This window comes from Lysinibacillus sp. NPDC093712 (assembly GCF_050280025.1).
In the GTDB taxonomy this organism is placed as follows: Bacteria; Bacillota; Bacilli; order Bacillales_A; family Planococcaceae; genus Lysinibacillus.
On the sequence record NZ_JBNNUU010000002.1, the window covers coordinates 975,061 to 1,032,731 of the forward strand.

Annotated in this window: 48 protein-coding genes and 1 other annotated feature (2 of these 49 only partly in view); of the genes, 19 read left to right on the forward strand and 29 right to left on the reverse strand. The window is 37.0% G+C overall.

Features of this window, described 5'->3' with window-relative positions:
* From ACQKNX_RS12315 to ACQKNX_RS12330, 4 genes are all read right to left on the reverse strand, one after another.
* A protein-coding gene (locus tag ACQKNX_RS12315; RefSeq protein WP_427429107.1) for a DUF1444 domain-containing protein crosses the window boundary here: on the reverse strand, positions 1–589 show its 5' portion. It extends 236 nt beyond the left edge of the window; the window shows 589 of its 825 coding nt (coding positions 1–589); the start codon lies at positions 587–589; its stop codon lies off the left edge, out of view.
* Between the two features lie 73 nt (positions 590–662).
* Entirely contained in the window at positions 663–1,181 is a 519-nt protein-coding gene (locus tag ACQKNX_RS12320; RefSeq protein ID WP_427429108.1) for a hypothetical protein, read from the reverse strand.
* Between the two features lie 94 nt (positions 1,182–1,275).
* Positions 1,276–1,797 (reverse strand): DUF84 family protein, encoded by a 522-nt coding sequence (locus tag ACQKNX_RS12325; protein WP_427429109.1) that lies wholly within the window; start codon positions 1,795–1,797, stop codon positions 1,276–1,278.
* 58 nt (positions 1,798–1,855) lie between these two features.
* Positions 1,856–2,932, reverse strand: a complete 1,077-nt coding sequence (locus tag ACQKNX_RS12330; RefSeq protein ID WP_427429110.1) for a M42 family metallopeptidase — start codon at positions 2,930–2,932, stop codon at positions 1,856–1,858.
* 166 nt (positions 2,933–3,098) lie between these two features.
* Here ACQKNX_RS12330 and ACQKNX_RS12335 point away from each other — a divergent pair, with 166 nt between their 5' ends.
* Positions 3,099–3,413: a hypothetical protein gene (locus ACQKNX_RS12335; protein ID WP_173477578.1), complete on the forward strand. Its 315-nt coding sequence runs from the start codon at positions 3,099–3,101 to the stop codon at positions 3,411–3,413.
* Between the two features lie 658 nt (positions 3,414–4,071).
* On the opposite strand, the gene ACQKNX_RS12340 is transcribed toward ACQKNX_RS12335, so the two are convergent.
* The 8 genes from ACQKNX_RS12340 to pepV all read right to left on the reverse strand — a co-directional run bounded on the left by ACQKNX_RS12340 (position 4,072) and on the right by pepV (position 13,115).
* Positions 4,072–5,298: an ATP-grasp domain-containing protein gene (locus ACQKNX_RS12340; protein ID WP_427429111.1), complete on the reverse strand. Its 1,227-nt coding sequence runs from the start codon at positions 5,296–5,298 to the stop codon at positions 4,072–4,074.
* A 100-nt stretch (positions 5,299–5,398) separates the two neighbouring features.
* Positions 5,399–6,427: a PTS transporter subunit IIC gene (locus ACQKNX_RS12345; RefSeq protein WP_427429112.1), complete on the reverse strand. Its 1,029-nt coding sequence runs from the start codon at positions 6,425–6,427 to the stop codon at positions 5,399–5,401.
* Between the two features lie 476 nt (positions 6,428–6,903).
* Positions 6,904–7,767, reverse strand: coding sequence for a YtnP family quorum-quenching lactonase (locus ACQKNX_RS12350; protein ID WP_427429113.1), 864 nt, complete (start codon positions 7,765–7,767; stop codon positions 6,904–6,906).
* Positions 7,768–7,788: 21 nt separating this feature from the next.
* A complete protein-coding gene (trmB, locus tag ACQKNX_RS12355) occupies positions 7,789–8,436 on the reverse strand; it encodes a tRNA (guanosine(46)-N7)-methyltransferase TrmB (protein WP_427429114.1) in 648 nt (215 codons plus the stop codon).
* 77 nt (positions 8,437–8,513) lie between these two features.
* On the reverse strand, positions 8,514–9,467 hold the full coding sequence (locus ACQKNX_RS12360) for a diacylglycerol/lipid kinase family protein (RefSeq protein ID WP_427429115.1): 954 nt from the start codon (positions 9,465–9,467) through the stop codon (positions 8,514–8,516).
* 3 nt (positions 9,468–9,470) lie between these two features.
* On the reverse strand, positions 9,471–10,478 hold the full coding sequence (locus ACQKNX_RS12365; protein WP_427429116.1) for a nuclease-related domain-containing protein: 1,008 nt from the start codon (positions 10,476–10,478) through the stop codon (positions 9,471–9,473).
* A 200-nt stretch (positions 10,479–10,678) separates the two neighbouring features.
* Complete coding sequence (gene dat / locus ACQKNX_RS12370; RefSeq protein WP_401020778.1) at positions 10,679–11,533, reverse strand: D-amino-acid transaminase; 855 nt, start codon at positions 11,531–11,533, stop codon at positions 10,679–10,681.
* Positions 11,534–11,711: 178 nt separating this feature from the next.
* Positions 11,712–13,115: a dipeptidase PepV gene (gene pepV / locus ACQKNX_RS12375; protein WP_427429117.1), complete on the reverse strand. Its 1,404-nt coding sequence runs from the start codon at positions 13,113–13,115 to the stop codon at positions 11,712–11,714.
* Positions 13,116–13,473: 358 nt separating this feature from the next.
* Here pepV and ACQKNX_RS12380 point away from each other — a divergent pair, with 358 nt between their 5' ends.
* Positions 13,474–13,695, forward strand: coding sequence for a DeoR family transcriptional regulator (locus ACQKNX_RS12380; protein WP_010860244.1), 222 nt, complete (start codon positions 13,474–13,476; stop codon positions 13,693–13,695).
* Between the two features lie 137 nt (positions 13,696–13,832).
* On the forward strand, positions 13,833–15,005 hold the full coding sequence (locus ACQKNX_RS12385) for an MDR family MFS transporter (protein ID WP_427429118.1): 1,173 nt from the start codon (positions 13,833–13,835) through the stop codon (positions 15,003–15,005).
* Positions 15,006–15,079: 74 nt separating this feature from the next.
* Here ACQKNX_RS12385 and ACQKNX_RS12390 read toward each other — a convergent pair whose 3' ends face one another.
* The 4 genes from ACQKNX_RS12390 to asnB form a co-directional block, all read right to left on the reverse strand.
* A complete protein-coding gene (locus tag ACQKNX_RS12390) occupies positions 15,080–16,585 on the reverse strand; it encodes a GGDEF domain-containing protein (protein ID WP_427429119.1) in 1,506 nt (501 codons plus the stop codon).
* 162 nt (positions 16,586–16,747) lie between these two features.
* Positions 16,748–17,461: a pseudouridine synthase gene (locus tag ACQKNX_RS12395; protein ID WP_427429120.1), complete on the reverse strand. Its 714-nt coding sequence runs from the start codon at positions 17,459–17,461 to the stop codon at positions 16,748–16,750.
* 8 nt (positions 17,462–17,469) lie between these two features.
* Positions 17,470–19,083, reverse strand: coding sequence for a putative polysaccharide biosynthesis protein (locus ACQKNX_RS12400; RefSeq protein WP_427429121.1), 1,614 nt, complete (start codon positions 19,081–19,083; stop codon positions 17,470–17,472).
* A gap of 253 nt (positions 19,084–19,336) precedes the next feature.
* Entirely contained in the window at positions 19,337–21,184 is a 1,848-nt protein-coding gene (gene asnB, locus ACQKNX_RS12405; RefSeq protein WP_427429122.1) for an asparagine synthase (glutamine-hydrolyzing), read from the reverse strand.
* A 205-nt stretch (positions 21,185–21,389) separates the two neighbouring features.
* Here asnB and ACQKNX_RS12410 point away from each other — a divergent pair, with 205 nt between their 5' ends.
* Positions 21,390–22,640: an NAD(P)/FAD-dependent oxidoreductase gene (locus ACQKNX_RS12410; RefSeq protein WP_427429123.1), complete on the forward strand. Its 1,251-nt coding sequence runs from the start codon at positions 21,390–21,392 to the stop codon at positions 22,638–22,640.
* A 305-nt stretch (positions 22,641–22,945) separates the two neighbouring features.
* On the opposite strand, the gene ACQKNX_RS12415 is transcribed toward ACQKNX_RS12410, so the two are convergent.
* Together ACQKNX_RS12415 and ACQKNX_RS12420 are read right to left on the reverse strand one after the other, a co-directional pair.
* Entirely contained in the window at positions 22,946–23,638 is a 693-nt protein-coding gene (locus ACQKNX_RS12415) for an AIM24 family protein (protein WP_427429124.1), read from the reverse strand.
* Positions 23,639–23,992: 354 nt separating this feature from the next.
* Positions 23,993–25,264 (reverse strand): L-lactate MFS transporter, encoded by a 1,272-nt coding sequence (locus ACQKNX_RS12420; RefSeq protein WP_427429125.1) that lies wholly within the window; start codon positions 25,262–25,264, stop codon positions 23,993–23,995.
* 965 nt (positions 25,265–26,229) lie between these two features.
* Here ACQKNX_RS12420 and ACQKNX_RS12425 point away from each other — a divergent pair.
* From ACQKNX_RS12425 to ACQKNX_RS12455, 7 genes are all read left to right on the forward strand, one after another.
* A complete protein-coding gene (locus ACQKNX_RS12425) occupies positions 26,230–27,717 on the forward strand; it encodes an ATP-binding protein (protein ID WP_427429126.1) in 1,488 nt (495 codons plus the stop codon).
* Positions 27,714–28,382, forward strand: a complete 669-nt coding sequence (locus ACQKNX_RS12430) for a response regulator (protein ID WP_427429127.1) — start codon at positions 27,714–27,716, stop codon at positions 28,380–28,382. The genes ACQKNX_RS12425 and ACQKNX_RS12430 overlap by 4 nt, the downstream gene beginning before the upstream one ends.
* A gap of 356 nt (positions 28,383–28,738) precedes the next feature.
* Positions 28,739–29,782, forward strand: a complete 1,044-nt coding sequence (locus ACQKNX_RS12435; RefSeq protein WP_427429128.1) for a DctP family TRAP transporter solute-binding subunit — start codon at positions 28,739–28,741, stop codon at positions 29,780–29,782.
* Positions 29,783–29,838: 56 nt separating this feature from the next.
* Positions 29,839–30,885 (forward strand): DctP family TRAP transporter solute-binding subunit, encoded by a 1,047-nt coding sequence (locus tag ACQKNX_RS12440; protein WP_427429129.1) that lies wholly within the window; start codon positions 29,839–29,841, stop codon positions 30,883–30,885.
* Positions 30,886–31,011: 126 nt separating this feature from the next.
* Entirely contained in the window at positions 31,012–31,509 is a 498-nt protein-coding gene (locus ACQKNX_RS12445; RefSeq protein ID WP_427429130.1) for a TRAP transporter small permease, read from the forward strand.
* Entirely contained in the window at positions 31,490–32,758 is a 1,269-nt protein-coding gene (locus tag ACQKNX_RS12450) for a TRAP transporter large permease (protein ID WP_427429131.1), read from the forward strand. The genes ACQKNX_RS12445 and ACQKNX_RS12450 overlap by 20 nt, the downstream gene beginning before the upstream one ends.
* A 10-nt stretch (positions 32,759–32,768) precedes the next feature.
* Positions 32,769–33,968, forward strand: a complete 1,200-nt coding sequence (locus ACQKNX_RS12455) for an MFS transporter (protein ID WP_427429132.1) — start codon at positions 32,769–32,771, stop codon at positions 33,966–33,968.
* A 906-nt stretch (positions 33,969–34,874) separates the two neighbouring features.
* Here the strand turns inward: ACQKNX_RS12455 and ACQKNX_RS12460 are convergent.
* The 4 genes from ACQKNX_RS12460 to ACQKNX_RS12475 form a co-directional block, all read right to left on the reverse strand.
* The gene (locus ACQKNX_RS12460) at positions 34,875–35,765 is read right to left on the reverse strand and encodes a DMT family transporter (RefSeq protein ID WP_427429133.1); all 891 of its coding nucleotides are present in this window, start codon (positions 35,763–35,765) and stop codon (positions 34,875–34,877) included.
* A 275-nt stretch (positions 35,766–36,040) separates the two neighbouring features.
* Positions 36,041–37,252, reverse strand: a complete 1,212-nt coding sequence (locus ACQKNX_RS12465) for an amidohydrolase (protein ID WP_427429134.1) — start codon at positions 37,250–37,252, stop codon at positions 36,041–36,043.
* The gene (locus ACQKNX_RS12470) at positions 37,249–38,499 is read right to left on the reverse strand and encodes an amidohydrolase family protein (RefSeq protein WP_427429135.1); all 1,251 of its coding nucleotides are present in this window, start codon (positions 38,497–38,499) and stop codon (positions 37,249–37,251) included. The genes ACQKNX_RS12465 and ACQKNX_RS12470 overlap by 4 nt, the downstream gene beginning before the upstream one ends.
* 60 nt (positions 38,500–38,559) lie before the next feature.
* On the reverse strand, positions 38,560–40,119 hold the full coding sequence (locus ACQKNX_RS12475; RefSeq protein ID WP_427429136.1) for a glutathione ABC transporter substrate-binding protein: 1,560 nt from the start codon (positions 40,117–40,119) through the stop codon (positions 38,560–38,562).
* Between the two features lie 180 nt (positions 40,120–40,299).
* Between ACQKNX_RS12475 and nikC the strand changes: the two genes are divergently transcribed.
* From nikC to ACQKNX_RS12510, 7 genes are read left to right on the forward strand one after another with little or no spacing between them, the layout of a single operon-like run.
* Positions 40,300–41,202, forward strand: a complete 903-nt coding sequence (nikC, locus tag ACQKNX_RS12480; protein WP_427429137.1) for a nickel transporter permease — start codon at positions 40,300–40,302, stop codon at positions 41,200–41,202.
* Positions 41,203–41,216: 14 nt separating this feature from the next.
* Positions 41,217–42,137, forward strand: a complete 921-nt coding sequence (gene nikB / locus ACQKNX_RS12485) for a nickel ABC transporter permease (RefSeq protein WP_401009118.1) — start codon at positions 41,217–41,219, stop codon at positions 42,135–42,137.
* A gap of 13 nt (positions 42,138–42,150) precedes the next feature.
* A complete protein-coding gene (locus ACQKNX_RS12490; RefSeq protein WP_427429138.1) occupies positions 42,151–43,164 on the forward strand; it encodes an ABC transporter ATP-binding protein in 1,014 nt (337 codons plus the stop codon).
* Positions 43,161–44,153, forward strand: coding sequence for an ABC transporter ATP-binding protein (locus ACQKNX_RS12495; protein WP_427429139.1), 993 nt, complete (start codon positions 43,161–43,163; stop codon positions 44,151–44,153). Before ACQKNX_RS12490 ends, ACQKNX_RS12495 begins: the two co-directional genes overlap by 4 nt.
* A gap of 42 nt (positions 44,154–44,195) precedes the next feature.
* Positions 44,196–44,939, forward strand: coding sequence for a sensor histidine kinase (locus ACQKNX_RS12500; protein ID WP_340822939.1), 744 nt, complete (start codon positions 44,196–44,198; stop codon positions 44,937–44,939).
* A gap of 38 nt (positions 44,940–44,977) precedes the next feature.
* Positions 44,978–45,676: a response regulator transcription factor gene (locus tag ACQKNX_RS12505; protein WP_340822937.1), complete on the forward strand. Its 699-nt coding sequence runs from the start codon at positions 44,978–44,980 to the stop codon at positions 45,674–45,676.
* A gap of 5 nt (positions 45,677–45,681) precedes the next feature.
* On the forward strand, positions 45,682–46,947 hold the full coding sequence (locus tag ACQKNX_RS12510; RefSeq protein ID WP_427429140.1) for a permease: 1,266 nt from the start codon (positions 45,682–45,684) through the stop codon (positions 46,945–46,947).
* A 960-nt stretch (positions 46,948–47,907) separates the two neighbouring features.
* Here ACQKNX_RS12510 and ACQKNX_RS12515 read toward each other — a convergent pair.
* The 4 genes from ACQKNX_RS12515 to leuS all read right to left on the reverse strand — a co-directional run bounded on the left by ACQKNX_RS12515 (position 47,908) and on the right by leuS (position 53,901).
* Positions 47,908–48,855, reverse strand: coding sequence for a hypothetical protein (locus tag ACQKNX_RS12515; RefSeq protein ID WP_427429141.1), 948 nt, complete (start codon positions 48,853–48,855; stop codon positions 47,908–47,910).
* The gene (locus tag ACQKNX_RS12520; protein ID WP_427429142.1) at positions 48,842–49,363 is read right to left on the reverse strand and encodes a sigma-70 family RNA polymerase sigma factor; all 522 of its coding nucleotides are present in this window, start codon (positions 49,361–49,363) and stop codon (positions 48,842–48,844) included. Before ACQKNX_RS12520 ends, ACQKNX_RS12515 begins: the two co-directional genes overlap by 14 nt.
* A gap of 140 nt (positions 49,364–49,503) precedes the next feature.
* Positions 49,504–51,255: a methyl-accepting chemotaxis protein gene (locus tag ACQKNX_RS12525; protein WP_427429143.1), complete on the reverse strand. Its 1,752-nt coding sequence runs from the start codon at positions 51,253–51,255 to the stop codon at positions 49,504–49,506.
* A gap of 228 nt (positions 51,256–51,483) precedes the next feature.
* Complete coding sequence (gene leuS, locus ACQKNX_RS12530) at positions 51,484–53,901, reverse strand: leucine--tRNA ligase (protein WP_427429144.1); 2,418 nt, start codon at positions 53,899–53,901, stop codon at positions 51,484–51,486.
* 91 nt (positions 53,902–53,992) lie between these two features.
* Positions 53,993–54,205, reverse strand: a binding site (T-box leader).
* A 253-nt stretch (positions 54,206–54,458) separates the two neighbouring features.
* Between leuS and ACQKNX_RS12535 the strand changes: the two genes are divergently transcribed.
* Positions 54,459–55,022 (forward strand): transposase, encoded by a 564-nt coding sequence (locus tag ACQKNX_RS12535; protein WP_427429145.1) that lies wholly within the window; start codon positions 54,459–54,461, stop codon positions 55,020–55,022.
* A 46-nt stretch (positions 55,023–55,068) separates the two neighbouring features.
* Here the strand turns inward: ACQKNX_RS12535 and ACQKNX_RS12540 are convergent, their stop codons facing one another.
* From ACQKNX_RS12540 to ACQKNX_RS12550, 3 genes are all read right to left on the reverse strand, one after another.
* Complete coding sequence (locus ACQKNX_RS12540) at positions 55,069–56,850, reverse strand: SulP family inorganic anion transporter (RefSeq protein WP_427429146.1); 1,782 nt, start codon at positions 56,848–56,850, stop codon at positions 55,069–55,071.
* 98 nt (positions 56,851–56,948) lie between these two features.
* A complete protein-coding gene (locus tag ACQKNX_RS12545) occupies positions 56,949–57,296 on the reverse strand; it encodes an ArsR/SmtB family transcription factor (RefSeq protein WP_340822926.1) in 348 nt (115 codons plus the stop codon).
* Positions 57,297–57,432: 136 nt separating this feature from the next.
* Positions 57,433–57,671, reverse strand: partial view of an MDR family MFS transporter gene (locus tag ACQKNX_RS12550; RefSeq protein WP_427429147.1) — the 3' portion only. The gene runs 952 nt beyond the window's last position; 239 of the gene's 1,191 nt are visible here — the last part of the coding sequence; the start codon falls outside the window, past its right edge; the stop codon is at positions 57,433–57,435.

Below are 57,671 nucleotides of genomic sequence, written 5' to 3' on the forward strand. Positions count from 1 at the left end.
TTTCTTTTAAAAAGTTTTCGTTTAAAATACGACTAGCATCATAGCCGTCATTTGCATTAACAAAATAAAAGACATTTCCTGCTACTTCATCTTTTTTATAGACGGTTGGTAGCTGCTTGACAGAAAATCGTGCCATCTCTCGTATTTGTTCCACTGTTAATTTTAGTGCTTCTAACATCGATTCATCAATAAAGCGATACGTTTTCCCCAAATCAAGCGCATAGAAAATACGCGTTTCTGCAGTATGCTCTGTCGTGATAAATGCATGTCCTTCTTTTGAAACTTTCGGATACGATGTTGCACGTATAACCGGATAAATTTGCCCTGATTCTTTGAAGCCTCGCTCCTGCTCCTGCTCCATCGCCAAAAAAGTTTGCTCAATCGTATAGACAACTTCTTTAACAGCTGCCTCTTGCTTTTCATTATATTTTGCTAAAATACCTGGTAAAGAGAGCTCCATCCCTTTGCCTATTTTTTTATGATTCAAGCGTAGTTTATCTTGCTTTTTGTCAAATTGAAAATCAAATTTTTGCTCACTTAACTGCTTTTTTAATAGGGACACAAGTTGCTCTGATTTTATTTGTTTCAATTAGCTCACGTCCTTTCTTCATAATAAAACGGCTCACATAATTTTGTGAACCGTTCTGGTCAAAACTATGCAATTATTTAATCTTAACCGAATGAACGATTTTCGTCATCTCATGAAGATTATTTTCAATATTTTTCGCTTGTGAAATGGTTGTCATCTTTACGCCACCACAGCTTACAATTAACTCAAATTCATCTTTGTTATCCGTTTTAGAAACAGCAGCAAAACCGAAAATACCATTCTTTTCGTAGGTAGTTTCATTGATGACTTTTTTTGAGCTATCTTCTTTTAGTAAATTATAATAGAGTTTACTATTAGCTTTTTCACGATCATTGATGAAAAGAATATAAGAATCCATTTCTTTTGATATTAAAATATTATAAGCATCTGAACTATCATCAATTTTAAATTTTGACGGTAAAAACAATTGTATATGACCAATTTTGTCGGTATATGCTTCTGGCTCTTCTGCAAATACTGTTTCCGTTATTTGAAGTCCACTAGCAATTTGTTCATCCACCGATTGATTACAGCCAGAAAGCCCCAATAGTAAAAGCATTATCCCTAGTGCTTGTAGCCATACACGAGACATTTCTATCTTCCTTTCATTGCTAACTTTTTTCTATTTTAAAAAAATTCTACATAAGTTGCAACACTACTGCTCCATTCTCACTAGTTCAAAGACACTATTTTCGCGCTAATGTGAACAAATATTGACCAACAAGCAGCGCGACAATATGCTCAAACATCGTCTGACGAGTCACAATTCCTTGCGTAAAAATACCTACTGCCCCTGCTCCTTGACGAATATCTAATCGCTGAGTGTATCGTTCCATTAAAGGACCTAGCTCCTTGCCTGCTCTTATTTCCTGGGCAATTTCTTCTGGTAAAATAATTTGTGCACCCGCAGCCGTAAATGTAGTCCCGTCGGCTAATGTAAGAGCGCCCCAGTTGCATACGTACATATCACCATCTATTTCCGTAACGCCACCTTCTAGTCCAAAAGAAAGCATAGCACCCGTAGCAATGGATGTATTTTTTGCACGATTGATCGCACCAAGTCTTGTTTCTTCGGTAGTTATTGGTTGATTTGAAACTTGTGAAGGTGCCTTAAAATATGTAAAAGTTACTTTTTCAAAATATTGATTAACAATTGCTTGAACTGACTGGATTTTCGCTTTATTCGTGGTTCCAATCGCTATTTCCATTATATTCCCTCTTTCTTTGCATAGAAAAAGATGCCCTAATAGGCACCTTTTCTTTTACTTATACATTAGCGCGAATCGTTTCTAATGTCGAACGATCAGCTTTTTTCACTAATTCTACGATTAGTTCTTTAGCTGCAGCATAATCATCAATATGAATGATAGATGCTGATGTATGGATATAACGTGAGCAAACACCAATTACAGCACTTGGTATACCGTCATTAGATGTATGTACACGGCCAGCATCTGTGCCACCTTGTGATACAAAATACTGATAAGGAATATGATTAGATTCTGCCGTATCTAACACGAACTCACGCATACCACGATGTGTTACCATTGTACGGTCAAGAATTCGTAATAATGTCCCTTTACCTAGTTGACCAAATTGATTTTTATCTCCAGACATATCATTGGCTGGAGATGCATCTAAAGCGAAAAATAAATCTGGCTTTATCATATTAGCTGATACTTGAGCGCCACGAAGTCCAACCTCTTCCATTACATTTGCACCTGAATATAAATGAGAAGCTAGTTTTTCATCTTTTACTTCTTTCATTAATTCAATTGCAAGTCCACAGCCATAACGGTTATCCCATGCTTTTGCCATAATTTTTTTCGGATTTGCCATCGGTGTGAATGAACATACTGGGATGATTGACTGTCCTAGACGAACGCCAAGTGCAATAGCATCCTCTTTGTTATCTGCACCAACATCAATTAGCATATTTTTAATTTCCATTGGCTTTGCACGTTCAGCATCTGTTAGTAAATGCGGTGGAATAGACGAGATAACACCTGGAATTGCCCCATTTTTCGTGTACACTTCTACACGTTGTGCTAGCATAACTTGGTTCCACCAGCCACCTAGTGTTTGAAAACGAATTAATCCATTATCAGTAATCGATGTAACCATGAAAGCCACTTCGTCCATGTGGCCCGCTACTAGAATTTTAGGGGCATCTGCTACTGCACTATGCTTTACACCAAAAATGCCACCTAAATGATCTTGAATTACCTCATCTGAGTACTTCTGTAGCTCAGTTCGCATAAATGCACGCACCGCATGCTCATTGCCCGGAGCACCAGGTAATTCAGTTAATGTTTTAAATAATTGTAATGTTTCCTCATTCATGATGACTCTCTCCCCACGAAGTAGAATTTTCTTCCTTGCTTATTGTATCATAATTATTTCAGAAGTCGAAATATTGATACATTTCTTAAAAGTCCTTTACAATGAACGTGCTTTCCTTCTTTGTGCTATGCTAAAATAGAGCTATAGGAAAAGGAGGAAATTACCCATGAAATTACGTGATTTTTTAATTGGTGTTGCAACAGGCCTCGCCGCGGCAGTCATTATTAAAGAAGCCAGTGAAAAAGTTTCTCCGTATGTACCCGCAGGACAAGTACTTGAAAACATAAAAAAAGAATTTAAAAAAGATTCGCCAATAGACGGTTCTTGGATTTTTATGAAAACTGACAATTTCACAAACGGATTTATGACTATTCCTGTTTATCGTGGCGGTATTTCACGCATGCACGAAGGTGAAATGCAAACATTCGAGTTCGCTGCAGATGCACGCTCTGGCGTTGTCGTAGAATTGACTGAAGTTTAAACAAAACAAGTTAGAATAGCATGTGGACATTATGATGTCTCCACATGCTATTTTTTATTACTACATAAATTTAGTGAAAGGCTCGCTACTCGCATGGATTTAAAGTTGCTTCGCGGAATTCTCTCCTCGCTCCGCGGAATTCTCTCCTTGCTCTTCGGAATTACTCCCTCGCTTCGCGGAATTCTCTCCTTGCTTCGCGGAATTCACTCCTCGCTTCGCGGAATTCTCTACTCGCTTCGCGGAATTCTCTCCTCGCTTCGCGGAATTCTCTCCTTGCTCTGTGCGTAAACCACGAGGGAGGGTGCCAGGCACTCAAACAATTTACTTTGCTAATCATGAATTTTTTGACTATCCAAGTAAAAATCCACGTAGACTACTACGGGAACAGCACAGCAAGTAAGACGCAACAAACCGCGCGACAGCGAGGGTTGCGGCTTACACTGTGCCCGTGGAAGCGAAGTGGATTTTACGATTTTGGTGCCGCTATTATGCTAGATATCTCTACGCTAAGTGCCAGGCACTCAAACAATTAACGAGGCTTAAGGTGTGTCCTCAAAAAAGCATCTGCCCGTAGCGAAAATCAATAGCAATAGTCGTTCTTCAAACTTTTCTACAATTTAAAAGGAGGTATATGTGTTATACCTCCTTTTAATCAATCTTATTCTTCTAGACCCTTATTATTAAAATACTTTTTATATTTTCGATAATAATTTAAATTGTTTAGTGTAAGCTTTACCCAACGCTTCGCATTCATGTCCTTATTGAAGTAAAGTGAATTTGTATACTTCCCTTCACGAATCAATTTTTGCGCTTCAAGCTTTAGCTTTTCGTTAGAAGCGTATTTAAATAACACGCCCTTCGGAATAATCATCCATAAATGCTTATCCTCTACATACGTTAACTGTTGCTCGATATTTAACATATGGTCGTCCGCAACATATTTCATTAAATTATGTCCACTTGCCGTTACATAATAGCTTGAGCGTCCGTTACGTAAATTTATTTCGAATAATTTATATTGTTTGTCGCGAATGTCGTATTTCATATCGAAATTAGCAAAGCCAGTATAACCGATATCCTCTAAAAAGTGGCGTACTTGATCCATAAGCTCTTTATCGTATGTCGTAACGATGGCTGCATAGCTTCCGATTCCTTCTGGTGAATGCTCTTCTAAAATCGGGTTACCTAGGCACATTAGCTTTACTTTGCCGTCTTTTCCTACATACGCATTTAACACGCGCATATATGAATCATCACCAGGGATAAATTCTTGAATTATCATTGTATCTTGATAAGTCGAGCTATAAATAGCTTTTAAAATTGCACTTTTTTCCGCTTCATCATGTGCAACGAACACCTTTTTCTTCCCTGGGAATTTACATGCCCAATATTCTACTGAATTCGATGCTTTTATAATTATTGGGTAGTTAAACGGTGGCGTAAAGTTTTCATAGTTTTTCGTAGTTACCGTTGTTGTACCTGGATATTTAAAGTCGTACTTCTCACACATTTTATAGAAATTCTCTTTTAATAAAATTTCATCCATTAATGATTCATCAATATATGGTACTGTAAAATGCTCCTGTAGTGCTGGTTTGTTTTTAATGATGAGCTTTGCATAATCATCGCCACAAGCAAGTAGCAGTAATTTTTTATCAGCATATTGTTTTGCGATTTGAGCAAGCGCTGGTGCAAATACGTCCTGTTCATTTAAACGATCAATTTCTTTAAAATCCAAAATATGGCTATCTTGTGTTGCTGTTAAATGTGAACGTCCTAATACAAGTGGCTTAATGCCATATGCCTCATAAAATGCTCGTGCCATGCCGTATGCATTCATATCTGATCCTAATAATACTGGTAAAAATGGTTGCTCCGTTGCCATAATTTATTTCAACTCTCTTTTGTGTTTTAGTATAGCTTTTAGTGTATCATATTTTCCAAAATGTTCACGAAAAAAAAGCCCCCAAACGGAGACTTTTCAATTATTCATAATGCACCTTGTAGTCTTCAGATGTAATCCATTTCAGTTTCATCGAGAAGATTCGTAGTAAGACAACATTTAATACAATCGGCAGAGCGATAAATAATGTAATTGCTATTGTTAGCGTATAAGGAGTCCAACCAACTAAACTTAAATACTTCAACGGGCCAACAAAGCCTCCTAGACCGAAACCAGCGCTGTATGGTGTACCTACAATTTCAAAGAGCCCTGCTAATGCGCCTAATATTCCCGCAGTAATAATCATCGGAAATGCTATTTTTGGCTTCATGAAAAAATTACGCATTTGAATTTTTGCAGATGCAACATGTGCAATGGCAGTACCAATATTATTAGCCTTATAACTGGCAATACACATACCTACACCAGATGCACAAACACCAAGATTTGCTGCACCCGCACCGATGCCTGATAACATAATTACTGTCGCTACACCTATTGTAGAAATTGGTGAAATAATTAATATTGAGAAAATCATAGCAATTAGTGAGCCCATCACCACAGGCTGTAACGTCGTTAAATGCTCAATAATAAGACCAACATATCCTGAGCCTGTTCGCACATATGGTAAAAGGGCGTTCCCGATTAACCCGGGTCCAAACATAGCAAGTGCAGGCATTAATAAAAGTGTAAAGTCTTTAAGCTTATTACCTAAAAATTGCACAAATAACACAGCTAAAGCTGTCGTAATCCCAATATTAATAACAACACCAATACCGGCAATTGTAATGCCTGCATCTGAATCAATTGTATATACACCGCTACCGACAAAAGCGGCTAGTCCAACGCTACATGTTTGGACAGGTGTTAATTTAAAGCAAATTCCTGTCATGACTCCAATAATAACTGGCAGTAGACTCATTGCTAATACGGATGTATTCAAAATGATTTCTAACTGCGGTACATAGGGAATTATTAGTTTTAATATCTCACCTACTAATGCATTGGGAATTAAACAAACAACTATCCCCATGCTCATACCAGTCAGTACATTATTGATAAAATTTTTCATTGTATTTCATTTCCCTTCTGTCAATCTAACGCTCTTTGATGTTATCTCAGTATATTAATATTAGATTAATCAGTCAATATGTAATATTCAGAATATTACATGTTAAAATTGGTAAACAGCATATTATATCACCACTAAGAAAGTAGTCGTTTTCAAATAGCTGAATAACGCAAAAAAATATTTTGAAATACCAACCAAAAATCAGACTTTAGGAAAACTCAAAGAAATCTGTAATTAGTAACTACCTTCCGTTGATTTCAGCTACGTGCGAACGCTTTTTCGCGGGAATATCGTAAGCAACCTTCGCTACTTCGCCGTTTATTGCGTTTTTCATTTTGTGCTGTTTTGAGCAAGAGCCATGCATAGTTTTAAAATAAAAAAGACTATAGACGAGCCTCCAAATTGTTGGGGCTTGTCTATAGTCTGGCATGTGGGCTTTAAAAGTGCTTACGCATTAAGTCAACATATCTTATTGTTTAAAATGTAATAACAGCTTGTCTGCTGCGTTCTAACTTATCAACAATTTCCTTACCAGTCTCATCCCATTTAATCATACGATAATACGCATCATGGTAGAAAATAAAACTGTAGCCGTTTGCTAAGGCTTCTTTCATAAGACGCTCCTTGGCAAATACACTCGTCATCGGATAATCATCATATGCTAAAACCCATAATGGATTTTGATGCGCATGTGTTGGCATAATATCTGCCATGTGCAACATTACTTCACCATTTTGTGTTAGCTTAATAATTGCATGTCCATCACTATGTCCACCTGTGTGAATCATTTCAATGCCAGAAGCAACCTCTAACGTACCTTCATATGTTTCTACTAAATGCTGAACAGGCTCCCAATTTTCTTTCCAATACGTATTCTTAGAGCGAATATTCGGCTCACGCATTTCATCCCATTCAATTTTTGTTACATAAATTTTTGCATTAGGGAATGTAGGGACTAATACTTCATTGTCCCATTGCGTAAGACCACCTGCATGATCGAAATGTAAATGCGTCATTAATATTGCATCGATATCAGCTGTTGTTAAGCCAAGCTCTTGCAAACTATTAGCTAGAGTCGATTCCTCTGTTACGCCAAAGTTGCGCAATTGCTTCTCATTTAATTTGTTAAAACCAACACCCGTATCAATAATATAGTTTTTCCCATCATATTGAATTAAGATAGGCTCTGTAGGTAATTCGATTTGATTGTTTTCGTTTACTGGATATTTGCGTGACCAAAGTGGTTTTGGTACCACGCCAAACATTGCACCGCCATCAAGGCAAGTGACACCCCCGTTTAGCCATGATAATGACATAGTGTGAAACTGTAACTGATCCATCCATACTCCCCCTACTATTTACTATTTTTTAATAAATTGCGATTCTAAACGATAAATCGGCTGTCCTTTAGCAGAAAATTTCTGCTCATATTCTGTCATAACATTATCTTCTGGCATATTCGCATGTAGGTCGAGTGATACATACTTTAATAACATACCATATTCAGACATACTAATTAACGAATACTCAAACAGACCACGGTTATCCGTTTTAAAATGGACTTCCCCATTATCCACTAGAATCGACTCATATAATTTCAAAAAACCCTCGTGCGTTAAACGTCGCTTTGCGTGGCGTATTTTCGGCCAAGGATCTGAGAAATTCAAATACACGCGGTCTACATCATTTTTTTCAAAAAATTTATATAAATCTGCGCCATTTACTTTTAACAAACGTAAATTCGCTGGAGATTTAGCTTCTAATATATTTTCTAAAGCGCAAACGATCACGCTATCATACAGCTCGATACCAATATAATTAATATGTGGATTTTGCAGGGCCATTCCAGTCACAAATTGACCTTTCCCAGTACCTACTTCAATGTGTAAAGGGTGATCATTGCCAAAAACAGCTTGCCAATTTCCTTTAAAGTCTTCAGGATTTGGAATAATCACCTCTGGATGATTTGTAATCATTTCCTCTGCCCAAGGCTTATTTCTTAATCTCAATTTTCTTCCTCATTTCTTAATAGTGAAATTATTGATTTTTTATTAGTATAACGTAAAAACGTCACATTCGCATGAAATTATTGCGAAATGACGTTTTTTGATTTTTCCAATGTTATACATTTCCAGGCTTGTTGTTGCACTGTGCATCGCACGACCGTATCCTGCCCAATCGCCCCAATATAATTTCCATCAGCATGACAATCAACACTATTTGCATGCACAATAATCTCAAATTGTTCACTTTGTAAAAAAGATATTTCTCGAAACTTTGTATGCTTTTCAAAAAAAACAGTGGCGAAAATTAATAGCAACTTTACTCTTGAAATATTGTGAACGATAGTTAATTCAACTTTGCCATCATTTGCTTTAGACATAGGTGAAATTTTCATACCACCGCCAAAATACGGTTGGTTGCTTGTAGCAACAAACCAGACATTTTGAAAGTGAAGCGTTTCATTTTGCGCAAGAACTGTAACATTGAAACATGTAAAGCGAAATAGCCCTCTAACAACCGCAACAGCATATGATAGTTTTCCTAGTCCTATTTTATTGAAATAGTATTTAAGACGCGACTTATTTATTTGCCTTGTGACATAGGCATCAAAGCCGATGCCTGCATTATTGACGAACACTTCGTGTTGAATAGCTCCTAGCTGTAGCTTTCCGATATCCATCAAAGTAGAAGGCATTTCAGTTTTTACATATATTTCAATCTGTTTGGCATTTTTAAATGTTTGAAAATAACGTGCAAAATCATTACCAGAGCCTGCACTAACAACCGCAATAACGACTAAATTATTATGTACAATGCCACTAACAACTTCATGAACGGTGCCATCCCCGCCAACTACTATGATTAACTTTTTTGTTTGGTCTTTTTGCACCCATTGCTTAGCAATTTCTTGACCGTGCCCCTCATATTGTGTGAGCGCGACTTGATAGTCAATGGTTAAATGCTGCTGTAGTCTATTCCAAACAATTTTACCTTTTCCATTCCCTGCACACTCATTAACAATAAATAATACACGCATTTGTTAGTCCTCAGCTTTTGAAGATGTCTGTTGCCAAATATCACGATTAAACGACGTCGTTTGTACGTTATTTAAAATTGTTTGTGCTGCCCGAATTTGCATATGTTTCATAGGTGATGAAACATTTTTCAATGTCTGTAGCCATTCATGATAATTACGACGATCGACTAATCGAACACTAAAAGATGAACCAGGGTAATCAAAATAACCGTTACGTGTTAAAATGACCTTGCGAATCGGCATGTCTATTTGGTCTTGCTTAAATAATTGTGTTAAGACAGATTCCATTCTGCTTAAGCTAATCATCGGGTTCAGTATTTTTGTATCCTTTGTTCCAACTTTTTTCACCCAGAAGCGTTCACTGCCGCCTACGTACACCGCCTGATTCTCTGCTTCAAGCACAGTAATACAAATACATTCTGTTGGTGACATTAACACAACATCTAGCTCGATTGGTGCTTTTCTCACCTGTAAAATCGGATAGTAAAAAACTAAATAGTTATCTGGTAAGTTTTGCAGCAATGTGCGTAACAAAGAATCACGCATAAATCGAGGGTCTACATATGATTTTTCTCGCAATGTGGAGCTTGCCCATTTCATTTGAAAATGAAAAAACTGGTCAATAAACATCCGCTTCAGTTCATGGATGGACTGAGGTGCGTAAACAATATTCGGTTCAAATGATAATGTTGTTTCTTCTTCCGGAATTACATCTTCCTCATTGGCAAATTCGTTCGTAATATCTACTTGCTCAATATCTTCTTGTATTTCTTCTTTTTGGCGCCCTGCAAAAATCTTTTTAAATAATGAGAAGCGCTCCTTTTCATCAAATGAATCATTGTCTTTTTCATTCTCAGTATGTTGCCATTCGGTAATATCTTCTCCTAATTCCCATTGACGTTTAATACGCTCCCATTGACTTTTTTTTAAGCGCACAAACTGTGTAGGATATCTAGCTAAATCAATTTGATAACGTGAAATATAATCTTGTATTTTCACTAATTGTGCCATGTTTAGGTCACTCCAATCTTACTGCTCCATATCAACTTTACCTCATTGCGGTTTTTACCAATACCAATTAAAGGCTCTATCCTTTTTATTTTACATGACGTTTCAGGAGAATACATGCATATTTTGTTCTATAAAAAAGAGCTAACCTAGCAGCTCGGCTATTAACCAAGTTTTAGGTAGCTCTTTTTTATTACTTACTGTTATTTAGCGTTGATTGAAAGTGGTAATTTCGCCTCAAAAGCTTTTTGTAATTTACGAGTCCATTCTCCAGGAACACCTGCACCAATTTGACGACCATCTACATCGATAACGGGTGTTACTTCAGATGAAACAGAAGACACGATAATTTCATCCATTGCTAATAAATCGCCTTTCGTCATAGGCTCTTCAATAACAGGTAAATTAATTTCTGCTGCACATTTTAAAATAACTTGGCGTGTAATACCATTTAAGATGTAGTTATTTGCTGGGTGTGTATACAGTTTACCGGCTTTAATACCGTAAACATTAGCAGATGAACATTCTGTTACAGTATCACCACGGTGTAAAATTGCTTCATAACAGCCTTTTTCAGAAGCCTCTTGCTTTGCAAGCACTGCTCCAAGTAAATTTAAAGACTTGATATCACAACGTAACCAGCGAACATCTTCTACCAATGTTGCCTTAACACCTTTTTCAAAATTTTCAATTGACCGCTCACCAGCTTTAACATTACCTGTTAGGACAGCTGGTACACTTGCATCCGGGAAAATGTGGTTACGAGATGTCGTACCACGTGTAATTTGAAAATAAACATGACCTGTTTCTAAGTTATTTTTTTCGATTAAATCATGCAGTAGTTTGTGTAAAACGTCTTTTGTATAAGGAATGACAAGACGAATTTTTTCGGCACTAGCATAGAAACGATCAATGTGTTCTTGTGCTGTGAACATATTTCCGTTATAAACTTTAATTACTTCATAAATACCGTCACCAAATTGGTAACCACGGTCTTCTGGTGAAACTGTAATAGATCCTTCTTCAACAATTTGATCATTCCATAATGAGTATGCCATGTTCATACATCCTTTTCATTTTTGAGTTATTTTTCGCATTTACAGGTACAGTGTCTCCCATTATACAATAAAGTAAGACTAGAAATAGGAAATCAAAGTACTTATTCAGTGAAGAGCGTTGCACATGACGCTTGTCTACCTATGCGTGTCAAGTCATCACTCTCTTGCTGAATTACATTTACTTCCCTGCAAGTTCAACAATTGCTTCTGCGTAAATAGCCGCAGCTTTTACTAAATTTTCAATGACAACGAATTCATCCGCACGATGTGCCACATCTGGCTCACCAGGGAATAACATACCGAATGCCACACCCTTTTTCATAACGCGTGCATACGTGCCGCCACCAGTAGAAAGGAGCGGAGTTTCGTTATCACCTGTTTGACGGCGATAAACACCGGCTAACGCTTGGATTAATGGGTCATCCTCGCTTACATAATGCGGTTTTGAATCATCTTGAATATCGAGTGAAAATCCTTTATCAGCTGCTAAGCGTTGAGCCTCTGTAATTTTTTCATCAAATGGATAAGTTACAGAGTAGCGCATACTAATTACCATACTGCCACCTTGGGCCACATCATATGCTACAATACCCGGATTTAATGTCGTTTTACCAGACATATCATCCTCAAATTGTAATGCTAGTGCGTTGCCATAATGGTCTTGATGGAATACATCTGCGATAAAATCGACAAATTGCTTACTTCCTTCTGTCGTCAACTCTTGCTGTAAAAATGCTGAAAGGTAAACAGCTGCATTGACACCTTTCTCAGGCTCCATCGCGTGAGCTGCTTTTCCTTTGATAGTTATTATATAGTGAGAACCCTCTATTAATAAAGAGCCTTCTAGCTGATTTTTGCTTAAAAATGTTTGAAAATTCTGTTCGAATTGTCCAGATACGAATTGAATTGTCGCTTTTGCGAAATCTGGTACCATATTTGGACGCTTACCAGCATTAAATAGTAGTAGCTGTTCTTTCGTAGCATCCCCAGTTTTATTTTGAGAGAACACAAGCTCTGCGATGCCCTTTTCGGCATTAATGAGTGGGAAGTCTGCATCTGGTGCAAAACCGAATGTTGGCATTTCCTCATTTTTAAAATAATGGTCGACACAGCGGAAGCCTGTTTCTTCATCCGTACCGATAATCATTCGTACACGTTTGTTTAATTGAATGCCTGCATCTTTCACAAGCTTCATCGCCATCCATGCAGCAATTGTTGGACCCTTATCGTCAATAGCACCTCTGGCAAATAATTTCCCATCGGCAATCGTGCCACTAAAAGGTGGATAAGTCCAATTCGTTTCATCACCTTCAGGCACAACGTCAACATGACATAAAATACCGAGCAATTCTTCACCTTGACCCATTTCAATATGTCCAGCATAATTATCAATATTTTTCGTTTGTAGCCCTTCAGCTTCACCTTTTGCTAACAACCATTCCAGCGCCTTTAACGGTCCATCACCAAACGGCACATCGGCTGTTATCGTTTTTTCATCCAATACACTATTAATTTGCACAAGCTCTTGCAACTCTCTTATTAATTCATCTTGTCTTTCCTTTGCAGCATGTAGCCAATCCATACTATGTACCTCCTCCATTTTATAATAAGATTATTCTACTCTTTACTTAGAAAAATACAATCGTCTTTCTAACTATCATTTACCTATCTTCCCTTTACACTACCACATATAGCATCTTTTACACTAATGTCCACAAAATACAGCCAAATCTTTATGTATATATTGTAAATTTCTATTGCATTCACTAGAAAACTGCTTCGTTTTTCTATATAATAGAGTTATCAGAATTGTTGTTCTGAACATAAAATTAGAAAAGGGGATGTCTAAGGCAGCTACTTAAAAAGCCTCAGTGCACTCCGCACATAGTGTCGTCCGCTAGTCTATGCCAAGTGAATTAAGATGAAGGAGTGGTTCATTTATGAAACCAACTACTGATCGAATGCTTAATCGTATTAAAGACGTGTACATGTTTATTTTAGACAAAGGAACCGTGTCTACACAGGATTTAGTCGAAGAGTTTAGCATCACTCCTCGCACCGTTCAAAGAGATTTGAACGTGTTAGCCTTTAACGATTTGGTGATGAGTCCAAGTCGAGGCAAATGGACAACGACGAGTAAAAAAGTAAAAATGACGTCTTAGTTTTTGCGCACGTTGCGTAAAGCATTTTTGTAAGAAAAAAGAATGACCTTTCGTCGGGGTCATTCTTTTTTTCTATTTACAGTCTCTTCACAATCCGTTACACTCGAAACATTCTACATGTTGAGAGGAGGATATTTATGCAACTATCCAAGATGTTCCACCCACTCGTTTGGATTATTTTAGGTGGTACTATATTTACACGTATTGCGAGCTTTATGGCAATGCCTTTTTTAGCTATATATTTACATAACGAAATTGATGCCTCCCCTTTACAAATAGGGCTGACTATTGGTATTGCACCATTAATTTCCACAGTAGGCGGTTTTTTTGGTGGTTACTTAACAGATCGCTTTGGTCGCAAAAGTGTCATTTTACTTACGATACTCGTTTGGAGTATTGTTTTCTTTGGCTTTGCTACAGCACATACGATTTGGTTCTTCGTCGTACTAAATGCGTTGAACGGTTTATGTCGCTCGTTCTTTGAACCTTCCACACAAGCATTAATGATTGATTTCACTCCGGCAGCAAAACGTAAAAGATTGTTTTCATTGCGCTATACAGCCATTAATATAGCCGCAGTTATAGGTCCTCTTATTGGCGTTTATATAGCCCAGTTATCTAGTCCTAGCATTCCGTTTATGCTGACAGGTGTTATGTACATTATTTATGCAATATTTTTATTTTTCGTTTTGAACCGTTATGAAATGCAGCAACAAAAAGCTAAAATACAAACAAAAGTGCTTCAAACCTTTACGATTCTTTTAACAAACAAAGTATTACTAAGCTTTATTTTTGGGGCAATTTTAATAAATATTGGCTACTCCCAATTCGATTCAACACTTCCGCAACTTATTGAGCTTAAAATCGAAGATGGTGCTAAGCTCTATTCTTTACTAATTTCGTTAAATGCGGCGGTTGTTCTTTTACTACAATTACCGATTAGTATTTTTTCAGAGCGTTTTTCATCATCAACCATCCTTCTTATTGGTATCCTGTTCTTTGCGGTTGGTTTATCGTTATTTGGCTTATCTACTGGCTATCCACTGTTCATCTGTGCAATGGTCATTTTTACTATTGGGGAAATATTTGCTTTTCCAACGATGAATGTCATGATTGATGAAATTGCGCCAGACACACAAAAGGCAACCTATTTAGGCGCATCCCAATTTAAAAATTTAGGTGGTTTTATTGGTCCTATAATTGGCGGATGGCTTTTAACGCATTATATTGATGCAATGTTTGTTGTAATAGCTGTTCTTGTTTTATGTAGTTCCCTATTCTATCGTTCTAAAACACAAGGTGCTTCCTAACAATGCACTTCACTTAAAAAAGCACGAGTCACGTAGGTCGGCAGTTCACCATTTCCTACTTGTCTCGTGCTTTTTCACTTTTCTTCTGTCGATGCAACTTCATCATAACTGGAGTATTGGTCTTTACCTGCTTTCTTTGACAGATATAATGCTTTATCAGCTCGTTCAAATAAACTCAATTCTGTTTCATTTGATTTTTCACAAATTACCCCGCCCATACTAACAGAAATTACGGACCATTTCATATTATCGACATTCTTTAACCTTCGTATTTTCGCCAAAATGGCATTTGCTAACTGCACCATAAGCTCCTCATTCGTATCATATAACACAATTGCAAATTCATCGCCGCCAAATCTTACAACAAAGCCATTGTTTTTCACGGCTTCATTTAAAATATTGGCTGTTTTAATAAGAATTCTATCGCCTTCAGCATGACCAAATTGATCATTTACTTGCTTAAAGTTATCTAAATCTATTAATAGTAAACCAGGCGTATTGGCTTTTCTTTTTCTTAATAACTTATCCATTTTACTTATATATGTAGCACGATTAAATACATTTGTTAGTGGGTCATATGTTGCTAATTGTATCGTTTTAGACAACAATCTATTAATAACCATCAGCATTATAAATGATGTTACTAATGCAATCATCAGAACAAACCAAAACTGTTTCGTATTATTGGCAAGTGCAGTCAGTTTCGTATCATTACCATATTTCACATACACTACTCGCTTTGTAGATGCACCTCGAATAGCCTCTGCCTCATATGGTATAAAACGATATGTCTCTATATAACCATTGCCTAACTCTTGTTGATATTCAGCTGGCTCCATCGTTTGAAGAGCTAACTTAAAATGCTCTTGAAATTTTTTTGATTGGTTTTTTACAGTTGTTCGACTGGGATCTGTGTCTGAGAAAAAAATACCCCCTGCATTAATCGTTCGTAAATCTAGCAAATCAGCATATTTATCAATTAAATAATCTGCGGTTTTCCCAAAATTGAACGTTTGAAAAACAGGCACTTCACTTAATTTCAAGCCAAGCTCTAATAAATATTTTTTATCAGGCGTTGCCAAATAACTAAATTTTCGATACTCACCTGTAGTTGTCGAAATATCAATGCCATCTGTATAAAACTGTCCACTCTTTCTTCTTTCATCTAATAAAGCAGAAAAGTTTTTACAGCAAAGGGAAAAATTCAGCCCTCTATCTTTTTCAAATGTTGTATAAATGACGGTATTCTTTTTATCTAATATGTATATATCCATGCCATGGTTGTTTTTCATTTGTTGTAAATCCCACGTAGCAAGATTAGGATTTTCCTTATAATAAGTAGCTAATGCTTGCAGTTCTTGTTCCATGTCTTCCGAAATATTTTTATCAAAATAAAAGTGTGCATTGTCTACAGTTTGCATATCGGTTAGAATATGATTTTCAATTAATGTTCGATTACTAGCTTCTTGGTCTTCAATATTTGCCACAAGTATTTGCCTATTTACATAAGAAATTACAGCAACAAGTATTAACGCAAAGGCAATTAAAGATATTAATAATTTAATTCGTAGTTTTTTCATTAACATGTCCTCTACTCATCTTCACTATCATTTTTTGAATATACAATTTTCGGTACGCTATAATCCCCTATAATATTTTATTGATATATCATATTATACAGTTATCGGGACAAACATGTATAAAAAATCCTCGATACTAAAAGTACAGCATCGAGGATTTCTTTAATCTCTATTTTGTAAGCTTGCTAATTCTTCTGACGTTAACTCACGGTATTCACCTAATGCTAAACTTTCATCAAGTTGTAGACTACCCATAGAAAGGCGTTTTAAGTAGATCACACGTTTACCAACTGCTTCAAACATACGTTTCACTTGATGAAATTTACCTTCTTGTATCGTCAATTCAATTTCTGATAGCGGTGCAGATTCCAAAATGACAAGCTCACCTGGCTTTGTTACATAGCCATCATCTAACTCAACACCACGAGCAAAAATTTCTCCGTCTTCCTGCGTAACAATACCCTCAATTTTGGCATAGTACACTTTTGGTACATGTTTTTTTGGAGATAATAAATTATGAGCCAATACACCGTCATTCGTCAACAGTAACAAACCCTCTGTATCTTTATCTAAACGCCCAACAGGAAATGGTTGAAAATGCTGGTGTAGGGGATCTAATAAATCAATGACCGTTTCATCTCGTAAATCTTCAGTTGCAGAAATAACACCAGGAGGCTTATTCATCATATAGTACACAAACTCTGTATATACAACACGTTCACCATAGACGACAACATTTTGTTGTTCGGGATCAACATGCATTGCTGCATCCTTCACATATGTGCCATCAACGGAAACTGCCTTTTGTTTTAGGAGTTGCTTAACTTCCTTTCGTGAGCCATAGCCCATATTGGCTAGTAATTTATCTAAACGCATAGTTCCTCCTATTTAAATCCAAATTTACTTGTAATACGTGTCAATCGCTCACCAAGTAATTTTTGTGCTAAGCCTAGACGTAATGACAAATATCCATAAACAGCAATGCCCACTGCCGCACAAATAACAGAGTATACGAGCGCTGAGAATTTGCCATCCACTGGTCCCATCATAAGTTCTAATAGCTTATGGACTATTAATACACTTACTGCCATCGCAGCAGTTAAAAGTGTAATAAGCATTACGCGACGTAATACCATTTCTGATTTATAATTAAGCGTTTTTCTAAGGACTAACATATTAATAATAATGGATACACTGTAGCCAATCGCAGTTGCCAAAATAGCTCCATCTGCTTCTAACCAACGAATGAACGTTATGTTAAGTGCTAGCTTGACTAAAATACCTGATAGTAAGCTGAAGACAATCCATTTTTGAAAGTCGATGCCTTGTAGCAGTGCAGCAGTTACTTGGAACAACGCAAACAAAATCGCAACTGGCGCATAATGGGCTAAAATAGCTGCACCCATTTCACTTTCTGAATAAAGCATAAAGTAAATTTCATTTGCTAATAATGAAATACCAACAACAGCAGGTAAGGTAATGAAAATCAATATTTGATACGTTTTATCCATCGCATGACGTAGCGATAAATACTCACCCTGTGTATAATATTTTGTTATTGTCGGTACTAGTGCCATCGAAAAACCAGTAGCTAGCATAACTGGAATAATTACAACTTTATGTGTTGTAAAGTTGATCATCGATAAATATTCATCTGTAACTTTCGCTAAGCCAATTGAACTCATCGCTCCATTAAACGTTAGCATATCCACTAATTGAAATAATGGATTTGCAACCCCTACAAATACCATAGGAATCGAATATGTTATCACTTCTTTATAAATATTCGACATTGGTAGCTGTGTTGAAGTAACACTTTGACTACGCAATAAATTAAATTCAGGTTGATATTTTTTCCAATAGTAATAGAGTACCATTAAACCACCAATTGCACCGATAAAGGCCGCAAATACGGCAAAAGAAACTGCTGTTTCCGGTTTGCCATTAAACACAACTACTACTAAGAAAGAACCACCTAATAACACGACAATTCGGACAATTTGCTCCACTAACTGCGAGATTGCCGTTGGTTCCATTTTGTCATAGCCTTGGAAGAAGCCACGCCACAAACTCATAAATGGCACAACAATCAGTGCAAAACTTACCCAGCGGATAACTGAAGCAATTTGCTCAACTGTAAATTTCTGTTCGTCACTTTTTATAACGAGCTCACCAATCGGTGTTGCAAGTATAAAAAGGGCAGCGAATGAGGCAATACCCGTAATCATCATAATGAGTATACCTGACTTCATCAGCTTGCGACCTGATTGATAATCTCCCATTGCATTGTATTTAGAAACAAACTTAGAAACAGCAATGGGTGCACCCGAAATGGCTATTGCAAGCATAATTGAGTAAGGAATATATGCATATTGATACAGCGCGATATTTTCTTGCCCAACGATCGCATAAAAGGGAAAAATATAAATTAATCCAAGCACCTTGGATAAAAACATCCCTAAAGTTAATATCGCTGTACCTTTCATTAAATTGGACATCGTATCCATCCATTCATTAGTAAAATCAAGCTTTTATAAGTGATAAAACGTCATCACTTTTGAAACAATAAATAAGTAAACCAACTGTTATCTTAACATATTTAATAGAAAACAGATGCATAATTACGCTGAAAAATTTTCGAACCAAAATCCCAAACTTCAATCGATTCATTTGATGTCAAATAATTAGCACATTCCGAAAAAAATAGCGGTTCAAAAAATCAGATAGATTCTTTGAACTGCTACTTCTATGTTACATATCAACAAAGAATTGTTTATACCATACTAAGAACACATAAGCTGTCCAAATATAGCGACCACGATTTGCTTTGCCCTCATAATGTTCATCTAAATAACCAACTAATTGTTTCGTATCAAAAAACTCATTGGCAAAGTCTGTTGTAAACATGTCCTTCACCATATTGTAATACTTTTCTTCACGCAACCAGTGGCGAATTGGTACTGGGAATCCAAGCTTTGGACGCTTTGCCCATTCTTCTGGTAACTCTTGATGCGCTGCTTGACGAAGCACATATTTCGTATCGATATCATTTACTCGATATTTTGATGGAATGTCTTTTGCTAGTTCCATTACTTCTTTGTCTAAAAACGGTACACGCAATTCAATAGAATGCGCCATACTCATTTTATCAGCCTTTAATAAAATATCTCCAGGCATCCACAAATTCAAATCTAAATACTGCATTTTTGTAATATCATCATCACCTGGTACTTCATCATAAATACGTTTTGTAATCGTTTTGACAGAAGGACCGTTTTTGTAGTCAGGTTTTAGGACATTTAATGCATCTTCCTCATCCCAAACAACCGCTTCTCCAATAAATCGTTCTTCTACGGTTTGACCGCCTTTTACAAGGAAATGCGTGTACTGGTTTTTAGGTAACGCTTCTGCAACACCACGTAATGCTTTTCGAATACCGAATGGCACCTTCTCGTATTTTTGCATTCTACCTGAGTTTTGGTACCAAGAATAGCCACCAAAGATTTCATCCGCACCTTCGCCTGAAAGGACTACTGTTACATCCTTCGCCGCTAGCTCTGATAGGAAGTAAAGCGGTACAGAAGATGGGTTTGATTGTGGCTCATCCATATGCCATTGAATTTTTGGTAATGCTTCAAAACATTCATCCGCCGAAATATATTTACGCTCGTTTTGAATGTTTAATGTATCTGATAAATCTTTTGCTAAGTTTGTTTCATTGAACATATCTTCATAGTCAGAGAAACCGACAGAGAATGATTTATCAGGACGTAATAATGATGTAATATAACTTGAGTCAATGCCGCCAGATAAGAAAGAACCAACCTTTACATCACTAATTTGGTGGGCGTCTACAGATTCTTTCACTGTTGAACGAATATTTTCCACATATTTTTCAATTGGCGCTTCTTTAGCATGGAATTTTTTATCCCAATATTGCACAATTTGTTTTTGTCCATTTTGAATGACCATATAGTGCGCTGGTGGTAATTTGTACACACCTTTAAAGAATGTTTCGTCCATTGAAGAATACTGGAATGTTAAGTAAGGACGTAATGCATTTTTGTTCAATTCTTTAATAAAAGCCGGATGTGGCATGAAAGATTTGATTTCTGAACCAAAAATAAATGTTCCATCCGTTGTATTTTCCGTATAGTACAACGGTTTAATACCGAAGCCATCACGTGCGATAAATTGTAAATCATTCTTCTTATCCCATATACAGAATGCGAACATTCCGCGAAGCTGTTTAACAAATTCTACACCGTACTGGATATAGCCAAAAATTAATACTTCACTATCTGATTTAGTTTTAAATGTATGACCCTTTGCTTGAAGGTCTTCACGTAACTCTTGGAAATTATATATCTCCCCATTGAAAACAAGCACGATGTCGCCATCTGGGCTATAAAGAGGTTGATTTGCCACGTCTGATAAGTCAATAATACTTAAACGACGGAAACCTAACGTTACTTTATCGTCACTATGAATACCACCACTGTCCGGTCCACGGTGAATAATCGTATTCATCATATTTTCAATTGTTTGGTGATGATCAATCACATTTGTTCCATTAATATAGCCAATAAATCCGCACATCTATTTTTTCACCTCATAATTTAGTGCATAACCACTACCATCATAGCACGAATAGCCATTCATTTCATGCTGTCATTTGTCATTATAGATAAAAAATTATAATGCACTTTATTATAATTTTCAATGTAAAGTAGCCGCTCTCTATATAGACTTCATGTATAATAGGAAAAGTTCCTAAAAATGAAAAGAAAGTGAGCTCACATATATGTATGATGTAATCGTTATTGGTGGTGGCCCTTCTGGATTAATGGCTGCCATCGCTGCTGGAGAACGAAGAAAGAAAGTTTTACTACTAGAAAAAGGGACAAAGCTTGGTAAAAAGCTCGCAATCTCTGGAGGTGGGCGTTGTAACGTAACGAACAGACTCCCTGTTGAAGAAATTGTTAAACATATTCCCGGCAACGGTCGTTTTTTATATAGCCCATTCACTGTTTATAGCAATGAAGATATTATTGCCTTTTTTGAGGGTCTAGGTGTTGCATTAAAAGAAGAAGATCATGGTCGTATGTTCCCTGTGTCAAACCGTGCGCAAGATGTCGTCGATACACTAATTCGTCAATTGCAGCGACTACATGTTGAAGTTCGCTTAAATACACCTGTTAACAAGTTATTAATGGATGAAGAAAAAATTCTTGGTGTGCGCTTAGCAGATGGTACAGAAGTACGATGTGAGGCCGTTGTTGTTGCAGTGGGAGGAAAGGCAGTCCCTCAAACAGGTTCTACGGGTGACGGCTATCCTTGGGCTGAGAGAGCTGGCCACAATGTAACTACACTATTTCCAACAGAAGTACCAATTTTATCGAAGGAAGAGTTTATTCAAACAAGAGAGCTCCAAGGACTAGCATTACGAGATGTTGCGGTTTCAGTTCTCAATAAAAAAGGCAAGCCACTTGTAACACATCAAATGGACATGCTCTTTACGCATTTTGGATTAAGCGGTCCTGCCGTTTTACGCTGTAGTCAATTTGTTGTCAAAGAGTTGATGAAAACCGGTTACGAGCCTGTCACAATGCGAATTCAAACACTTGTGGACTACAATGAAGAAACATGTTTGCAATATTTAAATAAACTTATTAAAGAAGAACCGAAAAAAGCTGTGAAAAACGTTTGGAAAGGTGTCGCACCTGAACGCTGGCTATTATTTTTATGTGACCGTGCAAACATTGATGTTCAAATGACTGGCACTGAATTATCTCAAGAAAAAATCCGCGCTCTAGCACATCTACTAGTTCATTTCACAATGACTGTTAGTGGTACGCAATCTCTCGACAAAGCATTTGTTACAGGTGGTGGCGTATCTGTAAAAGAAATCGAACCGAAAACGATGGCGTCCAAGAAAAAGTCAGGTTTATTTTTCTGTGGTGAAATTTTGGATATTCATGGCTATACAGGCGGCTACAATATTACGTCTGCGCTCGTAACGGGGCGAATTGCAGGAATGAACGCCGCATTATAAATAACTCGATTCGATTGGCAACGACAAAGGTGCCAGGACAAAACTTTAAAATATGTTAGAAGAATGCACTAGTTGATGGTAGCGGAGGCGGTGACTCCTGCGGGAACGCACGCAGCGTAAGACGCAACAAGCCGCGCGTTAGCGAGGGTTGCGGCTTACGGTGTGCCCGCGGAAAGCAACCGCCGTAGCGGACATCAACGGCATTGCAAAAAAAGTGTTAGATTGATGGCAGTCAATCTAACACTTTTTCACTTTTGTCCCTGCTTCTTTGCAACCTGTGAATTACTGATACCGTAGCGCTTCTTTTAACTTTCACCAGACAAATAGACCTCTTCATATGGTTGTATGATGACAAACCCTTCTCCTGAGAAAGCCATTTGAATCGATTCACCACTTCCACGTCCAATAAACGTACGGAAGCTAATATCTGTTTTAAATTCAGGTGTTAAATTGCCTGACCACGCTACTGTAGCATGTGGATCTGTATAAACCGTCTCACCAGGCTTCACTAATAAAGTTAATGGCTCAAAATGAGTCGTAATGGCTACCTTACCTCTTCCTTGTAATGTTACATTAAACAATCCACCAGACATAATACCAGCCATTTTACGCATTAAATGAATGTCCCAATTTATAGTTGGTTCAAATGCCAATAAGTCATTTCCGTTTACACAAATGCTTTCGTCTTTCAAATCAAAAATAGTCACTTTTTTCCCTTGATCGGCTAAATAGAGACGTCCCTTCCCTTTTGCTTTCATAAGTTGCGTTCCTTCGCCTGTCAGTGCCTTTTTAAACATTTTTGAAAGACCATGCTCTAAAACACGTTCCCGTTCAAACTTAATATCGCCTATGTATGAAATCATAGCCCCCATTTTCGACCAGACCTCACCATCTAAGTTAATCTCTAGTACACGTTCCGTTTCTAACTCAAAATATTCGTTTACATGATCATTTTGTTGTGTCGTATTTACGAAGTCGTTCAATGAATACTTCCCCATTTACATCTCCTCCTTTTTATTACCTTATATACGTTGCATGTCACGAAAAGATTCACTAACTCTTGTTACTTTCAACAGGCAAACGGAATGAACACATTCATTTACTATAATTTTGATTATTTTCACAGGTATGTACTGTCATCAATAAAAGAATATCGTTGCAAAAATTCTCTTTTAGTAGCAAAATCACTTTATTTACCATAATGTTATTGACATCAGACAACTGCTGTTATATGTTAGACGAAGATTAATCGAGTGTTGTATAACAAGCGCTACAAATAAAAACCGCATTAGCGTCATATGCGAAATGACACTAATACGGCTATACCTTCAAGTGCGAATTGAAAGTGAAAATTATTGTGTAGCGGAGACGTCTCCAACTTTTTGTGATGCTGCTTTTAACGCTGTTTGTTTACGTACATCAGCACGCAACGTTATTGAAATAATAAATGAAATGGCAATCAATCCTGCAAATATATAAAAGACAGGAATGTAACTGTCATAAGCATTTCTAATAGTACTCACTAGAAGTGGACCGAATACACCACCTAATGACCAAGTTGTCAGTAAATAACCATGGATGACACCAAGTTGCTTAGTACCAAATAGATCACTTGCGAATGCAGGTAGGTTTGAGAAACCACCACCGTAACAACTAACTACTAAGAAAATAAGTGCTTGGAAAATAATAACGTTTGTCGTATGTGGTAATACGATAAATGTAATAAGTTGTGCTGTAAAGAAAATAACAAAGACGTTTGGACGACCAATATAGTCAGACACAGCAGCCCAAATTAATCGGCCACCACCATTGAATAACCCCATTACTCCTACCATTGCTGCGGCACCCGCAACTGATAAACCTACAATTTCCTGTGCCATCGGAGATGCTACAGAAATCATCATAATACCCGCTGTTACATTTACTAAATGCATTGACCATAACATCCAGAAATGCTTTGTTTTCACAGCTTCACGAGCTGACATAACAGCTAAGTCTGTTTTCACTACTTTCTTGCCTTTTTCTGCAGCCGCTTTCATATTCGCAGGCATATAACCTGGTTTTGGCGGTGCTATATAAGAAGCCCCTAAAATCATTAACGTGAAGTAACATGCCCCTAAAATAAAGTAAGTTGTAGAAATTCCGACTGCTTCCATTAAGTTCGCTGCTACTGGTGCAGTAATAAGTGCACCCGAACCAAACCCTAATACAGCCATACCTGTTGCTAAACCACGGCGATCCGGGAACCATTTAACTAATGTTGATACAGGTGCGATATAACCAATACCCATACCTAATCCGCTAAGTAAGCCGTAAGTTAGCCAGTACAATGTTACAGAATCCATAGAAATCGCAACACCTGCTCCTGCTTGTCCTGCTCCAAACAGCACAGCAGCTACCATAGCAGATTTACGTGGACCCATTTTTTCTACTAAACTACCAAATAGCGCTGCTGAAAAACCTGCAAGCCCCATCATAATTGTAAAGGCAATCGTAACCTTCGTTTCACTCCATCCCATTTCTGTGACAATCGGCAGCTTGTATACACTGTATGCATAAGCTCCACCAATTGAAAGGTGAATAGCGATTGCAGATAATGCAATTAACCATCTATTTTTATTCATAAATTCTCATTTCTCCCCTCTTTTGCTACCTGTGAAAATTCTATGAACGTCCATGTAAAACAATTTACCACTTATAATTATTCAAATGCAAGATGTTTTTCTAAAAAATATTATTTCTCCAAAAAGTTTTTTATCGTTCACTATATATTAATAATACAGAAATCCTTACAGCCCCTATGAAAAAATGCGTTTACAGGACAATAACATCAACATTTTTTAGCTAATATTACTTTTCTACTGTACTTTATCGGTTCAAAAAAACTATCTTAAAATAATTAAATGCATATTTAATTTCACATAAAAAAATAATACTTCTCACTATAAGACCGCTAGATAAAAAATAGTAATTAGTCTGTTACGTAAAAATAGAAATAATCGACATACAGAAATATTAAGAACGAAAGAGAATTTTAAAACGATAACAAAGCAAATTTTCTTTGCGCAAAAAAATTGAAGTGTCTATAAGATAAGTAAGTTAAACCATTATATTATTTAAATGTAAATTATTTCTTCAAATTATCTTGTATAACGGCATTCCAAAGATAAATAGCCAATTATTTTTTATTATTCAAATATAAATTTTTATTTATAAAAAACTAAACTTCTATACCACTTCCTATTTATTTCCTAATACTTATGTGATATAAGAAAGTAAATTGTTATAGCACACAATTAAAACACATACTTTATAGCTGTTATTGTATTACAACAAGCTATTCTTTTATGGTACTTTATTATAGAATGATAGTCCTAGTTCATTGCTAGTAAAATGGGTTTTGCTTGTCTCCATTAAAATAGGATTTTGCTATATATTGAAATATTACAAGATAGAGGTGATGAATTAATAAAAGGCTGCTAATCTGGCATTCCTTTTCATTGTTATGAAAAACATATCATTACGACTCAAAATGTTTATATTTTCGTTCATTATCGTTATTTTTTCTATCACTACGAGTGGGGCAATTATGATTCATAATTTAGCTGGTGCTTTAGAGAAGGAATTTGGTGCCCGTGCAATAGCTATAGCAAGAACTGTTTCTCAGCTTACAGAAGTACAAAAAAACGTAGGTACTCAAGAGGGATTTGAAATTATTCAACCGATTGCTGAACGCATTCGATTAACAACAGATGTTGATTATATTGTCATCATCGATATGAAACGCATTCGTTATTCACATCCTTCTGAAAGTAAGCTTGGTACCGTTTTTGAAGGGGGCGACGAAATAGAAGCTTTTTCACAGCATGAATACATATCTAAAGCACGTGGTGTACTTGGTTATTCTATACGAGCATTCGTACCAATTATGAACGAGGAAGGCACAAAGCAAGTCGGTGTTATTACCGTTGGGCTACTAGCACCAAAATGGTATGACCTTCTAGACGAATATCAATTTGATATTTTAGTATCTCTTTTTGGGGGTCTAGCAATAGGGTTAGGTGGATCTGTTTGGGTTGCTAACCATTTAAAGCGTCAAACCTTTAACTTAGAACCTTACGAAATCGCTCGTTTAGTGGAAGAACGTTCAGGGATTATTCAAGCGATGGATATAGGCATTTTAGCTACAGACGAAAGTGGAAACGTAACATTTATTAACCGATTGGCCCGTCAGTATACGCATTACTTTGGACATAAAGTTTCTAGAAAAACTTTGTTTAAAGACACTTGGCTTGCTGAAGACACCATTCAACAGCATGAGATCTATCGACCACTTTTAATGTACGAGCAAATGTATTTAGTTCGGACATTTCCCATTCGTATTATGGAACAAAATGCTGGCTATCTTATCATGTTAACTGACAGAAAAGAGGCAAATATGCTTGCTGAAGAATTAACAGGTATTAAAATGCTCGTCGATTCCTTGCGAGCACAGCAACACGAATACATGAACCGTCTCCATAGTATTGCTGGGCTTATACAATTGGAGCGCAATGACGATGCTTTAAGACTCATTATCGATGAAATAACGGATGAAGAGGAACTAATTCAAAGCTTGCATGATAAATTTCAGGATTATTCAATTCAAGGTTTATTACTCGGCAAATACTCACGTGCTAAGGAACTAGGTGTTGAACTCACAATTGATGAAGAATCTAATCTTGTTGATTTTATGAGTGGCTTATCGAGTGGCGATATTATTACAATCATTGGCAACTTATTGGACAACGCAATGGAAGCTTGCTTTGAATGTGAACACAAGGATGTTCACTTAACAATCATTGGTGATAAGCATTATTTAATTATAGAAGTACAGGACAGTGGTAAAGGTATTGAAGGTATACCCCACCGAATTTTTGATTACGGATTTAGTACGAAACTAAAAGAAGGACATGGCATTGGACTTGCACTTGTCAAACAAATTGTCGAATCCAATAATGGCACGATTCAAGTAGAATCCACTGTTCATATTGGCACAACAATTACAATTAATATAGGGGTGATAGAAGAACAATGAGCAAAATCACAGTTTTTATCGTAGAAGATGATCCAATGGTGCTTGAGGTAAACAAAGGATTTTTGAATAAAATGAGCGGCTTCCAACTCATAGGAGAGGCGGTCAATGGACGTGATGCATATGAAAAAATCATTATTCAAAAACCAAACCTTATTTTACTTGATATGTTCTTACCAGATATGACAGGAATGGAATTGTTTCTAAAAATTCGAGCACAACGTATTCCATCGGATATTATTATGATTACAGCTGCTCGAGATGCCCCTACTGTACAAGAATCCCTTCGACTAGGTGCAATCGATTACCTTATAAAGCCATTTCGTTTTGATCGCTTTGAAAGGGCTTTGCTACAATATAAAAACTCTACAAAAAATTTACTAAGTACAGCTACTATTAATCAAGAGGATATTGATCAATGGTTAGGTATTCAACATGAAATATTAGAACTTCCAAAAGGCTTAAATAACATTACAATGGAGCAAATTTTAGGATACTTAACGACACATCAAGCACCGATTACTTCTGAACAGCTTGCACAAAATGTTGGAATGGCAAGAGTAACTGTACGAAAGTATTTAGACTTTTTAGCTACAAAAGGTACTGTGCATATTGAATTAAAATACGGAACTGTTGGACGGCCAACTAAATACTATTCTATTAAATAATAATGAATTGGTATTTTATCACTCTATTTTGCTGACCATTCCAATAATATCCAAATACCAAGAATCTGCTCACTTTTCATGGGAAAGCAACAGGCATCTGTATACACTTTGCCTATCACACCTTGCTTACTTTCATTTCCCATAGAAGGTTAGCAGATTCTTTCTTTATATAGAAGCTACCCTCATAGTATTTACAAAAATAGCGTTGAAGCTGTTTTGTAACAGTTTTCCAAAATAATAAATTGTTATATACCATAAATACCAAAATGTTCATTAATACCATAATATTGTGTAATTTAATATTTACAATAGAATAAGAAGCGTTCACATCTTAAATAGATTAGAGGTGAATTTGTATGTGGCGCAATGATCTTAACAAGAAATTTGTTAGCGTTCTCATTTTACTGACAGTTCTGTTAGTTTCCTGTCAGCAACAAGATTATCCTACTGATAATGAGCAGTTAAGTCATGAAGAACAAATAGTCATTCGTTTTTCACATGTAGTTGGTGAAAACACACCAAAAGGAATGGCGGCAATCAAATTTGCCGAACTTATTAAACAGCGCAGTAACGGTCATGTAGAAATTCAGGTCTTTCCAAATGGGGTTCTTTATAAAGACGGTGAAGAAATGAATGCACTTTTACGTGGAGATATTCAAATGATTGCACCAGCTATTTCAAAGATTACAACGCTCGTACCTGAGTGGTCAGTTATGGACTTACCCTATGCATTTAAAAATGCCGATGAAGTGCATACATACGTTGATAGTGATGTTGGTCAATCTTTAATGAAGAAATTAAATGACCATAATTTATTTTCAATTGGGGTTTGGGATAGTGGGTTTAAACAGTTCAGTAATAGTATCCGCCCTATTCAAGATATCACTGACTTAAAAAACTTACGAATGCGTATTATGCCAAGTGATATTTTAGCAGAGCAGTTTTCTAGTGTTGGCGCCTATCCAAAGAGAATAGATTTCAATACCGTTTTCCATCAATTACAAAAAGGAAATGTAGATGGACAAGAAAATACACTCACGAATATTACTAGTAAAAATCTACATTCCCTACAAGACTACTTAACAATTAGTAATCATGGTTATTTAGGTTATTTACTACTCATGAACAATGAATTTTGGCAGTCCTTACCGAAGGATGTTCAAACATTGCTTATCGATACACTTGCAGAAGTACAGGAATGGGAATGGCAACTTGCAGAAAATCTTACAGCAGAACGTTTGCAAGAAATGGAAGCTTGTGATTGCATCAATATTCATTATTTCACAGATGAGGATGTTAATAAATGGGAGTCAGCATTTGAACCAGTCTATGATTATTACGCCAAAAGTTATAACAAGAAATACATTCTTGCGCTGCCAAAAAACCAATCACGTCACTAACTTGGGTTTAAAGGGAATCCTTTTAACTATAATCAAAACTTTAAGGGGGATTTGAAATGAAAAAATGGCTTTTAATGTCACTTATAACTGTGCTTATGCTTGCATTAGCTGCATGTAGTGGTGATAAAAAAGAACCAGCTTCTGCTCCAGCAGCTGAAGGAGATGGTGGTTATACAAAAGAAAAACCACTTGTTATTAAATTTTCTCACGTAACATCAATCGATAGTGTTAAGGGGAAAGCTTCTGAAGCTTTTGCAAAATTAGTGGATGAGAAAACAGAAGGTAAAGTAAAAGTTGAAGTTTATCCATCATCTCAATTATATGGCGATAATGACGAGCTTGATGCTTTAGTATCTGGAAACGTACATATGATTGCACCATCTGTTACCAAAATGGTGAAAATTGACCCTCGTTGGCAGTACGTGGACATGCCTTACCTTTTTGAAGATGCAGAGCATGCTCGCAAGTTCTTTGAATCTGATGTAGCAAAGACAATTCTTGAATCAGATCAATTAGCAGCAAATGATATTAAAGGTTTAGTATTCTGGGAAAATGGCTTTAAACATTTTTCTAATAACAAACATCCGCTTGTCAATGTTGAAGATTTTAAAGGTTTAAAATTCCGTGCACAGGCAGGTAAAGTACTTGAAGCACAATTTAAAGCTTTACATGCTGGCTCAGCTACGATTTCATTCGGTGAGACATATGCTGCTCTTCAACAAGGAACTGTTGATGGACAAGAAAACACATTCAACAACTTCGATACACAAAAATACCAAGAAGTTCAAAAGTACTTCTCAGTATCTGAACACGGTCGTCTTGACTATGCAATCTTTGTTAATAAACCATTCTGGGAAAAGATCCCTGCTGATTTATTAAAAGCAGTTGAGGATTCTTTAGCTGAAGCTACAACTTTAGCATGGGAATTAGCTGCTGAAGAAAACGCAAAATCATTTGAAAACATTAAGAACTCTGGTATTGAAGTGATTGAATTAACAACTGCTCAAAAAGACGCTATTAAAGCTGAGCTTGAGCCAGTTTACGAAGAGTTCGGTAAGGCTATTACGGAAGAATTAATTAACGGTATTCGTGATTTGAAATAAGTTCTTTAAATTGAGTGTCGATAAGTAATCGACACTCACTCTTTTTCTTAAAGTAAATCGCTTACAATCCCGTTTTACTTTATATGAGAAAAATCTTATCATCTTATATTTTAAGGAGGCATCAGGATGAATATTTTACATAAAGTATGGGGCTATTTTGAGGAAATTCTTGCTGGATTCTTTTTCGTAGCTGGTATTGCACTAATCTTCTACGGTGTAATGATGCGTTATATTTTTAACGAACCTCAAGCTTGGGTAGAAGAATTAGCACGTTACGCAATTATTTGGGGAACGTTTCTTGGCTTTGGTTTAGCACTTCGTCACAATCAGCACATTCAAGTAGATATTTTATACGATAAATTAAAACCATCAAATAAACGAATTTTAGATTTTATCGCTACAAGTTTAAGTATCGTATTTTGTTTAATTTATACGTACTACGGTTTTGTATTAGTTGAGAATCGCTATACATCAGGCATGGTTTCACTTGATATCGGTATTCCAATGTGGGTTGTCTACTTAGTACTGCCGATTTCGGGCGTTTTATTTTTACTAAGATTCATAGAAAGATTAGTCAATATTATACGAGGAAAGGACGAAGAATATGCTAATCCTCTTACTTAGTTTCTTTGTTTTATTATTTTTACGTGTACCTGTCGCAGTTAGCTTAGCACTTTCAACGATTTTAGTGTTCTTTCAAATCGATTTTAATATGAATATGATTCCACAGCGAATTTTTACTGCATTAGATTCATTCCCGATGATGGCCATTCCAGGATTCGTTCTTGCTGGTGTGCTCATGGCACGTGGCGGGATATCAAAATATTTAATTGAAGCATTACGCGCTTGGATCGGTCATTTGCCTGGAGGTCTTGCAGTCGTTACAATCGTTGCCTGTGCTATTTTCGCAGCAATTTCAGGTTCTTCACCTGCAACTGCCGCTGCAATCGGTTCGATTATGATTCCGGCAATGATTTCTGCAGGGTATAAAAAGCGTTACTCAATGGGACTTGTTGCAGCTGGTGGTACGCTAGGAATTTTAATTCCTCCAAGTGTTCCGTTAATCATTTATGGTATTACATCTGAACAATCTATTGGTGAATTGTTCATGGCTGGCGTTATTCCAGGTCTTGCGTTAACAGGCATTTTGATTGTTGCTGCTATCTTCTATGCAAAGCGCAATGGTTTTAAAGGAGATGAGCCTGCCTCTTGGGAGGAGCGTGGTCGTAAATCATTAAAAGCTATTTGGGGTGGGTTCTTACCGTTCTTAATTTTAGGAACTATCTATTCTGGCGTTGTAACACCTACTGAGTCGGCAGTTATTGCTGTATTTTATGGTTTAATCGTATCTCTATTCATTTACCGTGAAATGAAGTTAAAAGATTTCCGTGAAGTATTAGTAGAATCCATTAATATTACCGCGATGATTTTCTTAATTATCGGCGCAGCTTCACTATTCGGTTTATATTTAACGAACGCGCAAGTTCCTCAGCAAGTTGGTGCTTGGATTGCGGAAAGTGATTTAAACAAATGGATTTTCATGATTATCGTAAATATTCTATTCTTTATTATGGGTATGTTCTTAGAAGCAGTTTCAATTATTTTAATCACATTACCAATTTTACTACCAATTCTTGTCCATTTTGATATCAACCTTATTCACTTTGCAATTATTATGACAATCAATATGGAGCTTGGTATGATCACACCTCCAGTAGGTCTGAATCTTTTCGTGGTAAGTGGTATTGCGAAGGAAAAACTCGGAGAAGTTGTCAAAGGGGTTATTCCATTTATAATTATAATGATAGTGTTTTTAGCTATCGTCGTTGTACTTCCACAATTGTCGCTTTGGTTACCAGAGCAAATGAAGTAAGGGCTTCCTTATGGATAGTGGCTCAAAAGGGTATTCCATTCAAGATCGTCAATTTTGGCAGATTATTATTAGTTTAGGAGGAGCATCGGTTTTTGTTTTTGCTGCGATGTATTCAGTTCAACCTTTGCTCCCCTTTTTTACAGAACAGTTTCATATTTCTGTTTCATTTGCTAGCCTTGCAGTTTCGATTACGACGATATCGGTTATTATCGGATTAATTGTTTTAGGGTTTTTATCGGATCGACATGGAAGAATTCTTTTTATTAGACTATCAATTATTCTGACTGTCATTCCTTTTCTATTTATGCCATTAACTGATTCTTTTCTTACCATTATACTATTACGCTTTATTCAAGGCTTTGCTATTGCTGGTGTTCCTGCTGCGGCACTCGCCTATATTAGCGAAGAGATTGATAGCCAAGCAATGGGATTTGCTACCTCTCTCTATATTTCATGTAATGCGCTAGGAGGAACAATTGGCCGTTTGTTAATGGGCTATGTAACTGAACACTATTCTTGGGAGACCGCGTTTAGTTCACTAGCTTTGTTAGGTATTGCAATTTTTATAATGGTATTGCTTACACTTCCAAAATCAAGAAATTTCACTATCAACGATCGGACGATTTCAAAAGATTTACAAGGCTTTTGGCTCCATCTAAAAAATCCAAAACTGCTTATCTTGTTCGGACTAGGAATTATACTCCAAACATCCTTTAGTGGTATGTGGTCCTTCATTCCGTATTACTTAATAGAGCCGCCCTTTTCGCTATCATTGAAAATGATTTCATTTATTTTTTTAGCGTATAGCTTAGGTATCGTCGGCTCACCTATCGCCAGCTCACTTGCAGAAAAAATAGGCATACATCGCGTTCGAACATATGGGGTGTTTTTATTAGTTAGTGGCATAATCCTAACATTAAGTGATTCACTCATTATCGTAATTGTAGGACTTTGCATTGCATGTTTAGGCTTTTTTACCGCCCATGCCTTAACATCAGCAACCATTAGTCGTACAGCTAGCCACCAAAAAGGCAGTGCGGCAAGCCTGTATCTCGTTTCTTATTATATTGGTGTTGCTTGTGGAAGTACGTTACTCAGTCCGATATGGTTACATTTTAATTGGTTGGGTATCACCATCACAACCGTTTTCCTTCCTATAATATATATACTGTTTCTAAATTACACATTGCACAAAAAAGATGCGCAGTAATTTTGAGTGCCAGGCACTCAAACTCCAAGAAAAATCCACGTAGACTCCTGCGGGAACGCACAGAACGTAAGACGCAACAAACCGCGCGTTAGCGAGGGTTGCGGCTTACGTGTGTGCCCGCGGAAAGCGCAGTGGATTTTTACGATTTAGGAGCCAGTATTATGCTAGGAATCTAAGAGGGATGCCAGGCACTCAAACAATTTTCTGTTGATTGGAGCGAAGGGCGGGCGACTCCTGCGGGAACAGCACAAAACGTAAGACGCAACAGGCGGCGCGACTGCGACGGTTGTGGCTTACGTTGTGCCCGCGGAAAGCGCTCGCACGTAGCGGAAATTAACCATAACAGTACTTCTTATTTAGAATACGCCTAGTGCCAGGCACTCAAACAATTTTCTGTTGATTGGAGCGAAGGGCGGGCAACTCCTGCGGGAACAGCACAAAAAGTAAGACACAACAGACGGCGCGACTGCGACGGTTGTGGCTTACGATGTGCCCGAGGAAAGCGCTCGCACGTAGCGGAAATTAACCATAACAGTACTTATATTTAGAATACGCTTAGTGCCAGGCACTCAAACTCCAAGAAAAATCCACGTAGACTCCTGCGGGAACGCACAGAACGTAAGACGCAACAAACCGCGCGTTAGCGAGGGTTGCAGCTTACGTGTGTGCCCGCGGAAAGCGCAGTGGATTTTTACGATTTAGGAGCCAGTATTATGCTAGGAATCTAAGAGGGATGCCAGGCACTCAAACAATTTTCTGTTGATTGGAGCGAAGGGCGGGCGACTCCTGCGGGAACAGCACAAAACGTAAGACACAACAGACGGCGCGACTGCGACGGTTGTGGCTTACGTTGTGCCCGCGGAAAGCGCTCGCACGTAGCGGAAATCAACGGTAGCAATAGCCATCTTATTTATAAACTACCCCCTTTATTTCTTTATAGTAAATACAAAGGATAATTCCTAATAGAATCAACAAAGAACCGTAAATTTGGATGCTAGTTGGCAGCTGATTTAAAATAATAGCACTTAGAATCATCGCGATAGCTGGTTCAAAATTTAACAAAAGCGATGCATTTGTCGACCCTATTTCTTTCATTTTTCTATTCCACATTAAATTACTAATTCCATGAATAACGATAGCTGAAATAATTAGCAGTAACCAATATGGAAATGCCACTTGCATATTCTTTTGGGCTACTATAGATGTTCCGAATGGCATGAGAACAATTAGACCAATCAAGTTTGTATAAAAAGTAATGGCCGCCGCTGAAATTCTAGCGCTAAGGTCATTTACAATAATTAGAAACAGAGCAAAACTTAACATCGTAATCAAGCTTAAAATTTCACCTTTACCAATTGATATGCCGATAAATGCTCCTTTTGTAATAATCATCGAAACGCCAATTAATGAAATAATAGCACCAACCCAAAAAATACTGTTTCGATATTCTTTATAGATTATTTTATTAAGTAATGACGTAACAATCGGTGCACAAGCTAATATGAGAGCTGCTGTTATTGGAGTTGTATGCTGAAGACTTGCATAAAAACTATAGTGATTAATCGCAACACCTAAAATGCCAGCTACAATTAATAATAAAATATCGCGGCGCGTAACGGATAAATGGATGATAGATCGCCAACTTATACACCCTAAAAATAGAACAATTACAATCAGTCTGTAAATGGAAATCACTATAGGTTCCCAATGATGAATTAAAATAGCGCCAATAATAAAGTTACTAGCCCAAAAAAATACACAGCTAAATAAAATCATGTATGTTGTTAGTTGTTTCATTTATTGCTCCTTCTCACATGAAAAATAATCATTTACATCTCGGCGCAATTACGGCAAGATTTTTTTCTTGATTCAGCCGGAGTTTGAACCCCACTGATAAAACATTTGCTACAAATTAAAAAAACCGCTTCGCCTTCCTTTGCCAAGTATCGCTATCACCATGAAAGCGATACTTCAGCATAGGAATGTAAGTGGATTTTCGTCTATATAAAATTATTTAAGGGGGATAATTTTATTATTAGCACGGCACAATTCGGTATGCCTCTCCTATATGTTTAACGAATAAATTTTCCTTTAGACATGACAGTACGATCTAAAGGTCTTCTTGCAATGACTTCGGCGCTTGATACTGCATCAAAAAATACGAAACTTGCTTCATCGTTAATATTTGGCCAAACTTTCTGACCATCTGTATCTAATGGCGTAATACCATTTGTAATGTATTTCAATGTTTGACGTATGGAACGTTCATCTAGTTTTCGAGAAATGTCTGCAAAAGTCGTTACTTTTTCTAAAATATCTCCAGAACCATATGGGCTCCATGAATCAAAAAATCCATCACAACCAAAATGCACATCGACTCCATGCTCTGACAGTAAATCGATTGGTGGCATCACACGATTAATATTATATGGCACTGTAGACATGATTTTCACCTGTTGCTGCGCAAGACGATTTGCAATATTATGTTGCTCCATTATAGAAACATCACCTAATGCAAAGGCATGACTTATAGCTGTTCTGCCTTGGTAATTTGTCTCTTCGACTATATCAAGCCATTTATCTATTGTATAGTAGCCAACGTGACCGCCATCATGTAAATGAATATCAACATCGACATTAAATTCATGGGCAATATCCATTGTTTCGTATAGAGAACGCTCAATAGTGTTATCGATTCCAGCCGGATCAAGTCCACCAATCATTGTAGCTCCGTTGCGTAATGCCTCACGTAGTAACTGTGGCACATTATCTCTTAGTAAGCCATGCTGCGGAAAAGCGATTACCTCGGCTGTCACAATATCTTTATAATCATCTAACGCTGCTAATACACCCTCTAAATTTTTCAACCCAATATACGGATCAATATTTACATGCGTACGAATATGATTCGTTCCGTTGTTAATTATTTTTTCAATCATTGCAACAGCACGCTGCTTTCCTGTATGCGCTAAAATAGGTAGCTCCCTTGCTTCTTGCTCCAATCGATCTTTTAAATTTTTTGATGGTATTACTGCCTTCCAAGGTAATGATAAGTATGTTTTATCTAAATGATTATGCATTTCCTTAAAAGCAGGTAAAAGGAGCTTGCCCTTCATATCTATAACGTTTTGCGACGCATCGATTGCTTGTGTTTCTGGAATAATTTGAGAAATTACACCTTCAGTAATTTCAATGTTGAAAAGCTCAACCTTTGTACCAACTGTATCATTATCTTTTATATACTCGCCTGTTTCAAGTAGAACGTTTGTAAGCCACTGCTTCATCTGAATTCTCCTTTCAACTCTCCTACTTCCTGCTGGTGAATAATTTTACCTTGTGAAATGACAGTAGAGATTGGACATCTTCTAGCCACAACATGTGCCGTACTAACGCCATCTACTAGCAGCATATTCGCAACATTACCAACCTTTGGCCATACACGCTCACCCTCATCGTTCAAAGGTGTTATACCGCCAGAAGCATATTTCCATGCACGACTTAAAGAATATTCATCCATGAAACGGAATCTTTCAGCCATCACATTTAATTTTGTAATTGTGTTGCCTGTGCCATAGGGTGACCAATGATCTGTTAAACTATCATGCCCTACTGAAACCTTAACCCCCTTTTCATATAAATATGGAATCGGAATTGTTGAACGATTAATAGCAATTGGTACCGTTGTTGTCACATCCATTTGGACGGAAGCCATTGCTTGTACTAGATTTTCTAGTTGTGGCTGCGCTAAATCAGCCAGTGCCATCGCATGACTAATTGTCACTTGTCCTTCTTTTTTGGCCTGCTTTGTCAAATCAATCAGTTTATAAAACTCGAATTCTCCCAATGTATTGGCTGTATGAATATGAATATCGATACCAGTGTTAAAATCTTGGGCAATTTGCATTGTTGTTTGAAGTGATTTTTCAATATTGCGATCCACAATCGATGGATCAACACCTCCAACTAACGTTGCCCCCATTGTCATTGCCTCTCGGATTAACCCTTCTACATTTGAACGAAGAAGGCCATGCTGTGGAAAGGCAACAATATCATACGTAATTTGTTCCTTATATTTTTCTAAAACTTGCTTTGTAATTTCTATATGCTTTGTACCAATTTGTGGATCAACATTACAATGGGAACGAATATGTGTATGCCCCTGTGCAATAAGCCATTTCACCATCTCCTCGGCACGATAAGCAGCCGTCGGTAATTGCTTCGGTAATAGCATCTGTTCTTCCTCAATGCGTGTTAATATTCCTTTTGTAATGGGTCTTGGTGCTTGCCATTCCCCACCAAAATACGTTTTATCAATATGAATATGCATTTCGCGGAAGGAAGGGACTAACAATTGATGTTGGGCATCCAACACTTCAACATCTTCGGAAACCACTATATTTTTATCTACCTTTTTTACTTGCCCATCTTCAATTAGGACATCATAAATAGCGGTACGAGTTGCAACAATGTGCTCGTTATCATGTTCAAAAGCTTCTTCTAATCTCACATTTTTTAGCAATAGTGTGCTCATAGTTTACTCTCCTAATTCGTATTTTGATGATTGTTCATAATACAAGTGCCCCCTATAGCCTTACTGGACAATTTCTACTCCGCTAAGCATTGTGTAATTGGATGCATCTAACCAAAAGCCCTTTACTCCATTACTATAAACAGCTAAATGCTCATAATTTCGAACAGGAATATATACCGCTTCATCTAGCTCTAATTGCATCGCTTTTTTGTAGATATCATTACGAGTAGCTTGGTCTGATTCAGTACGTCCTTCTTCAATTAACTTATCAATTTCTGGATTACTATAATAGAAGTGATTTCCTGGTGCGCCCATTGAAGCTGTGTGGAACAGATTGTATTGGTTATAATCAGCGTCTCCAGTTGCATTACCCCAGCCACTAATAAATAATTGATGCTGTTCTTTCGTAATTTCCGAAATAAATGCACCGTATTCCATTACTTGAATTTCAACATCTAAGCCAATACCTTTTAATTGAGATTGCACAACCTCAGCCATATTAATGCGTTCTTTGCGATCACTTGTCAGTAATTTAAGTTTAGTGCCTTCTTTAATCCCTGCCTCTTTTAACAGTTGTTTTGCCTTTACAACATCATAATCATAGGCCTTCGTTTCACTTGAATAACCAATAACCTTTGGACTCATTGCTGAATTTGCTAGTGTGCCTACATTATTATAAATTCCACTAATAATTGCCTCGCGGTCAACAGCATAGCTAATAGCCTGACGTACTTTGACATTCGATAATAATGAATCTTTCACATTAAAGCCGATAAACTCAACTGCAAGTCCTTCTGTACGGAATAAATTCATCGTTGAAGAATTTTCAATTCTGGCAATATCCGTTACTGGTACTTGGTCGGCAATATGCGCTTCCCCGCTTTCAATCATCGCTAAACGAGTTGAATCTTCAGGTACGATTTTAAATGTCACTTTATCAATCTTCGGTACAGTACCCCAATAATCCTTATTTGTATTTAATGTAATTGCTTGACCTGATTTCCATGACTCAAAAATAAATGGACCCGTACCTACTGGATTTGTCGCAAGCTGATCTGCTGACCCCGTAATTGCTTTCGGGCTAATAATGCTACCTTCTTGGCTCGCTAAAATAGAAAGAAGCGGTGCATAAGGATTTTTTAATTTTAATGTCACAACATACGTATCATCAACAACAACTTCGCTAATCATAGATAGCTTATCGCGTTGTGGTGAACCTGTCGCTGGATCTAAAATTCGATTAAATGTCGCTTTTACAGCCTCTGCATTAAAATCTTCACCATCATGAAACTTAATGCCTTCATTTAAAGTAAATGTCCACGTTAACTCGTCCTTTTGCTCCCATGATTTTGCTAGTAATGGAACAATTTTTCGATCTCTATCAAAAGCTACTAACGTTTCATAGACTTTACCATGAATAATATTTGCTGAAGGAATATCCGTTATAAAGTGCGGGTCAAGACTAGTAGCATCTGAAGCTCTTAATACGATAAGTTCCCCTCCAACACTTTTAGATCCTTCCTTGGATCCCTCCGTACTATTGTTACTTGCAGTCGAACAAGCTTGCAAAATAACGACAGTCATAAGCGCTAAAAATAAAAACACTTTCATTCTCTTCATAAATTACTCCTCCTTGTTAAAATGTTGCTTACATTTCGAATTATAAAGAAATAAAATTTACTTGTTTTTTAAAATCTTTACTTGTTTTTTAAATTTTCTGACTAATAACCTCTAAAATATTTACTTTCTGTGCTCTTTTCAATAAATTGATATCACATCTAAAAAAAAGGAGAAATCATTATGGAGAAAGTAACTACAACGATAGATCATTCGATTTTATCGGATGCACGCAAAGCAACTCGAAAAAAAAATATGATCGGTTTTCTCAACAAAATCAAAAAAAATAAAGCCGCTGTTGCAGGTGGTATTATTATTGTTCTTTATTTAATTATGTTTCTTATCGGGCCTATCATTGCTCCTTACGATCCATACGATGTGCAATTGGATCAGAAATTACAAGCACCTAGTTTAGATCATCTCATGGGTACTGATGATAAAGGCCGTGATATTTTTAGTCGCATATTATATGGCTCACGCCTATCACTTGGTGTTGGTTTTTCAGCCGTACTTTTTGGTGGAACGATTGGCACGTTATTAGGGCTTATTGCTGGCTATTACGGTAGATGGATTGACTCCATTATTAGTCGTATTTTAGATATCATGCTAGCCTTCCCTGGTATTTTACTAGCTTTGGCGATTGTCAGTGCATTAGGTCCAAGCCTGATTAACGTTACAATTGCTGTTGGTTTTTTCTCAATACCTATGTTCGCTCGTATCGTACGTGGTTCTACGATGGAAGTTAAAAAATTGGAATACATTGATGCTGTTAGAACACTTGGTGCGAACGATGTGACGATTTTAGCGAAGCATGTTTTCCCTAATATTTTATCACCAATTATTGTGCAAGCATCTATGCGCTTAGCTACAGCCATTTTATCTGCTGCCGGCTTATCATTTTTAGGTTTAGGTGCTCAGCCTCCATCACCAGAATGGGGAGCAATGCTCTCTAACGGACGAGACTTTATTTTTACTGCTCCATATATGGCGATGTTCCCTGGACTGATGATTTCGATACTTGTACTCGGCTTTAACTTATTTGGAGATGGTTTGCGCGATGCACTTGATCCAAGAATGAAAAATTAAAGGAGTGTAGCGATATGACACTATTTATCTTAAAACGAATTGTGCAAATTGTCCCTGTGACATTAGGTGTAACGCTCGTTGTATTTTTAATTATGCAGATGATACCAGGTGATCCTGCATTAATATTAGCTGGTGAAGGTGCTTCCAATGAAACGGTTGAAGAGTTACGCGAGAATTTAGGGTTGAACAAGCCTTTATACGTTCAATACGGTGAATATATAAACAATCTTTTACATGGTGATATGGGGAATTCTTTAAAAAATAAGCAGCCCGTTCTTGAGGAAATTACGGCACGTTTACCGATTACAATTGAGCTTGCGATATACAGTATTTTAATCACCATTGTGTTAGGTCTTATTGCCGGCATTATTTCAGCAATACGTCCCTATTCTGTTTTAGATGTTGGATTAATGATTGTTGCGCTCCTCGGTATTTCTTTGCCAAGCTTTTGGCTTGGAATTTTATTAATGTATGTATTTTCAGTACAGCTACATTGGCTGCCTGTGGCGGGATGGGAAAGTGCAAAACATATTATTTTGCCAGCCATCACACTCGGTGCGGGGGGTGCTGCCATTGTAGCCCGTATGACGCGCTCCAGTATGCTTGAAGTTGTCAATCAAGATTACATCCGTACAGCAAAAGCAAAAGGCTTAAAAGGCTACGTTATTATTCTAAAACACGCATTACGCAATGCATTAATACCTGTTATTACAGTAGTAGGATTACAGTTTGGTACTTTACTTGGTGGAACAGTATTAGTAGAATCTGTTTTTGCTGTGAACGGCCTTGGCCGAATGATTGTTGATGCAATTCGTACTCGAGATATACCAGTTGTACAAGGTGGCGTACTAGTAGCTTCATTAATATTTGTTGTTATCAATCTCTTTGTCGATATTTTATACAGAATATTTAATAAACGAATTGATTTAAATTAGGGGGGACATGAACATGAAACGAGAAACTGTATTGGAAGTAAAAAACTTACAAACATATTTTTATTCCAGTGAAGGGGTCGCAAAGGCTGTAGATGGTGTGTCATTTACACTTCATAAAGGAGAAACGTTAGGAATTGTTGGTGAATCGGGCTGTGGCAAATCCATGACTTCACTTTCCCTCCTAAGATTAGTACCTTCACCACCAGGTAAAATCATTAATGGTGAAATACTACTAAACAATACAGATTTACTGAAATTATCAGAAGAGGAGCTACGGAAAATAAGAGGCAATAAAATATCGATGATTTTTCAGGAGCCTATGACGAGCCTAAATCCCGTTTTAACAGTTGGTGAACAAATTGCTGAGACAATACGCTTACATCAAGGCTTGTCCCGCAAAGAAGCTTGGCAACAGGCAGTTGAAATGATTCGTCTAGTCGGCATACCTGCACCAGAAAAAAGAGCAAAACAGGAGCCTTATCAACTAAGTGGTGGGATGCGACAGCGCATTATGATTGCGATGGCTTTAGCTTGTACACCAGATGTATTAATTGCTGATGAACCAACAACAGCGCTTGATGTGACGATCCAAGCACAGATTATCGATATTATTAGAAACTTGCAACAGCAATTAGGGATGAGCATTATTTTTATTACACATGACCTCGGTGTAGTGGCTGAAATTTGCGATAAAATTGCGGTAATGTACGCGGGTCAAGTAGTAGAAGAAGGTTCTACAGATAGCCTTTTTGCAAAGCCTCTCCATCCTTATACAAATGGCTTAATTCAATCATTACCTAAGCTTTATGAAGATCAAGAAGAGCTATCGACGATTCAAGGTACTGTACCAAGTCCATATCACTATCCGAACGGCTGTCGTTATGCTGAACGCTGTCCATTTGCCACTGAGCTATGTTATGAACAGCAACCAGAGCTCATTACGATAGAATCGGATAAAAAGGTAAGATGCTGGATGTATAGCGAACAATGGCAAGGAGAATCAGCGATGGAGGAGATGATGATATGACAATGAATGAAAATATGCAACCATTATTACAAGTAAACGAGTTAAAACAGCATTTTTTCTTAAAAAAAGAAAAACTTTTTGGTGCACAACAAGTTGTCAAAGCTGTAGATGGTGTTTCTTTCAATATTATGCCAGGTGAAACGCTAAGCATCGTTGGTGAATCGGGCTGTGGGAAATCGACAACAGGTCGTGCTATTTTACGTTTGGATGAACCGACATCTGGTGAAGTATTATTGTTCGGCAAAAACTTAGTAGAGATGAATAAAAAAGAACTGCGAGCGGCTAGAAAAGATATTCAAATTATTTTTCAGGACCCTTACGCTTCCCTCAATCCGCGGAGAACGATTCGTAAAATGCTGACCGAGGCCATGTCCATTCAAAAAATTGTACCACCAGAGCAGCAAGAATCTCGTATGCTAGAATTAATGACACTCGTTGGTTTACGTCCAGAATATCTCGAGCGCTACCCACATGAATTTTCTGGCGGGCAACGACAACGTATTGGTATAGCAAGAGCACTTGCAGTCAATCCAAAAATTATTATTTGTGATGAATCGGTTTCAGCTTTAGACGTGTCCATTCAAGCTCAAATTTTAAATTTACTTAAAAAGCTACAACGCGATTTGGATTTAACGTTTTTATTTATCTCTCATGATTTAAGTGTCGTTCGACATATATCTGATCGTGTCATGGTCATGTATCTCGGAAAAGTCGTCGAAATAGCCGACAAGCATTCCCTTTTCTCTCAGCCGCTTCACCCTTATACAAAAGCACTATTTTCATCTATACCAATTATTGACAAGCAACATCGTAAGGAACGTATTATTTTGAAGGGAGATATTCCATCCCCTCTTAATCCACCTACAGGTTGTAGCTTTCACACACGCTGTCCATTTGCAACCGACAAATGTAAAGTTGAAATACCAGCGTTGCGGGAAATAAATGCCACACATAAGGTAGCTTGCCATTTTGCAGAAAATTTAGTTTAATGTAACTTACACTTATATAAAACTGGAGAGGTCCTTTTCATTATGTTACAACTAGAAACATTCAACATATATATTCTCCTATGTGTAATCGCTCCAATCATTGGAGCTTTTCTGCTTACATTTATATTTATTTTTGAAAAACAGATTGATAGTCTTGAAGAAGAAAAAAGACATTTGGAGCTAGAGCAAGATTTACAGCGCGCGAATATCCTTCAACTCAATCAACAAATACAGCCACACTTCTTTTTTAATGCCTTAAATTCTTTGTTAAGTCTAGCCCGCATTAATCGTAAAGAAGATTTGGTTGCAGGTATTGAAGCTTTAGCAACGTTTTTTAAATTTAAATATAATGATCACGATGTCTTAATTGCCTTAAAAAATGAGGTCCAATTTGTTGAAAGCTATTTAAATATTCAGCAGCTACGCTTCGGGCATCGTTTAACGATAAACAAATTTATCGATAATGATGCTCTTTCAGTAAAAATACCTCCGTTTATTTTTCAAACGATTATTGAAAATGCCTTTAAACATGGATTTGAGAAGCATGTAGGACCTGCCGAGCTGTCTATTTATATAAAAAAATTGGACAACATTTTATTGATTGAAATCAAAAATACACAGCCAATCGATACGGCACTTAATCATACCGAAGATGAATTGCAGCAAGGCTACGGACTTGAAAATGTTCAAAAACGTCTCCAACTTATATATGGACTTGAAAATATTTTATTTTCAACCATTAGCGAGGAGCAACTTTATACCGTTACTATTCATGTTCCTGCGTAAGCAATAAAAGTAGATCCTAAAGGAAAGGATGAAGCAACATGAATATATTAATCGCCGATGACGAGCCATTAGAATTAGAACAAATGATTTATTTATTAAAGCCACATTTTCCAAATTGGAAATTTCACACTGCTCTAGATGCTTCTCAAGCACTACAATTAGCGAAAAAGCATCGTATGACCATCGCCTTTTTAGATATTCAAATGCCTGGAAAGGATGGTATAACACTAAGCAAGGAATTAAAAAATCTTTATGAATTAGATATTATTATGGTCACTGCATTTCAGACCTTTGAATACGCACAAAAAGCTTTACGAATCGGAGTGACTGATTATTTAACAAAGCCTGTTATTGCTAGTGAATTAAACGATATTGTCGAAAAATATAAGGCATGGAGCTCCAACCATGATGCAATTCAAAGTGCACTTTCTTATATTCATGAAAATTATCACGAAAAACTTACGCTCAATATTATAGCTGAAAAAATACATTTAAATCCAAGCTATTTAAGCCGTAAATTTTTAGAGGAGCAATCCATCGGCATTAACGAGTATATTAATAATTATCGCTTAGAAATTGCTATTAAGAAGATGAATGAAAACATGGAAGCCAGTATGTCTACTATTGCAGAAAGCTGTGGCTTTAATAGTCAGCATTATTTTAGTGTAGCTTTTAAGAAAAAATATAATCAGTCTCCACGACAATACAAAGTATCACAAAAGTATAAAGGGCAGTAAAACATATGTATTTTAAAAAACTTTCACTTCTTGTACCGCTTGCAAGTTTAAGTACAACAGCGGGTGTCATCATATTATTAGCAAGATGGATTAGTGGTAATTTTTTATTATCCTCCCCATCCGCACTTATTTCTTATGGTTTTATGGCAGGCATTTGTTATACATTAGCAACAGCCATTTCGTTTATCGTGCTAGGTTCTTTTTTAAATAAAAGTGGCTATTCACAAAGCCAACACAAACAAAGTTTTTTAATTATGAAAATGCAGGACAAACTAAGTGGTATGAACTTAAAAGTTGTACGGCTATTTTACTTACTAACAGGCATTGAAATTTGGCTTATTCAATTGATTAGCATTAGTGTGTTATCTACTATTATGTTTAATATACCCGTGCCGATTTCATTAGCATTGTTTTTAATTGGCATGCTATTATTGGACCGATTAATGTCTTTAAAGGGGATATTATGGCTAGATACGTTGTTTATTATTATGTTATTTTCTCTACTCATATTTATCCCTATTTTTTATTTTGTGCAAAATGGAGCCAGTACAGTTTATGAAGGAATTCGTTTATACCACCCGTATTTATTTTACTTTAAAAACAGTGAAATTCTGTTGTTTTATGTTGTAATTCAATTAGCTATTTTAGGACAAGTGTTGTTTGATAAATCGACTTGGTATTTAGTAGCCTTTATCAAACCTAAAAAAGTACGCCGTAGCCTATTTTCTTCAGGTGTCGTTTTAGCCTTATTAACGTTGTCCTTTACAGCAATTTTAATGATTGCACTGTATAGTGGGTCATACGGCCAATTTCAAATTTTAGTGCTGACATTTTTATATGAGGTACAGCCAGGTTTTCTTACATTTGCTTTTCTTGTAATTACGCTTTTAGCAATTGTGACAACACTACTCGTAGAAATGCGCGCAACAAAACGCTTCTTTTCTACCCGTAGACCCTATTATTACTATTTGATAGGCTTAATGCTACTATTATTTAGTCTATTTTTATCAATCAAAATAACTATTTTAGGCGTCATTTATAGCTTTGCGTTTATCCATATCACAATGTTGCCGTTTATTATAATTCTTTTATTTACGAAGCGAACGATTCATAAACATAGTTGGTTAGCGATATTGCTCTCTATTATGATTGGCATTATTGTTGGCCTCTATTTTAGTGCTCTATACGGTCTAGCTGTAAGCTTTATCACCTCTTGCATTTATCAATTTATGCTTCAGCAGGCTAGAAGTTTTCCATCAGCAGACGACTAGCCTAATCATTTTCCATATACAACTACAAAAAAGATGCTTCGCAAGCTAGCGAAACATCTCAGACTGTAGACAAACTCGAAGTTTTTCGAATTTGTCTATAGTCTTTTTTATTTAAAACTAATATAGGGGATGACTACTGCCGTTGATTTCCGCTATGGGCGGGCGCTTTCCGCGGGCACATCGTAAGCCGCAACCCTCGCTAACGCGCGGTCTGTTGCGTCTTACGTACTGTGCTGTTCCCGCAGGAGTCGCCCGTCCTCCACTCCAATCAACTTTATATGTATTGCTAGCAGTCTATTATAAATGAAGGAAGAATATGCCAATACAAAACGCGTCCGGACAGTATGGTCAAGACGATAGTAAGAACCCTTTTTTAAAAAAAATAATATTGAAATGATGACTACTGCCGTTGATTTCGCTACGGGCGGGCGCTTTCCGCGGGCACATCGTAAGCCGCAACCCTCGCTAACGCGCGGCTTGTTGCGTCTTACATTCTGTGCTGTTCCCGCAGGAGTCGCCCGCCCTCCACTCCAATCAACTAGTGTCAACACGCTCTTACGAAGGAAAAAGTGAAAATAAAGTACAATTATTGCAGTTATGATTATATATGATAGTCGTCTGCTTTAATCATTAAATAAATTTAGAGGTCTACTGCCGTTGATTTACGTTACGGGCGGACGCTTTCCGCGGGTATATCGTAAGCCGCAACCCTCGCTAACGCGCGGTCTGTTGCGTCTTACGTACTGTGCTGTTCCCACAGGAGTCGCCAGCCCTCCACTTCAATCAACTTTATATGTATTGCTAGCAGTCTACTATAAATGAAGGAAGGGTATGCCAATATAAATCGAGTCCGGACAGTATGGTCAAGACGATAGTAAGAACCCTTTTTTTACAATAAAAATAACAAAAGCGATAAAGAATTCTATTCTTAATCCCTTTTGTCGACAAGCTTAGATGTTTTTAAACCCAAATAACAAAAGCGATAAAAACAATAAACAAAAAAATCGTAGTTGTTAATGCCAAGTAATGCCTTTTTTCATGTCGTCCAAAATAATATTCGATTGCTAAAAGCAATAACATTGAAACTAAAATAAGCGTGAAGTCAGCAGCAATATATATAAACCAATTCTTTATATTAAATATCGATAACATAATAAAACCAACCAATTTAAAAATATAGACCGTTCGCTGATGACTAATATTCACATACTTCGGCTCTTTTGGAATATTAAATTTCCAGCGAACTACTCTTTCAGCAACCCATCCAACAAAGAAAATGACAACAAATAAGACCATCAATATGAGAAGTCCCGTAGATTTAAATACACCTTCCTTGAAAGGAAAGTCTGTAAATACTGATACAGCCTCCTCATCATTGACTTTATAAAACTGATTGGTCTTTACATCGAGAAAGGCGATTTGTTCATTATTTTTTAACATTTTTAGCTTAACTGCTTGCCCATTACTAAATTCTATCCAAAAATCTCGCACCACATAATAATCATCCGATTTCTGTGCTACAACTGCCTTCTGAAGTATGCTTTCTAGAAGTTTCGTGTCAGCCCCTTTTAAGTACTCTTGTTGCCCTATAATCCAACCTGTTCTGCCAGCATTAAATGAATCTTCATCCCAATTTTGTACGATGGACAATTGTTGTATTTCTTCATTTTGCGCTAGTTCAACAATTGAAGCATGCTGAACATACTCTGTTCGTTGCCATGGTCCAACAGCGATTAAAAAAAGCAACGTCACGATTGCGCCAACTATAATTGTGGGATACTGCCAACTACTATTTTGTTTAGGATGCTGTTGTTGCTCCGCACGATGGACAATACGCTCCTGTAATGCTTTCGTAAAACGTGGTGCTTCTCCTATTTCCTCATCCAGCTTCTTTTTAAAAGATGTCATCTCCTAGCACCTCCCAATCGCTTCGTTCGAGTTTGTCTTGTAGCATTTGCCTCGCTCTACGTAACCTTGTTTTTACTGTATTTTCAGTACAACCAAGCACATCTGCTATTTCACGTCCTTTTAATTCCTGATAATAATAAAGAATTAACACTTCCCTGTAAGAAATGGGTAGCTCAAATAAAGCTGCTTTCAACGTCACTCGTTCATCTGCTTTGATGAGATCTATTTCTGGAGTCCTTTTATATACACCTAAATGAAGCTTGTCAAATAATTGATGGCGTTTATTTTTCCAGCTTCTTAAATAATCATGACTTTTATGTACTGTAATTTTTACTAAATAGGTTTTAAGCGAAGCTCTTTGTTCAAAGCGATCCTGTTGCAAGTAATAGGCGAGAAATACATCTTGCACAATTTCTTCTGCAATCGACCAATCTCGCACATATAAATAAGCCACACGTAGGCAATATTCGCCGTGCTCTTCCATTATGGCTGTTAAATGCTCACTCACTAGAGCCCCCCCTTTTCCACTCATCCTATAGTCGTAAAATCTTTTAAGATAGTTTCACTAAAACGAAAAAAGTGCCCTTATGTCGGACACTTTTTTCTTAAGTATACTTTGGAAAATTTTGAAATCTCAACACAAATCCCTTAAATTTTAAAATGATTAATAGCATCAAACATTTTTTTAGAGCTATTTTCTAATTCTTCAACAACAGACTCTAAATCATGGACAATTGCCATTTGTTGGTCTGAAGCTTGTGCTACACTTTCCGCACGATTGGCATTCATAACTATTACATTATTCATTTGCTCAGCAGATGCTAATACTTCCTCTGAGCTTGCTGACATTTGCTCGATAATAGCCGAGTTTTCCTGTATTTCTTGGTTCACACTTTGCACAGCTTGTAAGATCATTACTAATGCTTGGCCTATTTTACCTACTTCTTCGCTTCCATCTTTAACACTTGTAGCACTAGTCTGCATCTCTTCCAATGCTTTAGTTGTTGTGATGCTAAAACTTTGCAATTGATTTTGAATATTTTCAGCTGAAACACGAGACATTTCAGCTAATTTTCTTACTTCATCTGCGACTACGGCAAACCCTTTTCCTGCCTCACCTGCACGGGCTGCTTCAATCGCTGCATTTAATGCTAGTAAATTGGTTTGATCTGCGATACTTGTAATAACAGCTACCATTTCTTCAATAGAACGGAATTGTTTACCCATTTCCGTAACATGATCAGATGTAGCTAGTACCGATTTTTCGACTTGATGAATTTTAAATACAACATTTTCAGAATCTGCTACACCTGTTTGGACACGGTCCGTAATATCGTTCGATGATTCCGCCACATTCGATGTAGCGTCTGCCATACGTTGAATTCCTGATACCATTTCCTCCATGGCACGAACAACTTCTTCATTGTTAGCACGTTGCTGTTCGCTACCACTTGCAATCGTCACAATACTACTCGCCACTTCACCGTTTGAACTACTCACCGTTCCCGTCGAAGTATGAATATTATCAACCGCCTGTTGTAAATTAACAGCAGTCCCATGAATCAAATGGAATGTTTCTTTTAATTTGTACATGGATTGTGTAAATGCTTTAGCAAAAGCAGAAATTTCATTGTTACCTGCTACTTTAATCGCATCTAAGCCTTTTTCAGCACTGCGAATATCTCCATCAGCGAATTGCTCTGCTACATCTTTTAAAACAACAAGAGGCTGTAATAAGCGATTTGTATAAAAGCGAATAATACCAATTAAAATGACTCCACCAATTAATAAAATAATAACAATATAAGGAATCGTATGTTTTAACACATCGCTTTGAACAGCCTGTACATCATTTGCCATCATGTCTACACCGACAAAGGCAACCGTATTTCCTGAACTATCTTTTAATGGTGTAATTGCTGACATTAAAGAACCGTATGTTTCACTTTTTTGTATAGCTGAATAATAGCCATTCTTATCAATAGCCTTCTGACCATCTTTATATGTAAGAACCTCAGATGGATCCCCCATAGCACCAGCCATTTCTTCATCTAACGGTAAACCGTCGACTAAAAATTTCAAATTTTCTCCCTCTGTTGGTGGATATAAAACATAAGCATATAAAAGACCATTATGTATACGTAATGTATTTAACTCTTCACGCAAATCTTTATATAACGTTGACTTTGCATCATCTGAGTCAATTAATTTTTTATACGATTCTACATCTACAAGTGAGGCGATTGTTTGTGCTTTCGATACGCCATCACGACCTATTGCTCCTTCAACGGAATTATTCGTATTCATATATAAAATACCTATCACTAGTCCTACAATTAGGACTACCACAATACTAGCGAACAATAATACCTTATCACTCAATCTCTGTGACTTTTTCATAAATATTCTCCTTTTCGCATCGTTTTCATTACTATATACATAGAGAATTTTAACCTTTATTAACGCCAAAAGATACATATTTTGCTATAAAAATCTAAAATAACATCTTTTTTACCTAAGTCTTGTCAAATCATGTCGCTTACTTTTCTAATTTACGATTGTCATTTTGGCGAAAAAAAAACCGTGAAGTACGCTATTGAAAAGCGTATTTCACGGTTCTTCCTATTTTTATTTAACAACGATATTAACAAGTTTACCTGGAATTACAATAATTTTTACCAAGTCTTTACCCGCCATATATTCTTGTACTTTTTCATCAGCTAATGCTACTTTTTCAATTTCTTCTTTTGAAGCATCTTTTGCAACGATGATTTTTGCACGTACTTTACCGGCCACTTGAACAGCAACTTCTACTTCATCGTCTACTAGTTTAGACGCATCGTATGCTGGCCATTGCTCGTAAGACAATGTTTCTTCATGACCTAACAGCTGCCATAACTCCTCTGCGACATGTGGTGCAATTGGTGCTAGCATTTTCACAAACCCTTCAGCGTAAGCCGTTGGAATAACTTCTGCTTTGTAGCAATCATTAATGAATACCATCATTTGTGAAATGGCTGTATTGAACCGAATACCTTCGTAGTCTTCTGTCACTTTTTTCACTGTTTGGTGATATGACTTTTCTAGGAATTTATCGTCTGAAGTTTGAACCTTCGCTGATAATGTACCATCTTCCTCATTGGCAAATAAACGCCAAATACGGTCTAGGAAACGACGAGCACCATCTAAGCCATTAGTAGACCATGCAACTGATGCTTCTAATGGACCCATGAACATTTCATAAAGGCGTAGTGTATCTGCACCGTGAGACTCAATAATCTCATCTGGGTTCACAACATTACCTTTTGATTTAGACATTTTTTCATTACCTTCACCAAGAATCATGCCTTGGTTAAATAATTTTTGGAATGGCTCTTTCGTGTGAACAACACCTAGATCATATAATACTTTGTGCCAGAAGCGTGCGTATAGTAAGTGCAATACTGCATGCTCTGCTCCTCCGATATAAATATCGACTGGTAACCAACGTTTTAGTAACTCTGGATCAGCAATCGCTTCCGTATTGTTCGGATCAATATAACGTAAGAAGTACCAGCTTGAACCTGCCCATTGAGGCATTGTATTTGTTTCACGGCGACCATTCATACCTGTTTTAGGATCAACAACATTTACCCAATCTGTAATATTAGCTAATGGAGATTCTCCTGTTCCTGATGGACGAATATTATCTGTTTTCGGAAGTATTAAAGGTAATTCTGCTTCTGGAACTGGAGTCGTTGTGCCATCTTCCCAATGAATCATTGGAATTGGCTCTCCCCAATAACGTTGACGAGAGAATAACCAGTCACGAAGACGATAAGATACTTTTTTCTCACCTACACCTTTTTCTTCTAACCATTCAATTGCTTTAGCAATACCATCTGCTTTATTTAAGCCGTCAAGGAAGTCAGAGTTAATGTGCTGACCGTCACCTGTAAATGCTTCTTTGTCGATGTCGCCACCTTCAAGCACAGCTACGATGTCTAAGCCGAACTCTTTGGCAAATTCATAATCACGTTCGTCATGTGCCGGAACAGCCATAATAGCACCAGTGCCGTACGTAGCTAACACATAATCAGCAATCCAAATCGGCACTTTATTACCGTTAATAGGATTCACTGCATAAGCGCCAGTAAATACACCTGTTTTTTCTTTAGCTAAATCAGTACGCTCTAAATCTGATTTCATTTTTACCTTTTCAAGATACGACTCTACAGCAGCTTGTTGTTCAGCTGTAGTAATTTCAGCCACTAGTTTGTGTTCAGGCGCAAGTACTGTATAAGTAGCACCGAATAACGTATCAGGGCGTGTAGTAAATACTGTAAAGTTTTTGTCTGTTCCTTCAATGCCAAATGTTACTTCAGCACCTTCAGAGCGTCCAATCCAGTTACGTTGCATATCTTTAATCGATTCTGGCCAATCAACTTCTTCTAAATCATCAATTAGACGATCCGCATAGGCAGTAATCTTCAGCATCCATTGTTTCATTGGGCGACGTTCTACTGGATGTCCTCCGCGCTCAGATTTTCCATCAATGACTTCTTCATTGGCAAGCACTGTACCTAATGCTGGACACCAGTTTACAGCCACTTCATCTACATACGCTAAGCCTTTTTTATATAATTGAATGAAAATCCATTGTGTCCATTTGTAGTATTCAGGATCTGTTGTGTTAATTTCACGATCCCAATCATAGCTAAATCCAAGTTCTTGAATTTGACGCTTAAATGTTGCAATATTTTTTGCCGTAAATTCTGCTGGGTCATTTCCTGTATCTAATGCATATTGCTCTGCTGGTAAACCGAATGCATCCCATCCCATTGGATGTAAAACATTAAAGCCTTGCATACGTTTGAAACGTGAAAGGATATCTGTTGCTGTATACCCTTCAGGATGCCCTACGTGAAGTCCCGCTCCTGATGGATATGGGAACATATCAAGTGCATAAAATTTCGGTTTATCCGTTTCATTTTCTGTTTTGAATGTTTTGTTGACATCCCAATATTGCTGCCACTTTTTTTCAACTTGTTGATGATTAAAGCTCATACTATTTCCTCCTTATATATGTTCAATACCACTTATCGTAAGAATTGACAAAATATTTAAAAAATAAAAAAACTCGCCCCTTCCTTTGTCAGAAAGGGACGAGAGCATTCTTATCTCCCGCGGTACCACCCAAATTAGTGATTACACTCGGCTCAAGCTTCCTTAACGCGGAAATGACGGCACACATAACACTTATGTACGCAGACTCAGCAGGCGAGTTCAATTTGCATCCCTACTAGCTTCCACCAACCGCTAGCTCTCTAAAAAGAACCACAAATTTACTATTCCTCATCAATGTCTTTACATGTATTGCATTTATTCTAATGGAAAGTCCTAAAAAGCACAAGCCTCTTTTTATCGCGGTGCCTGGCACGCACACAATTCACACACAATTTGCGAAAAAAATTTTTTCCTATGATTTTTGGATAGATTCGTGATATTTCGACCTTTTTCCTTGATAAAAATAAAATTATTAGTTACTTCTGATACTTTCCTATATTTGACGTTATTTTCATTCATTTTTATGCTATAGAAAACGAAAAAGGAGGAAGTATCGTGTGCCAAGAAAAAAACGACTTTGGTCTCCACATCATTATCATCATGTAGTAATGCGTGGTAACAATCGTCAACCTATTTTTTTGAATGTTGCTGATTACGATGCTTTTTTTCGTGTACTGCAATATGCTTATCAAAAATACACTTTTAGCATTGTCGCTTATTGCATTATGTCTAACCACTATCATCTTCTGATTCGGTCACCTGAAGTTCCACTAGGAAAATTGATGGCGGTCATCAATTGGCGTTACAGCAATTACTTTAAAAAGAAATATCAATATTGCGGTCATCTGTATGAGAGTCGCTATTTTGCTGATCTTGTTCCCTCACAACTAGATATGCTGAGTGTTAGTCGCTACATCCATCGCAATCCTATTTCAACAGCTCCACCTATTGTTGCGAACATGGAAGATTATCCATATAGCTCCTATCATCTCTATAAGCATAATACATCACCAGATTACCCCTTCCTAAATACGAGTATTCTCAAAAATTGTTTACTTCAAACGTCACAGTTTCATCCTCCATCCTATTGTCAATATTGCGGAGTACAGCAAAAAGAGTAATTGTTAATGCCTTACGAACTGAAAAAGTGCTCCACACGATAATTCATCATGTGGAGCTTTTATTTAAACTAGCTTCAATTGTCAGAATCTTTTCTGTGCCTGTCACTCGATGGTCACTCGAGGAAAAGTCCACGCATTCACGGAAGGCAAAATGTTTGCAGCCAATGCATTTGTTCATATCCAAATCTTTCAATGCCCTGTTAATAGCATCTCCTGTATGTTCATAGAAATTATCTTTGCCAATTTGATCGTATAAACCATTACGCAGCAGTGCCACTTTTAAATCTTCAGAGACACCCGTTACTAAAACAATGCCGCCTTGTGTTGTGAAGTTTTGCACGATATTGCTAAAATAGGACTCTCCCGTAGAATCCATAAAAGGCACTTTACTCATACGTAAAATTAAAACTCTTGGATGGTCGTTCATTGAATGTAGTAATGTCTGCTCAAAGGTTTGTGCTGCACCAAAAAATAGCGGCCCCTCAATTGAATAAATACTAATTTGTGGGCAGTCATGCTTTTGATTGACAACATGTGGCTGTACCTTGCCATTATTTTTTGTATGGTCTGGTAAAACCTTATCTACAACCAACTTCTCACTCATTCGTTTAACAAATAACACAATTGCCAAACCAAGCCCTACTTCTACAGCTATCGTTAAGCTAGCGAAAACCGTAAGTAAAAACGTAATCAATAAAACAAGTGAATCCCCTGATTTCGCTTTCACAATATGTGCGAAATGCTTTCGTTCACTCATATTCCACGCTACGACCATCAACACTGGGGCCATACTAGCTAACGGAATATGGGAAGCAAAAGGCGCTAATAACAATAACGTTACTAATACAAAAACACCATGAATAATACCTGACATTGGGGATGCCGCACCCGTTTTTATATTTGTAGCAGTACGCGCGATTGCCCCTGTAGCAGGAATCCCTCCAAATAAAGGTGTTACAATATTCGCTATGCCTTGCCCTACTAGCTCACGATTACTATTATGCTTACTATTTGTCATTCCGTCAGCAACCACCGCTGATAAAAGAGATTCAATTCCTCCCAACATAGCAATGACAAATGCAGGCCCAATTAATAATTGCATTCGTTCAAAGGTAATTTCAGGTATTGAAAACTCCGGTAAAGTATTTGGAATTTGGCCGTAAGCTGTAGCAATTGTTGCAACTTGTCCTGAAAAAAAGAAGCTAGCAACAAGTGTAGAAACAACAATACCAACCAATGCGCCAGGTACTTTTGGAAAAATTTTAGGTGTCACTAATATTATTACAAGACAAATGATTGCTATAAAAATACTATAATAATTTGTTGTACCAATATGCACCAAGAGCTCTTTCATATTAGCGATAAAATATTCATGCCGTGTAATATTTGTCAGACCTAAAAAATTGGCTATTTGCCCCGTAAAGATAATGACCGCAATACCCGCAGTAAACCCTATCGTTACAGGACGCGGAATAAATTTTATCAGGGAGCCCAGCTTAAAAATGCCCATTAAGCATAGCAAGACACCCGCCATTAACCCCGCAATCAATAGATTTTCATAGCCGTAAGATAAGACAATTCCTAATAGAATGGGCACAAAAGCACCAGTAGGACCGCCAATTTGATATTTCGAACCACCAAAAAGTGAAATCAGTATGCCTGCAATACACGCTGTATAAATACCGTATTCTGGTTTTACACCTGATGCAATTGCAAAAGACATTGCTAAAGGAATTGCAACAATACCAACAATAATCCCAGACAATAAATCCTTTTTGAAAAGATTAACTGAATAACCTTCAAACCGCCCCGTAAACAGTGACTTCATATAGTAATCTTCCCTTCGAAATAATAAATTCTTTGAATCCAGACCGTTCTTTTATTCAATACTAGGCTGTTTTCTAAGGGGGAAATGAAAATATGACCTTACATCATCTCTTCATCATTTTCACTGACGGTCATTTCTTCTAATCTTGAAATTGTATGAATTAAATGGTTGTTAAAAATGTCTTTGGCAACACGCAGCAACTCAACAATCATCGGATCACTCAAAGAATAGTAAACTTTTTTTCCTTCCTTCGTGCCATAAACAATATTTTTCGCCCGTAATACACTAAGCTGCTGTGAAACTGCTGAGCCCTCTTTTTCAAGGCAACTTTGAATCTCATTAACACTTTTTTTACCATCTACCAATAATTCAAGAATTCTAATTCGTAACGGGTGTGCTAAAGCTTTAAAAAAATCAGCTTTAAACTGTTGTAAGCCTTCTTCCACGTTAATCCCCCCATTATTATGTCTACATATTCAAATATTTGAATATGTATGATTGTATCGTTTTACGAGGTCGATTTCAATCCAAAAAATAAAAAAAGCGAATGATTTGCATTCGCTTTAATAATATAAATTGTCTTTAATTTTCAGAATTGTTTCCGTGCCTGTCACTCAACAGCAACGGTCGGTCATACATAAGGCATGGGAAAATACCTATTAATACAATGATTACTAAAATAGAAACGAGTGCAATCATACCAAACTGATCTACCATTATGCCGCCGAACAATGGACCTATCATACGGCCTGCTGTTGCCGCACTATTGATAATCCCTTGGTAGAAACCCTCACGTCCTTTTGGTGCAAGCTGATTCGCAA

Coding starts and splice junctions, on each gene's coding strand:
- ACQKNX_RS12410 (WP_427429123.1), top strand. CDS start 21,390: ATGTATGATGTAATCGTTATTGGTGGTGGCCCTTCTGGATTAATGGCT.
- ACQKNX_RS12425 (WP_427429126.1), top strand. CDS start 26,230: ATGATTCATAATTTAGCTGGTGCTTTAGAGAAGGAATTTGGTGCCCGT.
- ACQKNX_RS12395 (WP_427429120.1), bottom strand. CDS start 17,461: ATGCGTTTAGATAAATTACTAGCCAATATGGGCTATGGCTCACGAAAG.
- ACQKNX_RS12340 (WP_427429111.1), bottom strand. CDS start 5,298: ATGGCAACGGAGCAACCATTTTTACCAGTATTATTAGGATCAGATATG.
- ACQKNX_RS12420 (WP_427429125.1), bottom strand. CDS start 25,264: ATGAATAAAAATAGATGGTTAATTGCATTATCTGCAATCGCTATTCAC.
- ACQKNX_RS12400 (WP_427429121.1), bottom strand. CDS start 19,083: ATGTCCAATTTAATGAAAGGTACAGCGATATTAACTTTAGGGATGTTT.
- ACQKNX_RS12335 (WP_173477578.1), top strand. CDS start 3,099: ATGAAATTACGTGATTTTTTAATTGGTGTTGCAACAGGCCTCGCCGCG.
- ACQKNX_RS12380 (WP_010860244.1), top strand. CDS start 13,474: ATGAAACCAACTACTGATCGAATGCTTAATCGTATTAAAGACGTGTAC.
- ACQKNX_RS12450 (WP_427429131.1), top strand. CDS start 31,490: ATGCTAATCCTCTTACTTAGTTTCTTTGTTTTATTATTTTTACGTGTA.
- ACQKNX_RS12320 (WP_427429108.1), bottom strand. CDS start 1,181: ATGTCTCGTGTATGGCTACAAGCACTAGGGATAATGCTTTTACTATTG.
- ACQKNX_RS12430 (WP_427429127.1), top strand. CDS start 27,714: ATGAGCAAAATCACAGTTTTTATCGTAGAAGATGATCCAATGGTGCTT.
- ACQKNX_RS12385 (WP_427429118.1), top strand. CDS start 13,833: ATGCAACTATCCAAGATGTTCCACCCACTCGTTTGGATTATTTTAGGT.
- ACQKNX_RS12455 (WP_427429132.1), top strand. CDS start 32,769: ATGGATAGTGGCTCAAAAGGGTATTCCATTCAAGATCGTCAATTTTGG.
- ACQKNX_RS12490 (WP_427429138.1), top strand. CDS start 42,151: ATGAAACGAGAAACTGTATTGGAAGTAAAAAACTTACAAACATATTTT.
- ACQKNX_RS12525 (WP_427429143.1), bottom strand. CDS start 51,255: ATGAAAAAGTCACAGAGATTGAGTGATAAGGTATTATTGTTCGCTAGT.
- ACQKNX_RS12495 (WP_427429139.1), top strand. CDS start 43,161: ATGACAATGAATGAAAATATGCAACCATTATTACAAGTAAACGAGTTA.
- ACQKNX_RS12510 (WP_427429140.1), top strand. CDS start 45,682: ATGTATTTTAAAAAACTTTCACTTCTTGTACCGCTTGCAAGTTTAAGT.
- ACQKNX_RS12465 (WP_427429134.1), bottom strand. CDS start 37,252: ATGAAGCAGTGGCTTACAAACGTTCTACTTGAAACAGGCGAGTATATA.
- ACQKNX_RS12365 (WP_427429116.1), bottom strand. CDS start 10,478: ATGGCACAATTAGTGAAAATACAAGATTATATTTCACGTTATCAAATT.
- ACQKNX_RS12330 (WP_427429110.1), bottom strand. CDS start 2,932: ATGAATGAGGAAACATTACAATTATTTAAAACATTAACTGAATTACCT.
- pepV (WP_427429117.1), bottom strand. CDS start 13,115: ATGGATTGGCTACATGCTGCAAAGGAAAGACAAGATGAATTAATAAGA.
- ACQKNX_RS12540 (WP_427429146.1), bottom strand. CDS start 56,850: ATGAAGTCACTGTTTACGGGGCGGTTTGAAGGTTATTCAGTTAATCTT.
- ACQKNX_RS12415 (WP_427429124.1), bottom strand. CDS start 23,638: ATGGGGAAGTATTCATTGAACGACTTCGTAAATACGACACAACAAAAT.
- ACQKNX_RS12345 (WP_427429112.1), bottom strand. CDS start 6,427: ATGAAAAATTTTATCAATAATGTACTGACTGGTATGAGCATGGGGATA.
- ACQKNX_RS12390 (WP_427429119.1), bottom strand. CDS start 16,585: ATGAAAAAACTACGAATTAAATTATTAATATCTTTAATTGCCTTTGCG.
- nikB (WP_401009118.1), top strand. CDS start 41,217: ATGACACTATTTATCTTAAAACGAATTGTGCAAATTGTCCCTGTGACA.
- leuS (WP_427429144.1), bottom strand. CDS start 53,901: ATGAGCTTTAATCATCAACAAGTTGAAAAAAAGTGGCAGCAATATTGG.
- ACQKNX_RS12515 (WP_427429141.1), bottom strand. CDS start 48,855: ATGACATCTTTTAAAAAGAAGCTGGATGAGGAAATAGGAGAAGCACCA.
- ACQKNX_RS12350 (WP_427429113.1), bottom strand. CDS start 7,767: ATGGATCAGTTACAGTTTCACACTATGTCATTATCATGGCTAAACGGG.
- nikC (WP_427429137.1), top strand. CDS start 40,300: ATGGAGAAAGTAACTACAACGATAGATCATTCGATTTTATCGGATGCA.
- ACQKNX_RS12445 (WP_427429130.1), top strand. CDS start 31,012: ATGAATATTTTACATAAAGTATGGGGCTATTTTGAGGAAATTCTTGCT.
- ACQKNX_RS12470 (WP_427429135.1), bottom strand. CDS start 38,499: ATGAGCACACTATTGCTAAAAAATGTGAGATTAGAAGAAGCTTTTGAA.
- ACQKNX_RS12500 (WP_340822939.1), top strand. CDS start 44,196: ATGTTACAACTAGAAACATTCAACATATATATTCTCCTATGTGTAATC.
- ACQKNX_RS12460 (WP_427429133.1), bottom strand. CDS start 35,765: ATGAAACAACTAACAACATACATGATTTTATTTAGCTGTGTATTTTTT.
- dat (WP_401020778.1), bottom strand. CDS start 11,533: ATGGCATACTCATTATGGAATGATCAAATTGTTGAAGAAGGATCTATT.
- asnB (WP_427429122.1), bottom strand. CDS start 21,184: ATGTGCGGATTTATTGGCTATATTAATGGAACAAATGTGATTGATCAT.
- ACQKNX_RS12475 (WP_427429136.1), bottom strand. CDS start 40,119: ATGAAGAGAATGAAAGTGTTTTTATTTTTAGCGCTTATGACTGTCGTT.
- ACQKNX_RS12435 (WP_427429128.1), top strand. CDS start 28,739: ATGTGGCGCAATGATCTTAACAAGAAATTTGTTAGCGTTCTCATTTTA.
- ACQKNX_RS12325 (WP_427429109.1), bottom strand. CDS start 1,797: ATGGAAATAGCGATTGGAACCACGAATAAAGCGAAAATCCAGTCAGTT.
- ACQKNX_RS12360 (WP_427429115.1), bottom strand. CDS start 9,467: ATGCGTGTATTATTTATTGTTAATGAGTGTGCAGGGAATGGAAAAGGT.
- ACQKNX_RS12505 (WP_340822937.1), top strand. CDS start 44,978: ATGAATATATTAATCGCCGATGACGAGCCATTAGAATTAGAACAAATG.
- ACQKNX_RS12440 (WP_427429129.1), top strand. CDS start 29,839: ATGAAAAAATGGCTTTTAATGTCACTTATAACTGTGCTTATGCTTGCA.